The 57,671-nt window shown below is 36.2% G+C and carries 52 protein-coding genes and 3 riboswitches (1 of these 55 running past the window's edge); of the genes, 21 read left to right on the top strand and 31 right to left on the bottom strand.

What is annotated here, in order from left to right; all coding sequences use genetic code 11:
- On the bottom strand, positions 1–1,575 hold the 5' portion of the coding sequence (locus SH601_RS00260) for an SgrR family transcriptional regulator (RefSeq protein WP_319956207.1). 192 nt of this gene lie to the left of the window's left edge; the window shows 1,575 of its 1,767 coding nt (coding positions 1–1,575); it begins with the start codon at positions 1,573–1,575; its stop codon lies off the left edge, out of view.
- Between the two features lie 124 nt (positions 1,576–1,699).
- Here SH601_RS00260 and SH601_RS00255 point away from each other — a divergent pair, with 124 nt between their 5' ends.
- From SH601_RS00255 to SH601_RS00245, 3 genes are all read left to right on the top strand, one after another.
- Positions 1,700–2,287: a non-canonical purine NTP pyrophosphatase gene (locus tag SH601_RS00255; protein ID WP_319956206.1), complete on the top strand. Its 588-nt coding sequence runs from the start codon at positions 1,700–1,702 to the stop codon at positions 2,285–2,287.
- Complete coding sequence (locus SH601_RS00250; protein ID WP_319956205.1) at positions 2,284–3,483, top strand: MFS transporter; 1,200 nt, start codon at positions 2,284–2,286, stop codon at positions 3,481–3,483. The genes SH601_RS00255 and SH601_RS00250 overlap by 4 nt, the downstream gene beginning before the upstream one ends.
- Positions 3,484–3,645: 162 nt before the next feature.
- Positions 3,646–4,011 carry a cation:proton antiporter domain-containing protein gene (locus tag SH601_RS00245; RefSeq protein WP_319956827.1) on the top strand — a complete coding sequence of 122 codons (366 nt, stop codon included), beginning with the start codon at positions 3,646–3,648 and terminating at the stop codon, positions 4,009–4,011.
- An 18-nt stretch (positions 4,012–4,029) separates the two neighbouring features.
- Here the strand turns inward: SH601_RS00245 and SH601_RS00240 are convergent, their stop codons facing one another.
- Positions 4,030–4,794: a TSUP family transporter gene (locus SH601_RS00240; protein ID WP_319956204.1), complete on the bottom strand. Its 765-nt coding sequence runs from the start codon at positions 4,792–4,794 to the stop codon at positions 4,030–4,032.
- A gap of 263 nt (positions 4,795–5,057) precedes the next feature.
- Here SH601_RS00240 and SH601_RS00235 point away from each other — a divergent pair, with 263 nt between their 5' ends.
- Positions 5,058–6,032 (top strand): tetratricopeptide repeat protein, encoded by a 975-nt coding sequence (locus SH601_RS00235; protein WP_319956203.1) that lies wholly within the window; start codon positions 5,058–5,060, stop codon positions 6,030–6,032.
- Positions 6,033–6,093: 61 nt separating this feature from the next.
- Here the strand turns inward: SH601_RS00235 and tenA are convergent, their stop codons facing one another.
- The 3 genes from tenA to SH601_RS00220 all read right to left on the bottom strand — a co-directional run bounded on the left by tenA (position 6,094) and on the right by SH601_RS00220 (position 9,316).
- Positions 6,094–6,765, bottom strand: a complete 672-nt coding sequence (gene tenA, locus SH601_RS00230) for a thiaminase II (protein ID WP_319956202.1) — start codon at positions 6,763–6,765, stop codon at positions 6,094–6,096.
- A gap of 110 nt (positions 6,766–6,875) precedes the next feature.
- Positions 6,876–6,973: riboswitch (TPP riboswitch) on the bottom strand.
- Positions 6,974–7,027: 54 nt separating this feature from the next.
- Entirely contained in the window at positions 7,028–7,519 is a 492-nt protein-coding gene (locus SH601_RS00225) for a DinB family protein (protein WP_319956201.1), read from the bottom strand.
- A gap of 78 nt (positions 7,520–7,597) precedes the next feature.
- Positions 7,598–9,316 carry a methyl-accepting chemotaxis protein gene (locus SH601_RS00220; RefSeq protein ID WP_319956200.1) on the bottom strand — a complete coding sequence of 573 codons (1,719 nt, stop codon included), beginning with the start codon at positions 9,314–9,316 and terminating at the stop codon, positions 7,598–7,600.
- A gap of 202 nt (positions 9,317–9,518) precedes the next feature.
- Here SH601_RS00220 and SH601_RS00215 point away from each other — a divergent pair, with 202 nt between their 5' ends.
- Both SH601_RS00215 and brnQ read left to right on the top strand, forming a co-directional pair.
- Positions 9,519–10,775 carry an FAD-binding protein gene (locus tag SH601_RS00215; RefSeq protein WP_319956199.1) on the top strand — a complete coding sequence of 419 codons (1,257 nt, stop codon included), beginning with the start codon at positions 9,519–9,521 and terminating at the stop codon, positions 10,773–10,775.
- A 603-nt stretch (positions 10,776–11,378) separates the two neighbouring features.
- Entirely contained in the window at positions 11,379–12,695 is a 1,317-nt protein-coding gene (gene brnQ / locus SH601_RS00210) for a branched-chain amino acid transport system II carrier protein (RefSeq protein WP_319956198.1), read from the top strand.
- Between the two features lie 193 nt (positions 12,696–12,888).
- Here the strand turns inward: brnQ and SH601_RS00205 are convergent, their stop codons facing one another.
- Both SH601_RS00205 and sppA read right to left on the bottom strand, forming a co-directional pair.
- Complete coding sequence (locus SH601_RS00205; RefSeq protein ID WP_319956197.1) at positions 12,889–13,338, bottom strand: RDD family protein; 450 nt, start codon at positions 13,336–13,338, stop codon at positions 12,889–12,891.
- 15 nt (positions 13,339–13,353) lie between these two features.
- Entirely contained in the window at positions 13,354–14,355 is a 1,002-nt protein-coding gene (gene sppA, locus SH601_RS00200; RefSeq protein WP_319956196.1) for a signal peptide peptidase SppA, read from the bottom strand.
- Between the two features lie 172 nt (positions 14,356–14,527).
- On the opposite strand from sppA, the gene SH601_RS00195 reads away from it, so the two are divergent.
- On the top strand, positions 14,528–15,055 hold the full coding sequence (locus SH601_RS00195; protein WP_319956195.1) for a sigma-70 family RNA polymerase sigma factor: 528 nt from the start codon (positions 14,528–14,530) through the stop codon (positions 15,053–15,055).
- Positions 15,048–16,418, top strand: coding sequence for a DUF4179 domain-containing protein (locus SH601_RS00190; RefSeq protein WP_319956194.1), 1,371 nt, complete (start codon positions 15,048–15,050; stop codon positions 16,416–16,418). Before SH601_RS00195 ends, SH601_RS00190 begins: the two co-directional genes overlap by 8 nt.
- A gap of 148 nt (positions 16,419–16,566) precedes the next feature.
- On the opposite strand, the gene hxlB is transcribed toward SH601_RS00190, so the two are convergent.
- Positions 16,567–17,124, bottom strand: a complete 558-nt coding sequence (gene hxlB / locus SH601_RS00185) for a 6-phospho-3-hexuloisomerase (protein WP_319956193.1) — start codon at positions 17,122–17,124, stop codon at positions 16,567–16,569.
- A 13-nt stretch (positions 17,125–17,137) separates the two neighbouring features.
- A complete protein-coding gene (gene hxlA, locus SH601_RS00180; RefSeq protein WP_319956192.1) occupies positions 17,138–17,770 on the bottom strand; it encodes a 3-hexulose-6-phosphate synthase in 633 nt (210 codons plus the stop codon).
- A gap of 402 nt (positions 17,771–18,172) precedes the next feature.
- On the opposite strand from hxlA, the gene SH601_RS00175 reads away from it, so the two are divergent.
- Positions 18,173–19,486 (top strand): CitMHS family transporter, encoded by a 1,314-nt coding sequence (locus SH601_RS00175; protein ID WP_319956191.1) that lies wholly within the window; start codon positions 18,173–18,175, stop codon positions 19,484–19,486.
- A gap of 124 nt (positions 19,487–19,610) precedes the next feature.
- On the opposite strand, the gene SH601_RS00170 is transcribed toward SH601_RS00175, so the two are convergent.
- The 6 genes from SH601_RS00170 to SH601_RS00145 form a co-directional block, all read right to left on the bottom strand.
- Positions 19,611–20,306, bottom strand: a complete 696-nt coding sequence (locus tag SH601_RS00170) for a response regulator (RefSeq protein ID WP_319956190.1) — start codon at positions 20,304–20,306, stop codon at positions 19,611–19,613.
- A gap of 16 nt (positions 20,307–20,322) precedes the next feature.
- On the bottom strand, positions 20,323–21,921 hold the full coding sequence (locus SH601_RS00165; protein ID WP_319956189.1) for a sensor histidine kinase: 1,599 nt from the start codon (positions 21,919–21,921) through the stop codon (positions 20,323–20,325).
- 324 nt (positions 21,922–22,245) lie between these two features.
- A complete protein-coding gene (gene hxlR / locus SH601_RS00160) occupies positions 22,246–22,617 on the bottom strand; it encodes a transcriptional activator HxlR (RefSeq protein WP_319956188.1) in 372 nt (123 codons plus the stop codon).
- Between the two features lie 151 nt (positions 22,618–22,768).
- A complete protein-coding gene (locus SH601_RS00155) occupies positions 22,769–23,953 on the bottom strand; it encodes an MFS transporter (RefSeq protein WP_319956187.1) in 1,185 nt (394 codons plus the stop codon).
- 189 nt (positions 23,954–24,142) lie between these two features.
- On the bottom strand, positions 24,143–24,835 hold the full coding sequence (locus SH601_RS00150) for an N-acetylmuramoyl-L-alanine amidase family protein (RefSeq protein ID WP_319956186.1): 693 nt from the start codon (positions 24,833–24,835) through the stop codon (positions 24,143–24,145).
- A gap of 205 nt (positions 24,836–25,040) precedes the next feature.
- Positions 25,041–29,819, bottom strand: coding sequence for a 5'-nucleotidase C-terminal domain-containing protein (locus SH601_RS00145; RefSeq protein ID WP_319956185.1), 4,779 nt, complete (start codon positions 29,817–29,819; stop codon positions 25,041–25,043).
- A 142-nt stretch (positions 29,820–29,961) separates the two neighbouring features.
- Here SH601_RS00145 and SH601_RS00140 point away from each other — a divergent pair, with 142 nt between their 5' ends.
- Positions 29,962–30,165: a hypothetical protein gene (locus SH601_RS00140; protein ID WP_319956184.1), complete on the top strand. Its 204-nt coding sequence runs from the start codon at positions 29,962–29,964 to the stop codon at positions 30,163–30,165.
- Between the two features lie 15 nt (positions 30,166–30,180).
- Here SH601_RS00140 and SH601_RS00135 read toward each other — a convergent pair whose 3' ends face one another.
- A complete protein-coding gene (locus SH601_RS00135; RefSeq protein WP_319956183.1) occupies positions 30,181–30,936 on the bottom strand; it encodes a hypothetical protein in 756 nt (251 codons plus the stop codon).
- Between the two features lie 282 nt (positions 30,937–31,218).
- Between SH601_RS00135 and SH601_RS00130 the strand changes: the two genes are divergently transcribed.
- Positions 31,219–31,809 carry a TetR/AcrR family transcriptional regulator gene (locus SH601_RS00130; RefSeq protein WP_319956182.1) on the top strand — a complete coding sequence of 197 codons (591 nt, stop codon included), beginning with the start codon at positions 31,219–31,221 and terminating at the stop codon, positions 31,807–31,809.
- 64 nt (positions 31,810–31,873) lie between these two features.
- Positions 31,874–33,235 (top strand): MATE family efflux transporter, encoded by a 1,362-nt coding sequence (locus SH601_RS00125; protein WP_319956181.1) that lies wholly within the window; start codon positions 31,874–31,876, stop codon positions 33,233–33,235.
- A gap of 119 nt (positions 33,236–33,354) precedes the next feature.
- Here the strand turns inward: SH601_RS00125 and SH601_RS00120 are convergent, their stop codons facing one another.
- From SH601_RS00120 to SH601_RS00105, 4 genes are all read right to left on the bottom strand, one after another.
- Positions 33,355–34,788, bottom strand: coding sequence for a carbon starvation CstA family protein (locus SH601_RS00120; protein ID WP_319956180.1), 1,434 nt, complete (start codon positions 34,786–34,788; stop codon positions 33,355–33,357).
- A gap of 130 nt (positions 34,789–34,918) precedes the next feature.
- Positions 34,919–35,365 (bottom strand): PH domain-containing protein, encoded by a 447-nt coding sequence (locus SH601_RS00115; RefSeq protein ID WP_319956179.1) that lies wholly within the window; start codon positions 35,363–35,365, stop codon positions 34,919–34,921.
- Between the two features lie 17 nt (positions 35,366–35,382).
- Entirely contained in the window at positions 35,383–35,712 is a 330-nt protein-coding gene (locus SH601_RS00110) for a nucleoside triphosphate pyrophosphohydrolase (protein WP_319956178.1), read from the bottom strand.
- 41 nt (positions 35,713–35,753) lie between these two features.
- Entirely contained in the window at positions 35,754–36,371 is a 618-nt protein-coding gene (locus SH601_RS00105; RefSeq protein ID WP_319956177.1) for a helix-turn-helix domain-containing protein, read from the bottom strand.
- Positions 36,372–36,657: 286 nt separating this feature from the next.
- Here SH601_RS00105 and SH601_RS00100 point away from each other — a divergent pair, with 286 nt between their 5' ends.
- Positions 36,658–37,020 (top strand): hypothetical protein, encoded by a 363-nt coding sequence (locus SH601_RS00100; protein ID WP_319956176.1) that lies wholly within the window; start codon positions 36,658–36,660, stop codon positions 37,018–37,020.
- A 7-nt stretch (positions 37,021–37,027) separates the two neighbouring features.
- On the opposite strand, the gene SH601_RS00095 is transcribed toward SH601_RS00100, so the two are convergent.
- From SH601_RS00095 to map, 4 genes are all read right to left on the bottom strand, one after another.
- On the bottom strand, positions 37,028–37,582 hold the full coding sequence (locus SH601_RS00095; protein ID WP_319956175.1) for a DUF5412 family protein: 555 nt from the start codon (positions 37,580–37,582) through the stop codon (positions 37,028–37,030).
- Positions 37,583–37,722: 140 nt separating this feature from the next.
- On the bottom strand, positions 37,723–38,217 hold the full coding sequence (locus tag SH601_RS00090; protein ID WP_319956174.1) for a DUF4825 domain-containing protein: 495 nt from the start codon (positions 38,215–38,217) through the stop codon (positions 37,723–37,725).
- Positions 38,218–38,280: 63 nt separating this feature from the next.
- Positions 38,281–38,877: a class I SAM-dependent methyltransferase gene (locus tag SH601_RS00085; RefSeq protein WP_319956173.1), complete on the bottom strand. Its 597-nt coding sequence runs from the start codon at positions 38,875–38,877 to the stop codon at positions 38,281–38,283.
- Positions 38,878–39,013: 136 nt separating this feature from the next.
- Positions 39,014–39,757: a type I methionyl aminopeptidase gene (map, locus tag SH601_RS00080; protein ID WP_319956172.1), complete on the bottom strand. Its 744-nt coding sequence runs from the start codon at positions 39,755–39,757 to the stop codon at positions 39,014–39,016.
- Positions 39,758–40,211: 454 nt separating this feature from the next.
- Between map and SH601_RS00075 the strand changes: the two genes are divergently transcribed.
- Positions 40,212–40,736 carry a hypothetical protein gene (locus tag SH601_RS00075; protein ID WP_319956171.1) on the top strand — a complete coding sequence of 175 codons (525 nt, stop codon included), beginning with the start codon at positions 40,212–40,214 and terminating at the stop codon, positions 40,734–40,736.
- A gap of 54 nt (positions 40,737–40,790) precedes the next feature.
- On the opposite strand, the gene SH601_RS00070 is transcribed toward SH601_RS00075, so the two are convergent.
- From SH601_RS00070 to SH601_RS00040, 7 genes are all read right to left on the bottom strand, one after another.
- Entirely contained in the window at positions 40,791–41,786 is a 996-nt protein-coding gene (locus tag SH601_RS00070; protein ID WP_319956170.1) for an NADPH:quinone oxidoreductase family protein, read from the bottom strand.
- A gap of 764 nt (positions 41,787–42,550) precedes the next feature.
- Complete coding sequence (locus tag SH601_RS00065; protein WP_319956169.1) at positions 42,551–44,485, bottom strand: BglG family transcription antiterminator; 1,935 nt, start codon at positions 44,483–44,485, stop codon at positions 42,551–42,553.
- A gap of 52 nt (positions 44,486–44,537) precedes the next feature.
- Complete coding sequence (gene mngB, locus SH601_RS00060; RefSeq protein WP_319956168.1) at positions 44,538–47,171, bottom strand: mannosylglycerate hydrolase; 2,634 nt, start codon at positions 47,169–47,171, stop codon at positions 44,538–44,540.
- 12 nt (positions 47,172–47,183) lie between these two features.
- Positions 47,184–48,302 carry a PTS fructose transporter subunit IIC gene (locus SH601_RS00055; RefSeq protein ID WP_319956167.1) on the bottom strand — a complete coding sequence of 373 codons (1,119 nt, stop codon included), beginning with the start codon at positions 48,300–48,302 and terminating at the stop codon, positions 47,184–47,186.
- A gap of 24 nt (positions 48,303–48,326) precedes the next feature.
- Positions 48,327–48,647: a PTS fructose transporter subunit IIB gene (locus tag SH601_RS00050; RefSeq protein WP_319956166.1), complete on the bottom strand. Its 321-nt coding sequence runs from the start codon at positions 48,645–48,647 to the stop codon at positions 48,327–48,329.
- Entirely contained in the window at positions 48,648–49,103 is a 456-nt protein-coding gene (locus tag SH601_RS00045; protein ID WP_319956165.1) for a PTS sugar transporter subunit IIA, read from the bottom strand. It lies immediately after the preceding gene.
- A 239-nt stretch (positions 49,104–49,342) separates the two neighbouring features.
- Entirely contained in the window at positions 49,343–50,392 is a 1,050-nt protein-coding gene (locus SH601_RS00040) for a 2,3-butanediol dehydrogenase (RefSeq protein WP_319956164.1), read from the bottom strand.
- Between the two features lie 463 nt (positions 50,393–50,855).
- Positions 50,856–50,954: riboswitch (glycine riboswitch) on the top strand.
- 3 nt (positions 50,955–50,957) lie between these two features.
- Positions 50,958–51,037, top strand: a riboswitch (glycine riboswitch).
- 60 nt (positions 51,038–51,097) lie between these two features.
- Here SH601_RS00040 and SH601_RS00035 point away from each other — a divergent pair.
- The 7 genes from SH601_RS00035 (at position 51,098) to SH601_RS00005 (ending at position 57,227) form a co-directional block, all read left to right on the top strand.
- Positions 51,098–51,580: a serine dehydratase beta chain gene (locus tag SH601_RS00035; RefSeq protein ID WP_319956163.1), complete on the top strand. Its 483-nt coding sequence runs from the start codon at positions 51,098–51,100 to the stop codon at positions 51,578–51,580.
- The gene (gene sdaAA / locus SH601_RS00030) at positions 51,573–52,463 is read left to right on the top strand and encodes an L-serine ammonia-lyase, iron-sulfur-dependent, subunit alpha (RefSeq protein ID WP_319956162.1); all 891 of its coding nucleotides are present in this window, start codon (positions 51,573–51,575) and stop codon (positions 52,461–52,463) included. The genes SH601_RS00035 and sdaAA overlap by 8 nt, the downstream gene beginning before the upstream one ends.
- Entirely contained in the window at positions 52,460–53,566 is a 1,107-nt protein-coding gene (gene gcvT / locus SH601_RS00025) for a glycine cleavage system aminomethyltransferase GcvT (RefSeq protein WP_319956161.1), read from the top strand. Before sdaAA ends, gcvT begins: the two co-directional genes overlap by 4 nt.
- Before the next feature lie 143 nt (positions 53,567–53,709).
- Complete coding sequence (gene gcvH, locus SH601_RS00020; RefSeq protein ID WP_319956160.1) at positions 53,710–54,096, top strand: glycine cleavage system protein GcvH; 387 nt, start codon at positions 53,710–53,712, stop codon at positions 54,094–54,096.
- Between the two features lies 1 nt (position 54,097).
- Positions 54,098–55,459 carry an aminomethyl-transferring glycine dehydrogenase subunit GcvPA gene (gene gcvPA, locus SH601_RS00015; protein WP_319956159.1) on the top strand — a complete coding sequence of 454 codons (1,362 nt, stop codon included), beginning with the start codon at positions 54,098–54,100 and terminating at the stop codon, positions 55,457–55,459.
- A complete protein-coding gene (gene gcvPB, locus SH601_RS00010; protein ID WP_319956158.1) occupies positions 55,443–56,912 on the top strand; it encodes an aminomethyl-transferring glycine dehydrogenase subunit GcvPB in 1,470 nt (489 codons plus the stop codon). Before gcvPA ends, gcvPB begins: the two co-directional genes overlap by 17 nt.
- A gap of 24 nt (positions 56,913–56,936) precedes the next feature.
- Positions 56,937–57,227, top strand: coding sequence for an iron-sulfur cluster biosynthesis family protein (locus SH601_RS00005; protein WP_319956157.1), 291 nt, complete (start codon positions 56,937–56,939; stop codon positions 57,225–57,227).
- The last annotated feature ends 444 nt before the right edge of the window (positions 57,228–57,671 follow it).

Raw genomic sequence — 57,671 nt, 5'->3', positions numbered from 1 at the left:
TGATAAACGTTTTTTCATAGTTGTTGAAATATGTTGTGTTAAAAAACTATGATTTCCCCTAAGAGCCGATAAGTATGTATATAGATCACTTTCATAGCTTAATTGTTCACCCAAAAGAAGATCCGCTTGTTCATCAAGAGCTAGCGTATATAATTGCTCATAGATATAAAATTTTATCTGAACGGTAATCCCTTCTTTTAACAACTCTTGCTGTATCCATCTAGCATCTATTTCGTTCCCTGCGCCGTTATAACTTATTAATGTTAATGTTTCTCCATTGTAACCACTTTCTGAAAGAGCCTTTCTTCCAACTGTCTTAGACCGAGCAAGCGGGCCTTCTTCAAACTTCTCCAATAGATGTGATGCCTGTTTTTCACGGGTACCACCTAAATCCTGTATCATTTTTTCCGGTGATAATAAATGATAAATTGCCTTTCTTAATAAGCGGTTATTAGCGATAATACCTTGTTTCATATTGAGAGAAAGTAATTTACTACCACGATCTAAAACCGTATACTTCTCAAAATTATGCATCTCTCTTCCCTGATATGGATAATGATAAAAATTCATTTCTTCTGGACCTGAAAAATTATTCAACACTGCAGCATTATCATACAACTGTGGAAAAAAATAAATAATAATTTCATCAAGATAAGGACGCCTTAAAAAATAATCATTAAATACATTTATCATTAATTTATCTTCCGTATTTTCACTTACTTTATATGGTCCTGTACCGATAGGCATGTTTTTTGTACCAGCATTATCTTTTGGTACAATGCTTCCTCCTAAGGAAGATGCTACATGTAAAAAGAAAGGTGACGGCTTACTGAATAAAAATTCAACCATATATTCATGTTTCACCGTGATTCTTTTTATATCTTGAACGATCCATCTGTATGGTGATCGATTTGTTAGATGCCGATTAAAGCTATATCGGACATCTTCTGCCGTCATTTCCTTTCCATGATGAAATCGGACTCCTTTTTGTAAATAAAATATCCAATTCGTACAATCGTCATTATGTTCCCAATAGTGAGCTAGGTGTGGAAGAAATTCATTAGTTTCCTGATTAAATGTAATAAGAGTACTAAACAAATGACGCATCAGATGATTTTCAGAGCGTCGACATACAAATGCGGGATCAAGGATAGGTAGTGAGCGATAAGATGGAAAGTGTAGCCTTGAAATCCTATTCTCTTTTATATCTGCCTGTTCGCTAAGATATGTGTGAAAGATCCAATCAATAAATTCTCGCTGTATGGAATCATTTATCTGATACTTCTTTAACAATTGGATAGATTCATCAATGGAAGTAGGAGTGATCATTCGCTTCGCCTCATTGACAACAAGAGCTTCCACATTTTTTAACAGTTTAATAGTGGAATAGTTCCCTCTGCCCTTTCCAGACTTCCAAATAATCCAATTCTCTTCTTCTAGCTTACGGATAATTATTTTAGCATTTCGATATGAACATGATAATAAATCAGCTATACAATGGACCGTTATCGGGAGCTCTACGTCGGTTTCGTTTAGCTGTTGAAAGAGTATTTGATAGTGTTCCAATAATCTCAAGTTAACACACCTCCATTTAATAACTGTTCCTGTAAAGTATTAAAAAGGGGAAATTTAATTAATGTCATTATACACTTTTTTTCCTCTTTTAAGTAGCTACAATGAAAAGAGGAGGTTGATAACAATGAAATTAATTATTGCATCATGGAATAAAACAAAAATAAAGGAAATCCAAGAGTTCTTCAAACAAATACCTATAGAAATTGCTTCTCTATCAGCTGATATGGACGATATCAATGAAACAGCTGCTTCTTTTGAAGGAAATGCCCAACTAAAAATAGAAGCGGTGAAAAAATATTATCCCAATGATATTTTGCTAGGAGAAGATTCCGGTTTAACGATTGATGCCTTAGGAGGATTTCCCGGAGTAAAAACTGCCCGTTTTTTCCCTGGAAGTGATACCGACCGTGCCCGACAGCTTATTGAAAGACTAGCAGGGGTCCCATTAAGTAACAGAACAGCTCATTTTAATAGTGCTATTGCGCTCCGTTTTCCGAATGGAGAAGTCATCAATTGCCAAGGCTTTATGCATGGTTGGATCACCGATATGATACATTCAAATATACAAGGATACGGAGATATCTTTTTATTAAGCAATCAGATTACACTGTCAAAACAGGAGCAAAGCATTTTACCCTTTGACCATCGAAGACAAGCTTTATTTCAAGCGAAACAACATATTCTTGAGTGGATAGGTGGGAATCAATCATGAATGCTGCTAAAAAGAAAGTAGTAGGAATTGCATTAATTACGGCGGTAGCTCTCTTAGGTGATTCAATGTTAATTATTGTTCTGCCTATATACTGGCAGGAGTTTGGTTTAACGGCAATATGGCAAATTGGTCTATTACTTTCTATTAATCGATTTGTTCGTCTTCCAATTAATCCGCTAGTAGGCATGTTTTATCAACACTTCCAACTACGAACAGGTGTATTCATTGCATTAGCTATTGCAATCTTTACAACTGCTTGCTATGGCTTCTTAAAGGAATTTTGGTTGCTCTTACTAGTACGTGTCCTATGGGGAATTGCTTGGTCACTACTTCGACTAGGTGGGTTTCTAACAGTGATTGATGTATCAATAGATAGCAATCGAGGGAATTATGTTGGGCTTTATAATGGACTGTGGGGACTAGGTGGCTTAGTTGGAATGCTTGCAGGCGGGATATTAGTTGATCAAACTTCTCTTTCATTTGTAACAACATCATTTGCTATTTTAGGTCTGCTATCCCTTCCCGCAATTATTTACTTTGTACCTGTCTCCAAAAGTGAACAGCAGGAAAGAAAACGTAAAGAGGGGAAAAAGAAAAATTGGCTTAACTCCTACATAGTATTGATTCTCTTGACAGGGGCACTAATGGGCTTTATCGTCTTTGGTCTATTTGCCACTACATTAAGTTCATTGATAGAAGAAATGTATCACAATGAATGGAAATTGGCACATTTTACTATTGGAGCCGCTACTTTGGCAGGTATCATACAAGCTTTCCGTTGGGGTTGGGATCCATTTATTGCTCCGAAAATCGGGAAAATAATCGATAGGGTCAAAACACCTATAACCATTCTATTAATTCCATTATTTGTTGGAGGGATATTGTTCTATACCTTAGTTAATGTGCAGACAATGATTGCTTTAGTTATTGCCCTCTTACTGTTTCAATTTATCTCTACTATTTTTGTAACAACAACGGATACGCTGGCAACAAATGCTGCTGCACAAACAAATAAAGTAAAAGTGATGACCGCCCATACAATTGTAGTTGATATTGGAGCGGCGATGGGACCACTCTTAGCATTTATGATAATAGATATGCATAGTATTACATCTATTTACTATTTATCTGGAGCATTATTAGTATCCTTAGGTTTTATTTGGCTATTGTTTATTGGTAGGAGGATGTATCATTGACAAACTTAGATTAAATGAATTAATCAAAACTAATACTATACCTTTTTCACCAAAAATAAAAATATAGAATAAAATAACACAACTACTAAGCTCTCATTAGATTCCGATTAATTAGTAATGGTATAATTCAACATATAAAGTGAGACTTATCAGGGAGTTAGCATCCGCTTATCCCTGCCCATCTTTTTCGTATATTTTGGAACTACGATCACCTTTGATCAAGGCATACCAATGATCGGATTGTTAATTGTTATTATTTTATGGTCCATTATCGCCAAACTTATTGTTGGAATTTTCGGAGGACAATGGTTCGGACTATCAAAAAGAGTTGCATTACGAGCAGGACTATCTCTTACACAAAGAGGGGAATTTTCCATTATTGTTGCCACACTTGCATCAGGTGCTGTGATGGCATTTAGTAGTATATACATTTTACTATCGGCTACAATTGGCGTTATTCTATTTCAATTTGCACCTAAAATTGCAAAATTTATTTACAATAAGCAAAAGGCACAGCTCGGACCATAGTCCGTTGCTGTGCTTTCTTTACCAAATGAAATCATACATATTTTTCGCTAATAGAACAAACGTGACCGTGATAAAGATAAAGCGAATATAACCAATACCTTTACTTATCGCAAATCTTGCGCCTATCACTGAGCCTAACACACAAGCAATAGCCATTGGAAAACCATACATATAGTTTACTTCGCCCAAATAAATAAACAGGCATAAAGCAGCAATATTACTACCAAAATTCAAAAACTTTGCATTACCAGCCGCTGTAATAAAATCAGAGCCAATCAATAAAAAGGCAAAGATTAAAAAAGAGCCCGTTCCCGGCCCAAGAAAACCATCATAAAAACCTATAATAAAAATTGCGAAAACAAACAGAATAATCTTTTGCATCGTTAATTGCTTTTTGCTCTGCATACTGCCCCAATCTTTTTTGATTAACGTATAAACCGCTACGAGAGCTAGCATTATAAGCATTAATGGCTTCATAATTACTGGATCGATTAAATGAACCGTCCATGCACCGACTATAGAGCCAGTGAAAGCGACTAAAAACAGTTTATAAATAGAGGACAAATCTAGTTTTCCTGATCGAAAGAATACATAAGAACTAGTAAACGATCCCATTGTGCCTACTAGTTTATTCGTTGCCACTGCAGCTGCAGGATTCATCCCTGTTGATAATAGAACCGGCAATGTAATAAGTCCTCCACCGCCAGCAACTGAATCGATAAATCCAGATAAAAAACCAAACAAAACTAATATAAGAATTAACGTCAAATCAAGTTCAGCCAAATCCACTCTTCCCTTCGCTCGACATACTTTTCTATTATAGCGATTGAACGATAATTAATAAAGGGGTATTTCTATCAGTAGGAACTAATAGCCTTTTGTATAACTGTTATCATATTCAGTACTATTGCCTCAGTTACATCTTCCAATATTTCCATTACAATGGATAATGTGTTTTTTTAGAATAGATAAAGTGAGACATCAATCAGTGGGGGTTTTACGGACTCATGCACCGTGATAAAAAGAAGAAGTGAGGAAGTGAGGAAGTGAAAAAAGGAATAATAAGTATATTTTTTCTATTATTATTAGCTTTATTTTCAGGATGCTCTCTATTTAGCTCAACTGATCCTGATTTTTCACGTGAGCAATATGATAAATGGTATGAACAAGGAAAATTTGACGAAGCTGCAAATTACATTGAGGAACGTTTAGAAAAATATCCTGAAGATCCTTATCTATACAATGAAAAAGGATACATGCTTAATATGCAGGAACAATATGAGGAAGCATTAAAGGCTCTTGATGAAGCTATCGAATTAGATGATAAATTAGACAATGCCTATACAAACCAAGCATTATCATACAATGAGCTTGGAGAATATGAAAAAGCAATTATTGCTGCACAAAAAGCAATTGATATTAGTGACCAAGAACCAGAACAATTTATTAATATGGGAAATGCTCACTTCGGATTAGAAAGAGATGAAAACGCAATTGAATATTACGATAAAGCGTTAGAAATCGAGCCTGATACTCCATATGCGTTATATGGTAAAGGGGTTGCTTTATATTTTCTAGAAGAATTTGAAAAATCTATTGAAAACTTAAATAAATACATAGAAGCGGATCCGACAGATAAAGACGCATTGTGGTATCTTGTCTATGCAGCTGATTCTCTCGGTGAATACCACGCAACCATTCCATATTTAGATCAACTTATTGAACTGAATACAGATCAACAATTAGATGCTATCGATTATAAAGGATTAATGTTAGCATACAATGGTGATTTTGAAGAGTCAGAAGATGTATATGATACCATTATCGATCAATTTAACACAGAGGCAATTGGTTATTATGGCAAAGGGGTTGCTCTCGTACTTCAAGGTGATACAGATGAAGGGCTTAAACAGTTATCATCTGCCATCCAAATCAATCCAGAATTAAAAGATACAGCGTACAGCGATCCATTGTTTGCAAGTGTATATGACGATGAAACCTTTATTGAACTAACAGAATAAACTGCTTTTTAAGGGTGTACAGATGTACTGTACACCCTTTTCACATCTTTAATTGATTAACTTAACCTTTCACCAGCCATTCTTCTTTCTTCTCAACCATGTCCCAAAACATATATTCAAATTGACTAGTTTTGACCACAATCTCCTCTAATCGAGCTAGTTCCTTTTCTGGCTTATCTTCTGCTATTCGATTCATAAGCTGTTTCGTTTCTTCTGCTAATGCTGTAAACTCAGCTGAGCTATACATCTCTATCCAGCTTTTATAGAAGTTATCTGTTAATGATCCTGGACGTTTAGCCAGTTCTTTGCCAATGAAATTATAGCTCCATTCACATGCAAGCACGGATGCTACAACATTCTCTACACCGCCTCGTTGCGACAAATTCAACATATAACTGGTATATGCTGTCGTAATAGCAGATGCTTCTGTCTTCTCTAATTCTTCTTTGGTAATACCAAAATCAGCTGCATATTTTCGATGCAAATCCATTTCTACATCTAACACACCGTGTAACAATTTAGCAAATGTTGTCATCTCTTCTAAATCATCCGCTTTTGCACTGCCAATTGCAAAAAGTCTAGCGTAATCAATTAAGTAAACATAATCTTGCTTCAACCAATGTCTGAACTTATCCTGTTCTAACGTACCATCACCTAATCCTCTTACGAAAGGATGGTCCAAATAAGCAGTCCAAATAGGTTCTACTCTTTTCCATAGACGATCTGTAAACATGTCATTCTCTCCTTTTTTGTGAAACCATAAGTAGAGTATCAAAACAGCAAAAAGCCCATCTTCTATGTAAGAAAATGGGCTGGTTAAAAGCAAATAGAAAAATATCTAATGCACTAACCATTCCACTTCCCTACGCTAGTCTTAACTAGATCAGGTTCAAAGGGTCGATTTACTCTCTCAGCATCTACATGCTCCCCTAGTCGAATAGGTTTCTATTATTTCGTTCCAGTTTTAGTATACTATGATAGTCTTTCATTAACAATCAAGATAATGAGGTTAAAAACTCTTTTATTTGTTGCTTATGATGGTTATCATGCCAAACAAATACGTTTATATAGTTAAACATGGAATGTGGATATCCTGAAAAAGCATCAAGCTCCTCACCATCTAACGTAAAAGTAGCATAAAACTGTTTCTCTGTTTTTTCCTTTAACCCTTGAATGAGTTGGGTTCTCGCTTCTTTTTGCTCTTTTAGCAATTGTTCTTTGCTGATTCCAGATAAAGCATATTCCGCTGCGGGTTGATTGATTACTTCAAATTCAACACTTTCTATATCGGCATTTTCCTTCATTTTCGGCATTAACTCTTTTAATATGTAACGGTCCCAAGAAGTAATATGACTTATAATCTCTGCTGGAGTCCATTTTCCTTTTTTAATTGGTGTGAAAAAATATTTATCTTCTACCTCTTGTAAAGATTGACTCCATTCATTGAACTTAGCTAATTCCTGAATAGTTTCATTGATTTTTTCCATATTACCGCTCCTCTCCATTTACTTCAATTATAACACGATTCCCGTTCACATACACATATTGGAAAAGGAGTTAATTGGTTATATCTTAAATTTACGGACTAGATTGTTCAAATTATCAGCTAATGTTTCTAATTCATTGGAATTGGATGACACTTCTTCCATAGAACTACTTGCTTGTTGTGCAGAAGCTGAGGTTTGTTCGACACCTGCTGCAGATTCTTCGGATATAGAAGCAATCTCTTCTATAGAACTATTTATTTCTTTACTAGAAGTAGAAATATCAGACAAATTAGTTGTTACGTTCTTAATACTTGATACCATCTCATTCACCGCTGTATTAATTTGCTCAAATGTCTGACCAGTTTTTTCGATTTGGCTCGCTCCTGCTTCTACTTCTCCATATCCTTGCTCTAATGATTGCGAAACATTTGCTGATTCATTTTGAATGTTAGCGACAATTCCTGTAATATCAGAAACAGACTCACCAACTTGTTCAGCGAGCTTTCTTACCTCATCTGCAACAACTGCAAATCCTTGGCCATGCTCACCTGCTCGAGCTGCTTCAATCGCTGCGTTTAATGCTAACAAGTTTGTTTGTTCTGCAATATCTTTGATTACAGCAACAAGTTGAGATATTTGTTTCGATTGATCATCTAATCCGCGCACTTTCGTTACAGCATCCTGCACAATATCATGAATACGTTCCATTTGTTTAACAGATGACTCCATCATTTCACTACCATTCGTTGTCATCTGTAATACATCTGTTGACGCTTCCCTAATTTGTTCACCATTAAGATTAGCTTCAGCCACTTTTTGTGCAAATTCACTCATATTACTAGATACATCACTTGCATGATCTGCCTGTGCTTCCGTTCCTGATGCTAATTCCTGCATTGTGACGGCAATTTGTTCTGTTCCTGCCTTCACCTCATTAGCAGACTGATTTAATTCTTTACTTTGTGAACCTACTGTCGTTGACACTTCAGATACTCGGCCTATCATATTTTTCAAAGAGTAACTCATTTGATTAATGGAGGTTGCTAATTGACCAATCTCATCATTAGAATCATCGTCCAACTGCTCTACTTGCAAGTTACCTTGTGCAATTTCATTACTAACATTTACAACTTTCGATAAATTACGTGTGATAGAACGGTTTACTATCGTAATTAAAACAATACTAGTAATCACTGAAATGACAATGGCAATAATGAGAGCTAAAAATGCTGCTTGTTGACTGTCTTCTGCTCTATCAGCCGTTTTTTGCATTTCCTTATGCAATAAATCTTTCAATGCATCAATATTTTCAACAGCTTCTACCCGTATTTCTTTAGCCTGTTCTGCTCGACTAGCCGCTAAATGTTCATTGCCAGCATCCATATAGCTAACCACTTCTTCAAAAGCATAGTTATAAGATTCATCTAATACGATTGCTTCTTCATACATTTTCATTTGTTCATCTGTATCCATATTGGCTTCTATTGCCTCACGTAAATGATACACTTCTTCTCTCTGTTCATTGAATTCATCTGTAATTTCTGTTGATGGATTTTCCATATATCGATATAAACTTACTGCTTTCGCTCTAATTAAAGAAGCCATATCAGCTGCATTTACCGATGTTTCTTCACTAGTTTCCATTGAATGAATCGCTGACTTTATATTATTCAATAAAGCACCAGTTACGACTGTCGAAATCACAAATAATGTTAAAACAAGGCCTAGAATAATGGTATACTTTCTACCTATATTAATATCCTTAAACCTTAACTTTCTCAAATTAAGCTTTCTCATTTTTATCCCCCTAGATTTATATCACTATATATATATGACTATATTACCATTACTTAAGCTATATTTCTATCCGTTGTGTCAGATTATTTCGACAAAAATAATCATTATATATAAAGTTGCCATCTCGCTCTCCACTCTTCTTTGCGAAATATGATAGAATTAAAATGAAAACGTTCTTATATTAAAGGGGGATAACAGAATAATGAAAAAGACAAATTGGGCAGGAAATTATACATATAGTACAACCAATTGGCATGAACCTGGTAGCGTGGAAGAAGTCCAACATTTGGTCAAAGACTGCCCGAAACTAAGAGTAATCGGATCGCGCCATTCCTTCAATGGGATAGCAGATTCTAACCAACATATCATTTCAATAAAAAAATTAAACAAGATTATTGAGTTAGATAAGGAAAATCAAACTGTCACTGTAGAAGGCGGTGTCATTTATAGCAATCTTAGTCGTTACTTAGAGGAGCATGGCTTTGCATTGGCAAATCTAGCCTCCTTACCACATATTTCTGTAGCTGGCGCTTGTGCAACCGCAACACATGGATCAGGTGATAACAATAGATGTTTATCTGATTCTATCATTTCAATGGATATCGTAACCGCTAATGGAGAAATCGTTCATTTTTCTCATGAAAAGAATCTAGAAGAATTACGTGGAGCTGCCGTTAGCCTTGGTGGTCTTGGGATTATAACAAAATTAACATTAGAAATCATTCCATCTTACCAAGTTAGCCAATTTGTTTTTAACGATTTACCTTTTGCCCAGCTGGAAAATCACTTAGATGATATCCTTTCTAGTGCCTATAGTGTAAGCCTATTCACTAATTGGGCAGGCGATTATATTCATCAAGCATGGTTGAAAAAACAGCATGTCGATAAGGAAGAAATCGTTGAATTAGCGGATTTATTTGGTGCATTACCTGCAACTGCTAATAGTCACCCTATCCCTGGTGTCGAGGCAATTAACTGTACAGAACAAATGGGAATACCAGGTCCTTGGTTTGATCGTCTCCCACATTTTCGTATTGATTTCACACCAAGTAATGGCGATGAGCTACAGTCGGAATATCTAGTTCCCCGCGAATATGCAGTGAAAGCAATTGCTGCCATGCGGGAAATTGGTGAAGAACTAGCACCACTTCTTCACGCATCTGAAATTAGGAGCATCGCAGCAGATGAGTTATGGATGAGTCCGTTCTATCAACAAGATGCGATTGGGATTCACCTGACTTGGAAAGATAATTGGAAAGCAGTGCAACAAGTTCTACCAAAAATAGAAAAACAACTAAAACCATTCAATGCTCGACCACATTGGGGCAAATTGTTTACCATGCCAAAAGAAGAAGTTCAATCACTGTTTGAGAATTTACCAAAATTCCGCCAGTTATTAGAACAATATGATCCAGACGGGAAGTTTCGTAATGACTTTTTAGAAACGTATATTTTTTAACTCTGTTTGAGCTTTGTGATTGACTCTCAAAGGGGGTGGCTCCGTTGTGTCCATGAGACGTTTTCTCATGGACATAACTTTTTCTTTTCTCTGAGTTTTGTCCGCGAGGCGCTTTCTCATAGACATAACTTTCTCTTTTCATCAAGTTATGTCCGCGAGACACTTTCTCATGGACTTAACTTTTCCCTTTTACCGAGTTTTGTCCGTGAGACGCTTTCTCATGGACATAATTTTTCCTTTTCAGCGAGCGAAGCTTATCAGGAATTTTGTATCCATTTCTCCCTTACTTAGAGCTCGAACCGTGGAGCGATCTTGATAAAGTGGGACTTCAATCAGTGGGCGTTAGCGTCCGTTTATCCCCCACTTAGCTTCCTCGTTTTCACTCGAACCTTGAAATGGGGGTTTTACGGACGTTTGCACCGTGATAAATGAAATGATGATCACTATCCTCTAAAATTTTCTATTGCTTTTCTAATTAATACATGCTAATCTATAACTATTTTGATGAAGAATGTCGAAAAAGTCAGATATTTATAAAGTGGACAATTATCTTGTTTTTTGCACACACTATACTATCTGCTTAGATAATTATGGAGGTTTACTATGTCATCACGTAATTCATTAAATACTATAACAGTAGGGTTTATGTTATTCGCCCTATTTTTTGGTGCAGGTAATTTAATTTTCCCTGCTCAATTAGGCCTAGCAGCTGGCGACCACTTACTTTCCGCCAACCTTGGTTTCATCTTAACAGGGGTAGGTTTACCAGTTCTTGCCGTTTTAACATTAGCTATTTCTGGAAAAACGGATTTACAAGATTTAGCTAGTTTAGTTCATCCTTTATATGGACTTATTTTTTCAATCGCATTATATTTATCGATTGGACCATTGTTTGCCTTGCCGAGAACGAATACGGTAGCATTTGAAATTGGTATAATGCCATTCTTAGGAAACCAATCAGCAGGTTGGGAATTGCCATTGTTCACCGTTATTTTCTTTGGGATTTCTTTATATTTCTCCCTGCAATCGCAAAAACTAGCAGATATTATCGGCAAAATTCTTACACCAGTATTATTGATTGTTATTTCAATTCTGATTATTGCTGGCTTTGTTTACCCGATTGGAGAGATTCAAGCACCAACAGGTGACTATGTTTCAAATAGCTTTTTCAAAGGATTCCAAGAAGGTTATTTAACAATGGATATGTTGGCTGCTTTTGTATTTGGGATTATTGTTATTCATGCTATACAAGCTAACCAGTCTCTATCAAAAAGAGGATTACTTTTCTCTACAATGAAAGCTGCACTAATCGCGGCATTGTTACTTGGTCTTGTCTATTCTTCCCTTGCCTATCTAGGTGCCATTAGTGCAACAGAAATTGGCTATACGGATAATGGTGGAGAAATATTAGCGGGAGCTTCGGCTATTTATTTTGGTTCTTATGGAAAAATTATTTTAGGTGTCATTGTTGTAGCTGCTTGTTTAACAACTAGTATTGGTCTTATTACTGCCTGTTCTTCTTATTTTCATAAAATTGTTCCACGTATTTCTTATACACTTTGGGCAATTATTTTCACATTATTCAGTGCAGTAATTTCCAACTTTGGATTAACTACGATAATTGCATTTTCAAAACCGGTACTTTCTATGCTTTATCCACTTGCAATGTGTTTATTAGTACTAGCACTACTTACACCTTTCATCAAAGGGAAAACAGCTATTTATCAAGTAAGTATCTTATTTACGTTTATCATCGCATTGTTTGATGGATTACAAGCAGCTGGATTAGAGTTTGCACCAATTCAAAATCTCTTTACAGCAATTCTTCCATTGTATAAGGAAGGATTAGGCTGGATTGTCCCTGCAATTGTCGGTGGGCTAATCGGTTGGATTATTAGTTTTTCGAGAAAAAAAGGATAACATAAAGTGAGACTTCAATCAGTGGGAGTGTTTGACTCCCACTGATTGCTAGCGAAACTTATCAGAGCGTTAGCGTCCGTTTATCCCCCAGCTTCACTTCTTTGTTTTCACTCGAACCTTGAAGTGGGGGTTTTACGGACGTTTGCTCCGTGACAAAAGCCTGTCAACAGTCGTTTGACAGGCTTTTATTACGTTATTCTGCAATAACTCTTGTATTGCCGACCATATCATGTATCCCCTCTTTTTGCGGGGTAAAGGCAACAAAAAGGTATAAAAGAATCGTAATCGGAAAGACACGGTGAATAAATCGACCAACTACTTCTCGAAAGATTAAATCACTCCATCGTAATGCTTCTCTGTCTTCTCTTATTACACGCAAACCAAAAATCATTTTACCTAGTGTTTGTTGAAAAAACTTCGTCATCAATAAGAAATAGAGATAAAACACAATCGAGCTTATAATCAAATTCAACGTCCAAAAGCCTATTTCAATCGGTGAACCTTCATTCATAAATTTTAATGGGATAAGCAAAACGCCATTTATACTAAACACCATTAACAAATCCACTAAATATGCCCAAAATCGCATCCAAAAACCTGCATAACGTGGTGCTGACTTATATACTATTTTTTCTTCTATCAATTTTGTTTACCTCCTTTACTGTGTATATAAATACATGGCACGTGGTCCGTTGTTTTCACGCAATACATTTTTAATGCCTAATATATCTGATTCAGGTTGGAACATATTTTGCATCGACATGCCTAACCATTGCGACCAATTCGGTCCATATTCATATTCAATGACTTTAGCACTAGCCAAATCATGCTCCTCTTTCATTAATTCGATTGTGTCATCTAAGTTACCTAAATCATCAACTAGGCCTACGTCATGAGCTTGTGAACCTGTATATATTCGCCCATCTCCTAGTTCACGAACTCTATCCTCTGACATCTCACGACCATCAGCAATAACTTGAACAAATTCAGCGTACATTTCATCTACCATCGATTGTAAAATATCACGTTCATCATCTGTCATTTTACGAGTAGTCGACAAAATATCTTTGTATTCCCCACTTGTAATCGTATTAACATCCACTCCGAGGTCATCTGCTAAATCAGCGAAATTAATACTTTCCATAATGACACCAATTGAACCTGTTAATGTTGCTTGATGAGCTACAATTTTATCCGCCGGAGCTGAAATATAATAACCACCAGATGCCGCAGTGTTCCCCATCGATACATAAACTGGTTTCTCATATTGCTCCTGAATCTCCACAATTTTATCATGAATATCCGCACTCTCTACTACGCCACCACCTGGTGTATTAACACGTAAAACAATACCACCTATCCGATTATCTTCTCCTGCTTTATCTAACATTTCTAAAAAGCGCTTATGATGGTAAGATGGTGTATTTAAGAATGAACTAGGTGTTGTATCTTGAATGACGCCATCTAACGACAACACCGCAATTTTATTGATCCCCGAACCATTGTCGATTACTTTTTCCTTCCAATTGTCACCTGCACTTTGCAAATCAAGTGCGTTTTCAAGATTAGCCGTTCTCATACTAGAGAAAAACTGCATTCCAATCGATACCAAAAGCAATCCTAATGCAATCACTAGCGCTAGCCAACGTTTTTTACTCATAAATGTATGTCCTCCTTGTTTTTATTTACCCTTACTAAACCATACGTTTGATTCATTATTACGTTTCACTTTATTCTTTAAATAATAGACATTATATCTATTTCGTATACTTAAAGAAAAAAATGGAACGATTTCAAACGCTGATCCGTCAATTTTATGAAAGGAGGTTCACATGTATACAAAAAAAGATGTACAGAAAGCAACAAAAGGAAATAAAAAAGCAATCGAAACAATCTTACAAGCTGAGCGAGCTAACATGTACAAAATCGCGTATTTGTATGTAAAAAATCAAGCAGATGCATTAGAAATCATTCAAGAAGCCGTTTATAAAGCATTTGTGTCCATTCATACCATTCGTGATCATTCCCATGTTTCTGCTTGGTTAAAGCAAATTGTCATACATGCTGCAATTGATTATATTCGAAAATATCGTAAAGTTATTCCTCTCATAGACGGACAACTCGAGAATATAGCGGATAGCTCCATTGATATTGACCAACAGCTAGATTTATATCGTCTGTTAGATGAGCTAGACGAGAAACAAAAATCAATCATCATTTTAAAATACTATGAAGGATATCGTGATCGCGAAATTGCAGAAATCATCGGTTGTGCAGAAGGAACAGTGAAATCGACACTACATAGGACATTACTTCGCCTGCGAAAAAAAATAAAAAAGGAGGATTGTGCCAATGAATAAAGAAATCAAACATTTTCAACAAAAAGTGGAACAAATCACCATTCCTGAACAAGTGCTAGAAGAAACGATCACGAATGCTATGAAGCACACACCAAAAAAAGCTCATTTCCCTTTTAAAAAATCGATTGCTAGCATTATGAGTGCTGCTATATTGCTTGCTTCTCTTATTGGTTCTGCACATTTTTCGCCTGTTATGGCAAGTATGTTACATCAAATACCTATCGTTGGATCAGTATTAAGTTATTATGATATCGGTTTAAACCATATCCAGCCAACTAGTGTTGGAGATACCGTTACAGACAATGATATATCGATTACAGTAACGGATACGTATGCTGATTATAACCGTTTTGTGATCGGTTATACGATTGATCTATCGGACAAAACAGAACAAGAGAAAGCAGCATTACAAAACGATTTTTGCTCTACCTTTAAACTAACCATTAATAACCAGGTGATTTCTAATGCCCAAGAAGACTGGCATCTAGAAGGTGATCAGTTATTAGGGTTAATCACCATAAACGAAGGATTACCTGAATCATTTACTGCCGAATTAGTTTTTTCAGAAGTATTATGGACTTCTGGTCAATGGAAATTTCATTTACCAGTAGAGCAAAACAATACAATAGCAGTTTATCAACCAGATCAAACCAGTGAGAACGATGATTATCAATTCACTATTAACGAAATCCGTGTTACACCTAGTACAATTGTTGTGGAAACAGCATTAACAACACCTTTATACAATGAAACTCTATATGATCTGGCTATCAATCATAACGACACACAACTCGAATTGCTTGAGCATACAGAAACAAAGCGACTGCATCTTGCACCTTTTGATAAAGATAGGATCGAAGCTACTACCTCATTTGCTGCCTTAGAAGGCTTGGATGAGCTTTCTATTGTTCCTATCATCGATCAAGAACAACAGTCCGACTTATCACTAACAATTGATTTAGCACCAGACAATATTATAGCTCTGGAAAAGGAAAGAAAAGCTGCATATACAGAAGAACGAATCGACTTTGACACATATGTATGGAAGGAACTCAAAGCGGAATGGTCTAACTACCTAGAAATCGATCCTGCTCGATATCAACATGCTTCCTTAACTGTATTTGATCATGATTTTTATAGTAGTTTTTATCAATCCTTATCAAAAAAAGAGACGGAATATATTGATCCAACCGCTTTTATTAATAAAGCAAATGAAAAAGAAGCTTATATAATATACAAAGAATCCGATGGCACCAATCACCTTTACCACATCGAGGAAAATAAAAAGTGGGAAATCGTTGACCATACAACATTTAACGGGAAGACAATAGAAGAATTAAGAAGGTCATATCAGCACAGATAAAGCGAAACTTATCAGGGCGTTAGCGTCCGTTTATCCCCCATCTTCGCTTCTTTGTTTTAACTCGAATCTTGAAGTGGAGGTATTACGGACTCATGCACAGTGATAAAAAAAGATTCTGATCACCATGATGGCGATCAGAATCTTTTTTCTATTCTAAATTCGCATGTTGCCCAAACATCCTACTTCCTTGTAATGTTTTTTTCTCCATTAAACTCAATACAAGGGAGTCGTAAAACAATAGTAATGCTTGTTCAAACAATGATCCCATCGGCTGAATCGTAATATCTTGGTTATCACCTTCAGCCTTTGCTTTCGCCGGAATCGTTACAGTCATATCTGCCACTTTACCAATACTGGATTCTGCTGATGTTGTAACGAGAAGCACTGTCGCTCCGACACTTCGCGCTTTTTCTACCATTGTAAGCAAACTGCCTGTTTCACCTGATCCAGAACCAACGATGAGTAGATCATTTTTTTCAATTGCAGGTGTAATGGTCTCTCCAACTACATAAACATTGTAGTTCATATGCATTAAGCGCATTGCAAATGATTTTCCCATAAATCCGGATCTACCAGTACCTGCAACAAATATTTTATTAGCTTCTATAATTGTCTCTACTATTTTTTCTGTATCTTGCTCTTTCATTTGATCAGCTGTACGCTGCAATTCTTCTACTACTTTGAGCATAAATGAAGTAGTTGCCATAATCAATCAACCCTTATGCCTTATTAATTACTTCTCTAATCTGACTAGCTGCAGACTTTTTATCATCCTGGCCAGCAATACCGCCACCAACAATTACAAGGTCTGGTTGTGATGCTACAACTTCTGGAATCGTCGCTAATTTAATTCCACCAGCAACAGCTGTCTTCGCATTATTTACAATACCTTTAATTGTTTCTAATTGCGCAAATGGATTCTCACCTTCCGCTTGCAGGTCATATCCTGTATGGACACAAATATAATCTACACCTAAGTTATCTACTTGTTTCGCTCTCTCTTCTAAATCTTTTACATTAATCATATCAACAAGAATTTTCGTACCATGTTTTTGTGCTTCTTCTACTGCACCTTTGATTGTAGAATCGTCCGTAGCTCCAAGTACTGTAACGATATCTGCACCAGCTTCTGAAGCTTTCATTACTTCATATCCACCAGCATCCATGATTTTCAAATCTGCCAATACTTTCAGATCAGGAAATGCTTCTTTCATTTCTTTTACAGCTCGAAGCCCTTCGTTAATGACAACAGGTGTACCAATTTCTACAATATCGATATGCTCTTCTACTTCACCTACTATTTCTTTCCCTTCAGGAATATTAACTAAATCTAATGCTAATTGAAGTTCCATTTCCTTCACTCCTCATTTCAAATTAATTACTTGTATTCATTGTAAAACGTTTTTAGCTGAAGTGTAAGTACGCACTTTTATTTCATATAGTTACAATAAAGTTACTTAGTATCTATCTTATTACATTTGTTTGATTTTACTCATTTTACTTACATCAATAGCTTTTGCTACCCTGTTTAAGATAGAAATAACATCGTCGGATACTACTATTTCATGAACAAAATAAACAAAACGAACAAATTAAATAATATACATTTTATTGTCATAACCTGTCACCTATTCTATCTCGCATGCTAGAATGTTAGATATCTTTACACTTCAAAGGTTTCTTTATTATCAAGGTGAAACTGAAAACGTTTCACTTTTTTGTTTCGGCGTTTGGACAGCAAAGGGGAGAAGTATATGTTGGGTATTATTGGATTTGCCACGATTATAACGATTGTTGTTTTACTTTTGAAAGGGAAAGTTTCACCAATTATTGCATTAGTACTCGTACCAATTCTAGGAGCACTTATTGCTGGTTTTAACTTTTCAGAGATAGGTATTTTCTTCAATGAAGGAATTGATAGAGTTATAAATGTAGTTATTATGTTCATTTTCGCCATACTTTATTTTGGAATCATGCAAGATGCAGGACTCTTTGATCCGTTAATAAACAAGATGATCACTCTTTCGAAAGGGAATGTTGTAGCAATAACAGTAGGAACTGTTACTATTGCTGCTATCGCTCACCTTGATGGTTCTGGTGCGTCCACTTTTTTGATTACGATTCCTGCATTATTACCATTATATAAGCGACTACAGATGAGTCCATACCTATTACTTTTGCTAGTGGGAACAAGTGCCAGTATTTTAAATATGCTACCATGGGCTGGCCCTTTAGGACGAACTGCTGCAACATTGGAAATAGCTCCAACAGATTTATGGAGACCATTAATTCCACTGCAAATCATTGCCTTTATATTATTAGTTGGAATGGCGGTTATTTTAGGTTTACGAGAGAAAAAACGCATCATGAAACGTTCAAGTGTAGAGAATACAGAATGTACAACAGAAGATATAGCAGAAACACCTAGCGATATCCATCAACCAGTAGCACGTAAAAATACTTTTTGGCTCAATATTTTATTAACATTAGGGATGATTGGGATGTTAGTTTGGGGAATCATTCCGGCTGGTTTTATCTTTATGATAGCCTTGAGTATTGCACTACTACTAAATTATCCTAAAGTAAATGATCAGATTAACCGGATAAAAGCACATGCTCCAAACGCCATGCTCATGGCAAGTATTATACTAGCAGCAGGATCCTTTCTTGGTATTTTGTCTGGAACTGGTATGTTAGATTCTATAGCTACTAATATGGTAACTATATTGCCAACTGGCATTATTCCCTATCTACATTTAATCATTGGGATATTTGGGGTTCCCTTTGAATTAATCCTTAACACGGATGCCTATTATTTTGCATTATTACCAGTAGCAGAACAAATCGTTACGAGTTATGGGGTAGACTCCTATTCTGCGGCGTATGCAATGATTATCGGAAATATTATTGGTACATTTGTAAGTCCATTCGCACCAGCCTTATGGTTAGCTCTTGGCTTAGCTGGTTGTGAAATGGGGAAACATATACGATATTCACTTGTCTGGGTCTGGGGATTTAGCTTAATGTTGTTAGCATCAGCTATTCTAATTGGTGTTATTTCCATTTAACAATAATTTTCTTAATATTTGCAATTATGCGCAAATATTAAGAAAATATCTATCCCTTTATATGTGAGCATGAGAGTATCGTTCTCTCTGCTCAGGCAACTAACTTATTCCGTTAAAAATCTGCTTAATTCGCCACATAACGGCGCTCAGGTCTTCCCACTTCACCGTAATGGAGCTCTGCTTTTACCCTTTTTAAGGAAACTAAATATTCTAGATAACGTCTTGCTGTAGATCGGCTAGCGCCAATTTGTCTACCTACTTCCACAGCTGTATAGCCCTCTTCATTACTTTCTTGTATAACCTCCATTACTTTCCTCATTGTTAACTTATCAATCCCCTTAGGTAACTTTTCATTTTTCTTTGTAGAAACGGGAGTGATCTTACGTAAATCATCCAATTCTTCTTGTGTCAATTCTTTTTTAGTTCCAAATAGTTTCTGTTTTTCTAGATAGCGTTCTAATGCCTGTTTAAGCCGTTCAAAATTAACAGGCTTAATTATATAATCGAAGATCCCAACACGGAAGATCTGTTCAATTGTCTCTGCTTCTTGTGCCGCTGTCACCATCATAATATCAACAGTCGGATACCTTTTACGGATTTCCCACATCAATGTCAATCCCTCTACATCAGGAATATACACATCTAATAATATCAAGTCAGGTAATGCTTGGTCATTTTCAAGCAAGGCAAGTGCTTCAGCTCCAGTATAAGCAACCCCGACAACTTCAAAACCTTTTACTTTTTCTACAAACTGCTTATTGATGTCTGCAACGCGGAAATCATCTTCCACAATCATCACTCTATATCTGTTTTTGCTCATGGTGATCCCCTTTCCACTATTTTTTTGGAAATGATACAATAAAGCAAGCACCACCCAATTCACTTGTTTCCAATGACAAACTTCCATCAAGTTGTTCAATTGTTTGTCGTACCAATACAAGCCCAATTCCTTGATGTGTTCCTGCTTTTGTTGTATAGCCTTTCGTGAAAATTTGTTGTTCATCTACTTTTGCAATACCAGGGCCACTATCATCAATTTCAAAAAGAATTTCCTCACCTATATCAGTAAAGAAAATGGAAACTTGCTTGTTATTATCCGAGTCTTGTAAGGCATCAAATGCATTCTCCAACATATTACCGACAATTGTGATGAATCCTTCTCTTTGCTCTTCTGTCAATTGCAATCGTAGTTCACTATTTTCCTGTATAGTCATCTGAATACCGAGTTCATGTGCACGATTCATTTTCCCTAATAAAACAGCACTCACATAGGAATCGCTAATTCGATGAATAAAAAAGTGGATCGATTCCTGTTGCTTTTTGCTTTCTTTATTTATGTAATCAATCGCTTCGTTTGTTTGATCTAATTGTAATAAACCTGATATAGTATTTAGTTTATTGGAAAATTCATGGGTTTGCACACGGAGTGCCTCCGCATATTGTTGTACCTTTGACAACTCTTCTGCAAGCTGTTCGATTTCTGTACGACTTCTAAAGGTTGATACTGCTCCTATTAATCTATTTTTATGATAAACTGGCACACTGTTTACAATAAAACTATCCTGTCCTATACGAAATTCTTCATTAAATTGGCTTTTTCCTGTTTTCAACACTTCAATAAGTGGGATATGTAGACTAAAGTCATCGATATGATAGCCAATATCAAGACCATTAAGCTTAACTACCTTTTTCGCTTCTTGATTGATCATGGTTACATAACCATCACAATTAACAGCAATGATAGCTTCATGGATAGATTGCAAAATAGCCTCTCTTTCTTGATATAGTTGACCAATTTCGTCAGGCTCCAAACCAAATATAGATTTTTTAACATGTAGTGAGATAAGCGTTGCACCAATAACACCTATTACTATACAAAGCAGTATGAAATACCATATTTCATTGACATAGCTGCCAATGGTCATATCAACATCATCAAGCAAAAATCCTACAGAAACAACGCCGATGATAGTACCATTAGTAGAAAAGACAGGCGTTTTTCCTCTAATAGAAGGCCCCAGAGTACCTGTTGCTTCGGAATAGTAAGACTCTCCTTGCTGTAAAGCACGTTCATTATCATCCCCCACCATTATTTCTCCAACTCGTTCTTCATGTGGATGGGAAAAACGTATCCCTTCCTTATTTCCGATTACGATAAATTCTGCTCCCGTTTCCTTTCGGATGGCTTCTGCAATGGGCTGGATTATTTTAGAGGGACTCTCCGTATGAAATGCTTCCTTTATTTCAGGCATTTGTGACACTGATTGCGCAACATTAAGTGCGCGTTGTCCTGTTTGTTCTGTAATGGTTGTTGAATACTTGGTATTCGTGTACATTCCGAGAAAAACTAACATAATCACCATTAATAAGCAAATGAAGATAATCATTTTACTTAATAATGTAAATCGATAAGATCCACCCATTTTTTTATGCATTAGTGTCATAGTTTCTCCATTTCTGTCACATTCTGATAGTACGACTATACAATTTCTTATTCCATTTAGGCAAACAAGGACTTGTCATTATTATGATACTAACAGCCTTATCTAGGCTATCCTGTATAGAAAGTAAGACTTCAATTAGTGGGAGTTTTTGACTCCCACTGATTGTTAGCGAAACTTATCAGGGAATTACCGTCCGTTTATCCCCCATCTTCGCTTCCTCGTTTTCACTCAAACCTTGAAGTGGGGGTTTTACGGACTCATGCACCTTATAAAAAAACCATATGCCATTAATCATGACACATGGTTTTATTGTTATTATGGTGAATCGTCTAATATCGTAATATCATCTCGATCTTTTAACGCGACTTCTTTATAACTCTTTCCCCATTCATTTAATAAATCAAGAATAGGCAACAAGGTTTCACCTTGTTCCGTTAAAGAATATTCCACTTTTGGCGGGACAACGGGATATATTTCTCGGTGGACGACTAAATCATCTTCCAATTCACGTAGTTGATTGGCTAGCATCCTTTGTGTAATTCCTGGTATTAATGACTTCAGCTCACTAAATCGCTTTGTGCCTTCTCTACCAAGATGCCATAAAATCAACATTTTCCATTTTCCTCCGATAACTGCAAGCGTCAATTCTTTCTCACAATTATACGTTTTTCCACATACATGTCCCATCGTATATCATCCTTTATTCAAAAATTATGGTAGATGACTGTTATTTTACGAGAGTTCCATCTATTTTCACCTATACTATATATAAAAACATAATTTCAAATCGATGTCACACGATTGGTTTATCAATCTTTCTCTTTACACAAAAAAGTGACTATGAACGCTCACTACTATAATAGAGTGATTTATCTTCCACACGATTGGTGATAACCGCTAGAAGTAGACCAAATAAGATAATTCCTGCCGCGGTGAAAGTAATACCTCGATAACTAATTCCGTTACTAAGGAGTAATGTACCAAGCATTGCTCCTAAACTATTCGCTAGATTGAATACAGCACCAGCGATGGTACCAGATAAAGCAGGTGCTTCTTTTGCTCCAAGTATTATCTTGGCATTTAATAATGGTGTCGTTCCAAATGTACCGATACCAAATAAAAATGCCATCACTAGTGCGAGTGATTTAACTGGAATAAGGAACGTGAATGCTGCTAAAACTACCGCAAGTAAACCTAAAGATTGCATCAGCCTCTTCGTCAACTGTTCAGGCGCGACACTTCCAGAAAGAAAATTCCCAAGTACTGCACCAATCCCAAAACATAACATAGCAACCGTTATTCCCGTTAAACCAAATCCAGTTATATCTCTTAGCATTGGCTCCTGAAAAGTATAAGCAGTAAACACACCTGAAAAACCGAAAACAATAATAGCCATTACCAACATAACACTTTTGTTCTTCACCATCTTCAATTCTTCTTTCAAAACGGGTGGTACGTCTGGTTTAATATTTGGTGTAGTGAAAAACATACCTATAAAAGCAATAATTCCAGAAAGTACAATAAACCAGAACACATAACGCCAGTGGAACATACCGCCTATAAACGAACCAAATGGTACACCTAGCATAACCGCAATCGTTAGACCACCTTGAACTAATGCTATTGCTTTCGTCCCTTTTGACTTTTCCGAAATCGAAATAGCTACTGTCATGGCAATGCCAAAAAACGGTGCATGCATCGCAGCGGAAAACAAACGGGATAGTAGTAACACTTCAAAATTTGGCGCTAATGCTGCCATCATGTTACTAATAATAAACAATGCCATTAAAGCTAATAATAATGGCTTAGGTGCTATTTTAATCGTTATAATTCTAAGTAGTGGCCCAAATACGGCTACACTAATCGCATATACGCTTAGTAATAAGCCTGTAGTGGACACCGCAACATCTAAATCTCTTGCAAATTGAGTTAATAAGCCAGTCACCACATACTCCGTCATTCCAATCGCAAAAGTCGATATCATAAAAAAGGTAATCGCTAATGACCTTTTCGACGTATTCATGTCATCCCCCCCAATTTTTTACCGAAATAATAATCTTAATCAATTATTTCTTTTGTGTCTAGTTCCTTTTAATGTATTGTACAATAAATTTACATAGAGGGAATCTTCTACTAATGATCAGCGAAACTTATCAGGAATTTAGCTTGCTTGAACATGATAAAAAACGCAGAATACTCTGCGCTTCTTTTTTTACTGCTCAATATATTCGTTTATTCCTTCTACAATAGCCTCTGCTACGTTTTGTTGAAAAGCATCCGTAAGCATTTCTTGCTCTTGTTCAGGATTAGTTAAATAACCAACTTCGATCAAAATAGCAGGCATATTTGTATCAGCTAATACGAAATAGTTAGCTTGCTTAACTCCTCTATCATCATATCCTGTTGCCTGTACTACATGGCGATGAATAATAGCTGCTAAGGATTCCGAATAATCGTTATAATAAAAAGTTTCTGTTCCAGTTATAGTTGGGGTATCATACGTATTAGCATGGATAGAAATAAATAAGTCTGCACCCAAATCATTGGCAATCATTGGCCTTTCTCTTGTTTCTGTCGAAAGGAACTGGTCTCCTTCACGAGTCATAAAAACCTCTAGCCTTGGATCCGTTTGCAATAATTCAACTATTTTATTTGACAGTGATAACGTAAAATCCTTCTCATATGATCCACTAGCACCGATTGCACCAGGATCATCCCCACCATGCCCCGGATCAATCACTACTTTCACATGCCCTCCACTGCTTACATCTACTTCACTACTAATAAGTGGTGAGTTCGCTTCACTTTTTTGCATTCCTTCGTCATCTATAAGCAATTCTTTAAAAGAAGCAATAATTACAAATACAACAAAAAACCAGAATAAAATCATTACTATTTTTTTCATCACAGATTCTCCTCTTTATCTTCAGTATCTTTTAGCTAGATTAATAGATTAAATGAAGATGATATAAAGATAAAGTGATGAGCAAATTTATATAAGAAATTTCTTTTTAAACTTACACATTCATTTGAACTTCAAATCTTTACCTCTTTTAACAGATACACTAGAGAAAAACCCCTCCACTTTTACAAGCAAAGGGATTTTCCTATTAATCTACTTTATTTTTACGTCGTACGATTAACATCATTGCTCCAACTAAAAGTACCATTAGACCAACCATTAACCAGTTATACGTTGGTGTAGCTGTATCTGGTAATTCATTACCTTTTTCGGATTGCTCCTTTTGCTTTGTCTCACTTTTCTTTTCTTTTTTGTCTTTCTTATCTTTCTTATCTTTCTTATCTTTCTTGTCTTTCTTGTCTTTCTTGTCTTTCTTATCTTCCTTATCTTTCTTATCTTCCTTATCTTTCTTATCTTCCTTATCTTTCTTGTCTTCCTTATCCTTCTTGTCTTCCTTATCTTTCTTCTCAGGCTTAGTAGGTACTGGTGATACTTTCTCTTCTGTCTCTAATACAGTGAAAATACTAAAGTGATTAGTTGTCGCAGTCACTACACCATCCTCGTATGCTCCACCAATCAGTTCCCATTCCCCTTGTTCATTTAAATAATATATAGCTAGATTATCTACATTATTCACTTCATCATGATTAACAGGAAAACTTAATGTAATCTCACCATCAAAATCTGAGATAATCTCATCACCATCAAAGATAGTTAAATCATATACAGCACTAATGGAATTGTCATGATCCACTTTTTCTAATTCAAGCGAAAATGTATCATTATCTTTGAATAAGTGTACAGGAATTTCTACTGTTAATTCCTCCGCCTTATTAACAGTAATTGTTGCATTCTTTTCTACTAAATTAGCAAACTGATCATTCGTTAGGTCCACTTTCACATTTCCCGCTATAGCTGAAAGATCAATAACAATTTTCCCATTCTCAGCCAATTTAGTGATAGACTCATCAGCAATTGTTACTTTATTATCAGAAACTGTGATAGAAGCTTCTACTTCTTCTAAACCTTCTTCCTCATTTCCTTCTTCTTGACCTGGTTCTTCTACTTCTTCTGCACCTTCTTCTTCCTCATTTCCTTCTTCTTGGCCTGGCTCTTCCACTTCTTCTGTACCTTCTTCTTCCTCATTTCCTTCTTCTTGGCCTGGCTCTTCTGTTTCTTCTGCACCTTCTCCTTCTTCATTTCCTTCTTCTTGGCCTGGCTCTTCTACTTCTTCTGTACCTTCTTCTTCATTTCCTTCTTCTTGGCCTGGCTCTTCTACTTCTTCTGTACCTTCTTCTTCCTCATTTCCTTCTTCTTGGCCTGGTCCTTCTACTTCTTCTGTACCTTCTTCTTCCTCATTTCCTTCTTCTTGGCCTGGCTCTTCTACTTCTTCTGTGCCTTTCCCTTCTTCATTTCCTTCTTCTTGACCTGGCTCTTCTACTTCTTCTGTACCTTCTTCTTCCTCATTTCCTTCTTCTTGGCCTGGCTCTTCTACTTCTTCTGAACCATCTTCTGCTTCATTTCCCTCTTCTGGGTTTGGTTCTTCGGCATCATCAATAAATTCAAATCCACTCGGTGATTTTAATCCAGGCTGACCGAAATATGCTTCTAAATCACCTGTGATTTCAATATATTTCCCTAGATTATCTGGAGTTTGTTCTAAACTTAATTCATTGCGAATTGTACCACTTGGTAGCTGAACAGGTAAAATCTTGTCCATATTACGTTCATCTGGAGAATCTGCTAGCATTAAATTCGTATTCGCAAAATCACCATCAAATTTACCTGTCATCGTGCCTACAATAAAACCTCTTACCGTTTCCGTTCCAGTATTATTAGCAATTGCTTGGGCAACTGTAAGGTATTCTGCATCTTCTTCCGTTTCTTTTTCACCTGGTACTACAATATCTTTTGCACCACGTGGCTTCAATTGAATGGTTCCATTAAACTGACTAGAGATACCTAAAATATTTACTACATCGCCCTCTTCAAACGCAAAATCACTAAATACTAATCCTGTACGATTATCTACACGTACCAAGACTGATTCGTCATCAACCGTTGCGACAAACTCAAATGTTCCATATTCGTTAACTTCATTAAATTCTGAAATAGTTGCTTCTTTAATCTGAACAAGCTCTGCTTCATTATCAGAACCTATTTCATTAGGCGTTACTTGTAACGGCGCAGGAACATCAGCCTCTGTTTGTTTTTCTAAATTGCTAATAGAGGAAATTTGTATTTCTCCATTATATACATCTTTTTCACCAGTTAATTGGACTACGTCACCTTCCTCAAGGTCTACATCATATTGGAATACATAAATTCCTGCTGTATCATCTTGAAGATAGAAACCTTTTCCTCCCCAATTACCAGTGTTTGATGTTACTACACCTTCTACGGTTACTTCTTGACCATTTTCAGCATTTCTAGCTTCACTAATTGACATTGATTCTGTTAAATCAGGCTCTTCTACTTCATCCACAAATTCATATTCACTTGCTGATTTTAAACCTGGCTGACTATAATACGCCTCTAAATCACCTGTAATTTGCACGTACTTACCTAAATGTTCAGGATTGTCTCGCAAATTCAACGCCGTACGAATTGAAGTATTTGGTAATTGAACAGGGATAATATTATCTAAATTTGTTTCTTCTGGTGAGTCTGCTAACATTAAATTTGTATGACTAAATTCTGCATCCTCTCCATCAAAGTTTCCATTTGTGCTACTCGTCATCGTACCTACAATATACCCTCGAACTGCTTTCGTCCCTGAATTATTCGCAATTGCTTCTGCAACGGTTAGAAATTCAGAAGCTTCTGGAATTTCCTCACCTTGAATGGTAATTCTTGAACCTTCTTCATAATCAATCGCTCCGTCATGGTTCTTCACATAGTCAACAACTGCTTCCCATACTGGACCATATTCATCACCACTAACTTCATCTCCAAGAATATAGTAATCACTGCCATGCATATAATCGTTATATGCAACTGTATATTCTTTGGATTCATCTAATGGTGTGCCATCCGGCAGTGTAATAATAACATCTACAAATTCACCATTTTCCCTAATTAGCTCATAATGTAATCCAGAAACTTGTAAATCTACACTTCCATGATAATTTGACTGTGTTAGTAACACTTCTTTTAATCTATCAACTGTTGTCTTCGCAACAACAACTTCATTTTCATATCCATCTAAATACTCGATTAGTCCATCAATAATATCACCAGATGGAATAGTTCCCTCAACAGATGAACCGTTTAACATAGCAAAATCTGCATCTGTCAAATCACGAACAGCATCCGTATATAAATTCCCTAATCCTGCGTCACCATATGCTTTGTTGTCGGCTGATAAGCCGTTTTCTGTATGACCAATGACTTCACCAACAAATGATGCATCTTGGTCTACTTCCATATCAATACGTTCATTATTAGAATAATTGAGTTTCTCACCGTTTTCTGTCAGATATTCAGCATAATGAATCATCGCATCTGTCATTGTTCCTGATAAAGCAGATAATACTTCACCATTGAACTGATAACCACTTCCACCAGTTCCGATATAATCCCCTACTGCAACGGTATATTCCTTATCATCTTCAACTGATTCACCGTCTACTACTAGTTCTATATCAACTAGCTGACCAATGTTATTTGTAACAATCGTGTAATGAAGTCCAGATGTTTGTAAATCAATACTGCTACGGCGATCATACGAATATTGAATGACCTCTTTCAATGCAGCGCCTGTCATTTTATATTCCATAATTTCATTCGCAAAAGGCTCAATCGTATAAATATCATTAACGGTTACTGGTCCGGCAGGAATATTCGCACGGATACCGCCATTATTAGTCAGTGCAACATCTGCATCAGTATGATGGCGCATCGCATCTGTCCAGAAATTACCTAATGACGTATCACGGTTACCGCTTCGATTTAATCCTGTATCGGTGGTACCTATTTCTCTAGACAGTAATTCATCCATTTCCTCTTTATATTCATCAACTTTAGCTTGGATAGCCGGATCAGTGTCCGTTAATCCACCAACTGATTGTAAAGAATAGTCTGAAAATTTAACTTCTTTTGTGGCAGGATCAAGTGTCAATGTAAAGTTACCTACATTTGCGGCATTTCCACCAGTTTGTACAATTGGTGTACCGTCAACTACTTTTTCACTTGATAACGTTGTATGTGAGTGTCCACCAATAATCACATCAAAAAAATCTACTTCTGATGCTAATTTTTGGTCCACATCATAACCCATATGTGTTAAGGCAATGAGAAAATCAACATCTAAACTTTCTAATTCCTCCTGATAATCTTTTGCCGTTTGAATCGGATCTTTGAAATCAATGCCTACTGTATTCGAAGGTGCAGTGGATGGCGGTGTTTCGATAACAGAAAATATCCCCACCTGAAAACCATTTACATCCAAAATTGTATATGGTTCTGGTTGTGGGAAGTCAACATTTGTCCCCTCACCAACTACTGTATTCGCACTTAACCAAGGAAAATTAGATTCCTCCATTCGTTGTACGGTTTCCTCTTGACCGTAATCAAAATCATGGTTTCCAATTGCCATTGCTTGTACGCCCATATCATTTAATAAATCTACAATCGGTTTACCATACTGTAAGTCTACAACAGGATTTCCACTAAAAATATCTCCCGCATCTATGTATATAGAATTCTCTGCTGCATCTCTTTCCGCTGCGATATATGCAGCTATCTTACCAAAATCATCAATTTTTGCATGTAAATCATTGGTATGTAGTACTTTTAGCTCGATAGTGTCTTGGTCATCTGTAGTTTCCGCAGATACTGGAACAACAAAACCAATCATTACAAACATAACTAGCGCAAATGTTACCATGGCTTTAAGCGCTTTCGGCATACGTTGTGTTTCAAGCATTCCAATTCCTCCCCATCATATTAATAGATTACAACTACATTATACATGAATAAGTCAGAATTTTTGTTAACTCTTTGTAAAGATGTTTTTTGTAGAAATAACACGATATAATAGAAAAAAATGCAAAGATTGGATGATATGGATGGATGTAATGGTCAACAATAAACAGATAACATTATTCAAAGGTGCCACATTAAAACATGCCTTATTAAAAACAGATGAGCAATTATATAAAAAGGTGTTAAATAATCAAGCTGTTATAAAGGATCAAGAAGGCAATCTTACCGATATTAATGGTGCCGTAGCTGAAGGATGGTCTTATTATGTAGAAAAGCAGGAGAAATAATATTCTCCTGCTTTCTTAAACATCTTTAAATCTTTTTTTTAGTCTTCGATAGGCAACTAATTCTATTCTTCTTCTAACAAAAAATGTTTTAAAATAAACCGCGAGTAAAATCGATAAAATCGCTACAGCATTAAAAATGGCGAATAGATTTTCATGCTGTTTAGCCCAATCCGACATGAAAACGATTATCGCATTCTCTCCTAGATTTACATATTTAAAGACAATAACTGTACAGAAGCCAATAAATACGACGTATAAAATAGTATCTAATAACATAAGTGCTAGATAAACTTTTTGCGTATGTAAATCAATATAACCTGATAGTTTTTTTAACGAAGGAAGTGGTTCTTTCCTTATGCGTGTTTGATGCTTTGGAAACAATCTTTTTAACAAGAAGATAAATATACTATTTCCTACATAAAACAGGAAAATCCCTCCTGCAAATAATATGGAATAAACAGCTATTAGTAGAGCAATTCCCCCTATCATGTCATCGGGATAAAGGCTTCCTATCAATGTCGCCACTAAATAAATCAAAGTAGATAATAAAAATCCTAAATATAACTTAGGTAACACTACATCCACCCTGCTCTTTACATATCTATTGATAATAAATATAAGGTTTAAAAGAATAAATAAACCTATGATCACTTGTGTCAGTAATAAATTCGTTTGTAAAAATAGGACAAGTGGTAGTACATACATGAATAAAGATAATACGAGTTCTATATTTGATAACTTGCTAATTTCCATTAAGTCATATTTTTTCATGAACTACCCTCTTTTCGAAAAATAGGTTGTCTTTATATTATACTAGAAAATCTAGTGAAATTCCTTAAGATCATTATAATTATTTTTCATGGTGCATGAGTCCGTAATACCCCCACTTCAAGATTCGAGTTAAAACGAGGAAGCTAAGTGAGGAGTAAACGGACGCTAACGCTCTGATAAGTTTCGCTAACAATCAGTGGAAGTCTCACTTTATCGTTTATTGACATTTGATTGATCGTTTGCTAGGATTTACTGACGACCGTTCGTTAGGAGGTGTTTTTAGTGTCTTACCAAACGATTAAACAAGAAGCACTTCATCTGTTTTCCATTCACGGATTTGAAGGCACATCACTTGCAGATATAGCTAATCGAGTGGGGATAAAAAAACAATCTATTTATACTCACTTTAAAGGAAAAGATGATTTATATATTCAAGTATTAAAAGATGCATTTATCGAAGAAATTAAGTTAGAAAAAATATATGTACAAGAACATTTTGAGCAAACATTAGATACATTTCTTTGGCAGTCATTACAAAACTTTATTAACAGGTTTCACAATGATGATCGGCTAAAGTTTTGGTTACGTAATACGTCTATTCCACCACAGCACTTACATGATGAAGTGATTACGTATTTGTATCAATATATTGACCAAGTGGACGAATTATATTTAGAACGAATTCAACATGCTTATAACACTGGAGAAATAACGCAAGATCCGTTCGTTGTCGGGATGGCTTTTTCTGCCTTGGTTGATTCAATTGGTGTTGAGTTAATCTATGGTGGTGAGACTCGAACGAAGCGGAAATTAAAAGCAGCTTGGCATATTTTTTGGCTCGGTATTAGTCATCTAGATAACGCGAGACTTTAATCAGTGGGAGTTTTACGGACTCATGCACCGAGATAAATCAGAAGCGCAGTAAGGAGGATTTCCATTGTATCATGCAGAAACATTAAGAGATAAAATGAAATTATTTTTAAAAATATTACTACCAATTATGGTAACACAGATCAGTTTATCAGCTATGAACTTTGTTGATACGATGATGTCTGGTCGAGTCGGTACAGACGACCTAGCTGGAGTTGCAATTGGTTCTAGTTTATGGTCTCCTATTTTCACTGGAATGAATGGGATTTTGCTTGCGATAACCCCTATTATTGCACAATTTATGGGGGCAAATGAACGTCATAAAATTCATCATGTCGTTACACAAGCAATTTTTCTAGCGGCTATGCTTGGAATTGGAATTATTGTGATTGGCTCATTTGCTCTGAATCCTATTTTAAACTTTATGAGCTTAGACGACAGTGTTCAATACATCGCATTTCATTATTTAGGTGGCTTAGCGATCGGTATTGTACCACTGTTCCTTTCCAACGTTATACGTAACTTCTTTGACGGCCAAGGATTTACTCGTATTACGATGATCATTACCGTTTTAGCTGTGCCTTTTAACGTATTATTGAATTATAGTTTAATTTTCGGACATTTTGGTTTACCTAGACTAGGTGGGATTGGTGCAGGTTATGCAACCGGAATTACGTTCTGGATTATTTTGATCGTTAGTATTATTATGACCTTCAAAGTAAAAGATGTGAAGGAATACTTCCTATTTGTAAAATGGGTAAAGCCTTCATTAAAAGCGTGGAAAGAACAGCTTGCTATCGGTATTCCAATTGGACTATCGATTTTCTTTGAAGCAAGTATCTTCTCTGTCGTAACATTGTTAATCGGAAATATGTTCTCGACCATTGTTATTGCTGCAAACCAGGTAGTTATCAGTTTTACTACCTTACTGTTTATGGTACCACTAAGTATCTCAATGGCTATTACAATCGTAGTCGGGTATTCAGTTGGTGGCAAGCGATTAGATGCAGCGAAACAATATTCTATTATCGGTGTATTAGGAGCGATTGGCTTCCTTGCATTAGGTTCTGTATTTATGTTCTTCTTCAGAGAACCTATTGCTTATCTATATACAACAGATCCAGCTGTAGTGCAAATGGCCGGACAGCTATTTATTATTGCGATCATGTATCAACTCTCTGATGCTGCACAAGCGAGTTTACAAGGGGTACTACGTGGTTACAAAGATGTAACGTTACCATTTTACATCGCTTTTGTTTCGTATTGGATAATTGGGATTCCATCAGGGTATCTACTCGCTGCCTATACAGACATTGGTCCTGCAGGCTTTTGGATCGGGATTTCACTTGGGCTAACAGGAGCTGCAGTTGGATTCTTTATTCGATTACGATTTGTTAATAGGAAAATGAAAGCTGCTGTAGCTCAATGAATGTAACAGAAGCCACAAATAAATTGTGGCTTCTGTTTTTTTGAAAATCCATTTATACGATACTCGCTTAGTAACACATGTTTTCCAATATATCTTTTGAGTCGCACTTTCCTTTTTTACTATGCTACACTCTTTTCATCAACCTCTATTTTCTGTTGTTTATTTTTTTGGGCTTTATGAAAGAAAAGGACCACTGTACCTATCGTTAAAAATATTCCTAGAATGAATGAAAGATTTAACTCTACGTTAAAACCAATCTTTGCATTAAGAATATAGACAAACACCATATACGTCATGAAGATTGCTGGCACTAACGATACGATATAGTTTTTTCTTTTTATAATTAAATACATAGTAGCAATCCATAGTGCAATAGCTGCGGTTGCTTGGTTAGCCCAAGAAAAATAGCGCCATAAAATATTGAAGTCAATTTTCGTTAATATATAACCAACAACAAATAATGGTATGGCAATGATTAAACGGTTGAATACTTTTCTTTGTCCTAAGCTAATATAATCAGCTATGATTGATCGTGCTGCACGAAAAGCTGTATCCCCAGATGTAATGGGTAAAACAATAACTCCTATCACTGCTACTGTTCCTGCAATTGCCCCTAATAATGTAACAGAAATATCACTAACTGCTGCAGATGCTGTACCTTCTGCAATAATTTGATTCAATGTTTGCCCATCAAACACACTCATGGCAGCCGCTGCCCAAATCATCGCAATGATACCTTCTGCAATCATCATACCGTAAAAAATATAACGACCTTGTGATTCTTTTTGTGTTGTTCTTGAAATAATTGGTGACTGTGTTGCATGAAAACCAGACAATGCACCACAAGTAATCGTAAAGAACAATAATGGGAAAATTGGTAAATTATCAGGATGTACATTTTGTACATTCATTTCAGGGATGCTATACCCTGAGAACATTAAAGCAATTCCTATAGATACCGTCCCAATTAATAAAATTGCTCCTAATACTGGATAAATCTTTCCAATAATTTGATTGACCGGAAGAATGGTAGATAGAAAGTAATATAGAAAAATAACTCCTACAATAATCCATAATGCCACTTTTCCGTCTAATAAAATCTCAATTAATGATGCAGGTGTCGTAACAAATACTGTACCAACTAGGACTAACAATAATAAAGAAAAGATATTAACCATATGTCGAGAGATATTCCCTAAAAACTTTCCAGCTAATGCAGGAATATGTGCCCCCTTATTTCGAATCGATATCATTCCAGTTAAATAATCATGTACAGCTCCAGCAAATATGGAACCGATTACAATCCAAAGAAATGCAACTGGTCCATATAACGCCCCCATGATCGGACCGAAGATTGGGCCAGTACCAGCAATGTTCAATAATTGAATCATTGCATTTCTTTGCTTGTGCATCGGTACATAGTCTACTCCGTCATTGATCGACTTTGCTGGTGTGTCCCTATTATCTTTAGGACCAAATAATCTTTCAATAAATTTCCCATACGTGAAGTAACCAATAATTAATAGAAGTATAGATAGTAAAAAAGTAACCATAGTCAAGTACCCCTTCCCTAAATAAAGAAAACGCTTTCTAATTCTATTTTACATGTTTTGTAAATGAATTCAAGTAGTGTCGTAGGAAAAATTCCACTTGTATGAAGACGGGTAGCCCTATTTTCTGACTTCATTTTTCTAATCGAATAGTAGCCCGTGGACAACGTTTTTTTAACTCTGTAATAAATAGCTGCTTATCTGCAGGGGATATTTTCACACTACCAAATACGCCAGATTGATAGAAAATTTCTATCGCATCTTTTGAAGTTAGAATCCTATAGCCGGTAAAAATATCCGTTGTCTGGTTCACTCTCGTTATTTCTTCATAAGGAATGCGACTTCTGAAAAATCCGCCTTTTACGACTAAATGTTGTTGCTTGAAGACGTATTTAGTCGTAAAAATTGGCCACAGAATAAAAGCTATCACGACAATAAGTATAGATAGTAGTGCACTTATCTCGACAAAGCTGAGCTTATCGTCCACAAACAACGGAAACAAAACAGCGATACCGAGAATCACTAAAATGATAGAAATAAATTTAACAAAATAAGCATCAATCTTGGAACGAAAGACCACTTATATCACCTCACAGATTATTTATCTTCTACATCCACTAAAATATATTTCTGTTCAAATCCGCCTCTGTCGTTATACTTCTGTTTTCGTATATCGTCTAATTCTTCATTCGTACTATTATGTAAGGCAGATAACGCATAGATTACTTCTAATAAGTCAGCTAATTCTGCTAATGCTTCCTTATCATTATTGGCATTTACGTACTCATCCCACTCCTCTTGAAACTTTTCTTTTAGCGCAAAAGCATATTGTTTATCCTCATTTAATCGCTTCAAGTTATACGCTAACCCCTTATTGTTCAAGATGTCAGGGATTTTATCTCTTACTAATTTATTATATGTTGGCATAAAGGTACCTCGCTTTTTTAAACTTATTGGTGGAAGACAAATTATTGTTCTAATGATACTGATTTCCTCCACGTAGGTATGAAAAATTTAATGTTTATGATACTCAAAATTGCAATACTGAAAAGTAATGTAATGAGGGTATTGAGATTTTTTTCAAAAGGCAATATTTCAGAGAAAAAATAAGAGAAAACAAATAACAAATCAAACCATATAATTTTTTTGGAACCAGCTTTTCGATTAAAATAATCACTTGATGCCATGAATGTTAGGACTACACCAATTAAAAATAGGCCTCCCCACCAAACATGTAAATACCAACTAGGGAGTTGATAGGAAGCTGGATCAGAATAGGCACCGATGTAACCTAAAAAACCGACCAGCATAAGGATTCGACCAAAGGCAGCTGCCATTTGCATTTTTATATCTTTTTTATTTTGTTCCGTTCGAGTTTCTATGCCTTTTTGTTCAGGAGAAACTAATTCTTTAATATCACAATCAAATAATTCAGCCAATTTTATTAGATTACTCGTTGATGGTTCAGATTGATTTGTTTCCCATTTCGATACTGCCTGCCGACTAATGCCTAACTGTTCAGCTACATATTCTTGCGATAACTTTAAAGATTTTCTTTTATTGCTAATATTAGCACCTAATGACATAATACAACGCTCCTTTTTCGATATGGTTACTGTCATCCTATCGTTTTTGCTGGTTGCGCACCACCAACCTTTCGGCAACTATTGGTTGCAACTACTTAATTGAAGACATCTATCGCTCACTTAGCTTATTTCTATTCAAACGGTTCATTCTATGAATCTCCTATCGGCTGTATCTATTTATTTCCAACACTACAATTTTTCTTTACACATTATCACCTAATATGGTTTAATACCATTATAGATAGTAATCATTTCGTTTTATGGACGAACAATGGAGGATTGTGCTATGAACGAGTTGCTATATCAATATGCACGCAATAAATCACTAAAAGAATTGTCAATAGCTGATCAACGGCTATATACATATGTAGAAGCAAAAGAAGTAATATTAACGAAAAAAGCAGTAACAGAACAGCAGTTATATGATCTTTTCTTTGAAAAATCACCTATTTTGGAAGCAGCTAAAGCATTTGATTTAGCTCCAAAAAAAGTGTATGACACGGTACAACGAATCGAACTATACTTAGAAAATCGAATGCAGTATTATGCAAATACACTTCAATTTGTCGATGTGACTGATTTATTCGAATTAAATGGGCTAGTTGTAGACAATCAGCAAGTGAGACATTATTTGTTGCCTAATAGCTAAATACGTATTAATTTTGGTAGCAAGTCTCATATTCATCTTTCATTAACAAACTTTTACAAGCCAAACCATTGTCGTGATAAATTTCTTTATCTACTTCTAAATCGATACTTCGGTTGGAATCTGGATATGCAGGTTCGACATTTTGAATGGAAAGTGTATCTTCATCCTTCCATTCCATCGAAAACTCACTTTTGGCATCACTATAATAAACAATTTGCACGTGATCTTTCTCATGATTGTTTGTAATTTCAACCCATACATTCACACCGCCTGCTGCACCACCATATAGTTCATAATGAGCATTGGCTGTATAGTCTCCAGTCGGGGATTCTATAGGTCCAGGTCCCTCTTGGGTAGACTGTCTATCAATTTCATTAAATGTAAAAAAGTACGATTCATACACATAGATCGAAGATACGAAAACAACTCCAAACAAGGTGACAATCAGTAATTTTTTCGGAAAGCGTTTCTTATTTATGAAAAATATGATTACTCTGACACTTAAAACGAGCAATAATATAACGGTGATAAAAAATAGTAAGAGACCTAATATGTTTACCATCCCAATCCCCTCTGCCCTATATTTTGTTCTCGCCACAAAGGCATTTCCATTTCTCTTTCTATTATATCAATAGTCATTATAATTGCTACAATCTACAGCCTTCTATTAAAAGGATGGTTCCCTTCGATAAAGCAGGGAACCTATTCGTTTAAAAGTCTATCTATTTTTGTATCATCCTCTAAAGCTTCTTCTATTAACTGTTCTAACTTATCTTCGTTGTCTATTTCACTCAGTTCTACGCCATACCATTCTTGTAAATCTGCTCTCATTATTTTATACGATTCCATACCATCTATCGTTTCAAAATGAAAGGTTACCCAGTCTACATTTTGGATCAATGTGAAAAGGTATGAGGCATTATAAATAACGGTTTCTTTATCATTTAATTCTGCTTCTTCCCAATCATAGTTTACCATTATCCCATATGGCTCTTCTTTCGTTTCGAGTTCGATTCCCTTAAAATAATCGGCCCCCTGTAACTGAACAACCGTATTAACTACTGCACTGTTATCCCCTACATATGAATCCTTATATTGAAATAAATCAACATTAGCATTATTTGCATCTGCATTACAACCGCTTAGCAAGACCATCATCAATAGGGAAAATAACATGAATGTAAGTATTTGTCGCAATTTTATTGCCTCCTGTTTTAGTATTAACTATGTGTTCTCATCTTCCACTCTTGCATCCATCAATTACTTTACGCTACTAGATATAAACATGGAAGCATCTTGGTTCATAAAGATACGATGCCCATGATAAAATGTCTTTATTTCATTTGACTTAAATCCAGCTTCGTACAACCTTTTTTTCAACTCTTCATGTGAGAAACCGTTATGAACTTTTGGATGGTTTATCTCATCATTTTTGTCAAAGTCAATAATAATTAACTTACCACCATTATTTAAAACGTTAAACAACTCTTGTAAAATCTTTTTTGTATCTGGAATATGAAGAAGAACTAATGACATTACAATGATGTCTGCCTTACATTCAGGAGATTCTTGAGTAAAATCTGAACAAAATACTTTTGTGTTGGTAATTCGCCTTTGATCAATCTTGGTTTTCGCAACCTCCAACATTTCATTCGAGGAATCTACCAGCAAAATAGAATCAACTAAATCTGTTAACTCTAAACTAATTAAACCCGTACCGCTCCCATAATCTAACAACGATTTTTCCTGACTATTTTGTAATTCAGATCGTACTTCCCTAACAATAATCTTGGCTAGCTCGATTCTTTCCTCTGTATCATATCTTTTTGCCAGTTTTTCAAAAACATTTTCCTCCATGGATTACTCTCCTATCTAATAAAAATTAAAATTGCTTCATAATACTCACTAAAAAAGATACAAATCGCACAAGTACCATTTGTATCTTTTTTCATTGGCTAGCCCTATTATCACCTAATTTTAGAATAATACCATTTTATAGCGTCGTGATAATCGGGCCTTCTTTAGTTAAAATAACAGTATGTTCATATTGAGCGACAAAACTTTCATCTGCTAGTAACGTCCAGTCATCATCGGCAGATTGAGAAACTTCCTCTTCGTATGTTGAAATAAATGGTTCGAAGGCAATAACCATACCATCTTTTAAGATTTCATCATCCCAAGGAGTATCATAACTAAACACATGGTCTGGTGCTTCGTGAATAGAACGGCCAATACCGTGTCCAGTTAAATTTTTTATAACGGTTAATCCATTCTTTTTCGCCACATTATGTGCAGCTTTTCCAAGTTCGCTTTTTTTCGCACCTGGCATTGCTTTTTCCATCCCTGCATCAAAGGCTGCTTTCGCGACATCACAGATTTTCTGTAATATTTCATCCGCTTCACCGACTACAAAGGAAACCCCTGTATCAGCAAAATAACCATTTTTCGAACCGGAAACATCTATATTCACAATATCTCCTTCTTGAATCATTCGGTCTCCAGGAATCCCATGTGCCACTTCTTCATTTACACTAATACATGTATATCCAGGAAAATCGTATTCGCCTTTTGGTGCTGACTCTGCACCAGCTTTGGCGAACAGCTCTCCACCAATTTCATCAAGTTCTTTCGTCGTAATTCCTGGTTTCGTATTTTTGACCAGTTCGTCTCGAATTGATCCACAAATCTTCCCTATTTCTTTCAATCCATTAAAATCTTCAGCAGTTTTTGCAATCATCGTATATCCTCACTTTTTTAGATAATTTATCACGGTGCAAACGTCCGTAATCCCCCCTCTTCAAGGTTCGAGTTTAAACAAAGAAGTTGAGTGGGGATAAACGGACGCTAACGCCCTGATAAGTTTTGCTAACAATCAGTGGTAGAAAAAACTCCCACTGATTGAAGTCTCACTTTATCATTATTATTCTCTTTAAAGATTATTTTCAGCCATCCTTTAGTATAGCATATTAAAGAAAAATCCCGATAGTTCTCACTACCAGGATTTTTTGTTTGTTTATATTTAGATTCGCCTACTGTTTTGTGTTATTGCGCTTTTTCTTTATCCAACTCACCTATAAATTTAGTTATTTTTCTAAAAGGTAACCCCACCATAGATTTACTCTCAATCCGCTCGTACCAACCTATTAAAACATGTTATAATGAAATCACATGATATAAGGAGATGCTTCCAAATGTCAGAACAATTATTAACGCAAATTCTAAGCGAAATGCAAAATATGAATCGAGATGTTACTAGTATTAAAGAGGAACAATTTAAAACAAATGAACGGCTTGAGCAAATGGAAGACCGTTTCAATCTCATTGACACTCGCCTAGACAAAATGGATGAGAAGTTCGTTAAAATCGATGAGCGTTTCTACCTTATTGATCAGAAATTCGACAAAATCGACGAGCGCTTCGATCTTATTGATCAGAAATTCGTTAAAATCGATGAGCGCTTCTACCTTATTGAGAATCAACTTGTTCAAATAAATGATCGCTTAACTCAACTAGAATACAAAACAGATACTATCCAAGAACAAACAGCTCATTTAAGTGAATATCATGTAGAGACTACTTCACGATTAAATAGTATCGCATCTAATGATAATGTTGGTTATCTAAAAGAAATGGTTTTTAAGCATGATCAAGAAATATATAGGTTAAAAACATATCTCTTTCAAACAGATTCTGACTTCGATAATCACGATAGATAAAGGGAGACTTCAATAATAGGCTACCGCTCAAAATCGGTAGCCTTTCTCTTCCACTTATATTAATTTTACTAACGTTCGTCCAGTTACTTGTCCTTGTAATAAGGTTGGAAGAACAGATGGTAACTGTTCCAAAGTGATTTCTTGTGAAACAAATGCTTCAAAATCAGCTAGTTTGAAATCTGTTGCTAGACGCTGCCAAGTTTTTAAACGTGTTTCCATCGGACAATACACAGAATCGATTCCTAGTAAATTAACTCCCCGTATAATAAATGGATAAACAGTAGTAGGTACTTCATTCCCTCCTGTTAATCCACTTACTGCAACCGATCCACCGTATCCAATTTGGCTCATCAGACTTGCTAATGGTGCCCCACCAACTGGGTCAACCGCTGCTGCCCATTTTTGTTTGCCAAGCGCATGTACTTTCCCGTCATATACTTCATCACGTGAAACGATCGAATCTGCTCCAAGTTGGCGCAAATATTCATGAGAAGATTCTTTCCCTGTGCTGGCTTCAACTTGATATCCTAAAGCAGAAAGAATTGCTACAGCAAAGCTTCCAACACCACCTGTTGCTCCAGTAACTAATACTTTTCCATTGTTAGGAGTAAGGTTATTTTCCTCTAGACGTTGAACAGATAAGGCTGCAGTAAAACCAGCTGTTCCGATAATCATCGCTTCTCTTAATGTAAGTCCCTCAGGAAGTGGCACTACCCATTTTGATGGTATACGGGCATATTCACTATATCCTCCAAAGTGGGAAACACCAATTTCATAACTTGTCGCAATAACCTGATCCCCTTCTTGAAAGTTCGGATCATCAGATGATACAACAACACCTGCTAAATCGATCCCTGGTACCATTGGATAATTTCTCACTATATTACCATTCGGAATCGTTGCAAGACTGTCTTTATAATTAATCCCAGAATAGTGAACTTGAATAAGCACTTCACCTTCTGGCAACTGGTTAACGTTCAATTCTTTTGTTTCAACAGAAAAGGTATCTTCTTGTTTATTAACTACTAATGCTTGGAATGTCTCTGACATTTTTAGTCCTCCTTCGATATATCCACAGTTATTGTTCTTCTAGTTTAACAAATGATACAAATATTCTCTCTTGAACTGCTCAACTGTCATTTAATATTGTTTGCTATATGTATAATAGGATTTATCTTCGTTACGTCCAATAAATGCCAACACCCTGCTTCTGTCATTGTATAGATTCTATCCATTTGATGAGATATGATTTCTGTTAGGAGTTTAAGACATATGAAGAATGTAGAAGCATTTACGAGAAATTTAAAATTTATCTCTCATCAAATCATTACGCTGAGGTGGATTCAACACTTTTGATTCATTTAGAAGTATAGATATCAAATAGTTGTTTAACTCAACCTTTACAGTACAATAAGCACTTTGTCAATTGGTGAAAACAAGCCATAATTTAAGTATAGATAAGAAATAATAAAAAGAGTCAAAGTGCTAACAACACATTCACAGTAATTTTGGCTTCATTGGAAATCGAATGAAATAAAGCTACCCGATCACTTCTCACAGATTAGCGGGTGGGGTTATTTTTTGATATTTTATAGAAGCGATTTTTCTCATTTTTGCTAAAACAGCTCTTTCATTACCTCCACCGTTCACTAGTAAATCTTCACCTTATTCATAAAACGCTCCCAATGCACCTTCTGTCTCCCTTTCTACTTATTCTTTTACGCATTTTAAATTACTTTAATTACCATTATACCAAGTAAACAGATTAAATTGTGATTTTTTACAAAAATAAAACAGGATGTAGACATCCTGTTTTATTGAAGATATTCTATATTTTTTAATAAATGACGTCCTTTAAGAACAAATTCGTTAAAATTATTAGCAGATACAAACGAAGCAAATTCATTTTCCCTAATAACTTCGACAAGAAAATCATAAATACCTAGTGCATCCTCATAATTTTGCTTACTAATAGCTAGAAGAAAGATTAACTGGACTTGTTGATTCTTCGCCCATGTAACTGGTTTTTCTAATAGCACTACTCCTACTTTCGTTCGTTTTGCTATTATTCCCATTGGGTGAGGTACAGCAATTCCTTCCCCCAATACAGTGGAACCTAATTGCTCTCTTTCATGAATCGAATCCACAAATTCTTTTCGTTTATCCAATACTCCTTCTGCCTCTAATAAATTACTCATCCGCTCAATTACATCATTCTTGTTTTCACAGTTAGCTTTTATAAATAATTCAGGTGAGAAAAAACGACTAAAAATATCGATTGATTGATTCACCTCTGCTGATATCTTTCGATCTAATTGAAGTAACTGTTTTCTTGATGGTAATGTATCTACTTGATAAACTGGTCTATTCCTTTCTTCTATCTGAATCGTCGTGATGACAACATCTTCTTCTATATATTCTAATCGGTTATAATCTTGTGCACTCATCACCCTTGTAACAAAAATATCAGGCATTGTTTTCTTCATATTAACCTCGATCATTCTTGCTGTTCCATAGCCTGATCCACAGACAATTAAGCAAGAATGATGTCTTTCATATTTAACTTGATAATTACGCTCTAATGATGCACCGATGTGTAATGCCAAATATGCAATTTCCCCTTGATTGATCGTATAATCATATTCCTCTTTAAGTGCTTCTACCCCAAAGAGAGTCACTTCAAATGCTAATGGATAATGCCTTTTAATATGTTGCTCCATTGGATTTCGCACTCTAATTTTGTGCTCCACTCGAAAGAGCATGGAATAAATATGTGTTTGAAGGTCTTTTTTTAATTGCGAGTCATGTGACAAATCATAATAATAGTTCTCGTTAATTTCCTTCAATAGAGAATCAATATAAACTTTTGCTTGTTTGTGGGAGGTAATATCTTCTTCTGTTACTGTTAATTTACTCCTTATTTGGACATATAAATAATCTAATTCGCCTGCTGATAACTCTACTTCGAATAGTCTCTCTAATCGTTTTCTTACATCTTGGACAAACTTTCCGCAATTATTGTTCTCATCATATACATTACTCTGCTCCATAACGAATCCTTGTTTAATACGATCCACCATAATTAGTATATGGAAAATTAAATTTTCTATATTATCATCTGCCATACTTAAATTGTACTTAGCTAACTGCCCAGGCAATTGTAATTGTAATTCTTCCAGGTAAAAATCTTGTTCTTTCCATTCAAAATATTGCAACATGTTTTTAGTGTCCAAAGACTCATCTATTAAGGACAATTGTGTATAACGTTTATCATCCTCCTTACCAATTAGTTTAATGCCTTTGCCTACTTTTGATTCCAGTTTCAGGTCATATTTATTTAATATGAGTTTCGCTTTATCCAAATCGTTCGTCAAAGTAGAGCGGCTCACATACATTTTTTCCGCTAATTCCTCTATCGTTTGAAAATCAGCGTGATTTAGTAATAAAAAAATAAATAGTTTTATTCTTTCATCCTTTTGATTTACATCGAAATACGAATAGGTATTATCATGAATCGTTTGGAAGGATAAATAAACGTCTTTATCCATAACGTTCAAATAATACCCTTTCGATGTTTTATTTAAAATAGTAAAACCGCTGATTGTTTTCTGTTCATTAATTTCTTTAATCTCTTTCCTAATTGTCCGTGCAGATACTGATAGTTTCTCCCCTAACTTCTCACTAGAAAAATGATAAGGATTCTGTTGAATTAATTCAGTAATTTTGTTCTTTCTAGCATCAGTAAACATAGTATCCTCTCCATAAATACTATATAAAAAGAGGGGAATGATCCCCTTCCTTTTACAACAAGTTAATTGATATTGTTTTAAATTGATTATGTGCTAGTGTTTCAGTTGCTTGATCTTCTGTGACTTCATCTAACAGTACAAAAGAACCATTATTCACTATCTTCTCATCGATAGTTGCCTGCCTATTAAGATATGGATTAAACAGACGAAGAATATACTGATTTGTGTCTTCCGCTTTTTTAATAGCACTAAAAACAGCATCCATATTTTCAAAAGTTGCTAAACTATAAGATAATGAATTAGTTTTCCCTTCATCACGGTAAGCATAAATAAGTCGGCCATTCAAAAAGTCCGAGAACTGATAACATTGAATAGGTGAAAGATATTCTTTCGCAAGTTTTGCGATATTAGCTTGATCAAACGATGCTTGCTTATACAACATCGCAAAAGTTGCTGATATTTCTCCGATTAACTGAGCATCCGGTGTTTCTACGATAGATTCGCCAGATGCTCTGCCTGGTCGATATAATAAATTCTCTTTCCCCATATGACTAAAAGTTCTAAATATCGTTAGTTGAATTGTATCGTATTGTTCTCCAACGATTTCATATTCTCTTACACCTTCTGTTAATAGACCAACCGTACTCTTATCATCATGTAACGTAACAAAACTTTGCATTGCTTCAATAGAAATAGGAGCTTCATGCCATTTTTCCTCTTCCCATACTTCCATTTCTGGTAAATAAACTGGTCGGGTAACATTACCGAATAATTGGTCAGCAGTAGAGAATTTACTAACAATCCCAGAGTCAAACTGTACACACAAACGATGACTATGTACTTGATTATCTATTTTCACTTCGAAGTGAATAATTTCCTCTTCATTTAGTAAGACAACAGTTGCCTTCACAACAAACTCTCGATCAGCAATACCTTCTGCTCGTTGCTCCAAATCATATGGTACGAGCATTTTTAACGTCATATCCAATTGTTGATTAAGTTCTGATTTACTTGCTTGTATATCTATTAATTCACTAGTAGTTGAATCAATAATCATGTCTTTTCTTGGTGGAGAGTAATTATATGAATCACCATCGTCACCATTCTCAACAAAGATCATTTGATTTTCATATGTTTTACCGGTTTGTTTTTCCGTAATAGTTAGCGTATTATTGTGAGCCATTGTAATTTGATAATACTCATTTTCAATCATATGTTGCTCTATGTGTGTTGGTATATCTATTTCACCATCATCAAACTCTAGATAGAAACTATTATACCCTAAACCATTTGTATTAGTAACTTGAATCAGGACTTCTGCATAATAGACTTTCTCTGGAATATAGATTTCCTTACTAGGATCCAATTGAATCGTTTGATTAAGCACATACTCTGTTAGATCTTTTTTATTTAGGATAGTAAATGGTACTTCTCCTCCATGCTCATCTTTCATTTTAAATGTTCCGTCTGGAAGATATATATTCGCTTTCACAACTCCACTACGCTTATATGGCAATGGGTTAAACAACGTAAAATTCAAATCATGTTTGTATGGTATTCTTTCTGCAATTAATCTCATGTGTAAATCAAGTAGATTAGTCGCTTTGTCTTTTGCTAGTTTATAACGAAAGGCTACATCCCGGTTCGTTGTATCACTATTACATCCACCAATACTATCATGTGCCGCATTTTCAAACATCAACTTCCATATTTCCTCAAGTTGATTATGTGGGTAGTCATTACCTAGGGAATGGCTTATTGTTAAAATAGGCTCTAGTACGTTAGCTAAGTAATTTTCGATTTCGTTATTTTGTTGCTTCAAGTCTGCTCTTGTTGAAAAAATAGACTTGTGTAAGCGACTATGCTTACCTTCTGTTAATTCCCCTTTAATAACGGGTAGATCTTTCGCTTCTTCTTCCACCGCATCAAAAAATGTCTCTGGTGAGGCAATTTGATACTTTCGATCACTATCTACTTTATTAAACAATTCTACTAATTCAGGTAGATTCTTTCTAATTGGTGCTTGGTCAAAGCCATTCGGAAAGTAAATGTTCTCGGTAGAGGCTTTCTTCTCCAATGCCCCTATAGACTCATCTAAATAGGGCTTTACTTCCTCTTCTTTTTCAGGAATATTACCACCATAATAATAACCAAATGGCATTTGTTCTGCTACCATCTGTGTCCCATCATCGCCTTCCCAAATAAATTCTGTTTGTTTTAATCGATTATCAGCTACACCACGCCAAAATAGGAAACGAGAGATACCAAAGTTTTTATAAATTTGTGGCATATTCCCTCCTTGGCCAAATGCATCAGGTACATAGCCAATTTCCATTGAATGCCCCAATTCCTTCGCATATCTAGTACCATATAGTAGATTTCGTGTCACAGACTCTTGAGAAATAACTAATTGATCTGTTTGGGTATACCAAGGACCTGTCATTAATCGTTTTGCTTGCACTAATGCTTGCAATCTTTCCTTATATTCAGGGCAATACTTCAAGAAGTCTTCTATTAATGATGTTTGTGCATCCATTAAATAAAAGGTAAATTCAGGTTTGTTTTCAAGTGTTTCAATCACTTCTTTAAAATGTTTTATTAAATAAATCGTTGATCTTGATGACGTAAAATACCATTCTCGATCCCAGTGTGTATGGGGAATAATGTGTACTGTTTTTTTCTTCATAATATTACTCCTTTACAATGTGTCAAAATTAATTTCTACACTTTCTTCGTCCAACTTCTCTTCTTTTTCTTTAGCTTTACTCGTTTCCTCATCTGTAAAATCAACTAAAGCGTTCGCACCAATAGCAACAATGAACGCGCCTACCAAAATACCGATCACATATGCCCAACCATTACCTACGGAGAAGAAACCATACACCCCTCCAACCGGAGGCATAATATCTCGAGCTCCTAGAAAGATAGCAGTTGCAGCTCCAACAGAACCAGCTACGACATTTAACGGGATTAACTTCAATGGACTTTTTAACGTAAAAGGAATGGCCCCTTCTGTTATTCCGATAATTCCCATAATCAATGATCCTCGTCCAGACTCTTTTAGTTCATTACTAAAGTTTTTCTTCTTAAGCAATGTAGCAATACCATATCCTAATGGAGGAATACAGATTGCTGCGTTAACCATAATTGCTGGTAAATAAATTCCACTCATTAAAAGCGCATTACCTGCCATCCATGCCGCTTTATTAACAGGACCTCCCATATCAAAGGCAATCATTCCTCCAAGAATTGCTGCAAGTAGTACAATATTGGTATCACTCTGTGTCATATCAGTAATCCAATCTAATAATGCTGTATTTAACCATCCTAGTGGTCCAGCTAAGATTAATGACATTAATACACCTGTCGCACCAACTGTAATTAACGGCAAAATAATTAGTGGAACAGCACTGGCAAAAGATCCAGAAATGTTTATCCGTTTCTTTACCCAATTAGTAATCCAACCTGCAAAGAAACCTGCTAATACAGCACCTAGGAAACCTGCGTTAGTACTTGTGGCTAATGCCCCGCCGACTAGGCCAGCAGCTAAACCAGGTTTACCTGCAATGGAATGAGCAATATAAGCACCTAAAACTAAATTCAACAACCCTATTGCGGTCCAACCTACTTGTTCAAATAGATAAGCATAATGTAAGAAACCATCTGTTTCTGCAAATGCATTTAGATCTGGTTCACCAAAAAGAAAACCGATTATTTTCGCTACAGCTACAACTAATGAACCAGCAATAATGATGGGCAATACATAAGAAATTCCAGACATCAAATGATTTTTAAATTCACTAAGCTTTCCACTCATATGAAGCTCCCCTTTCTACTGTAACTAGCTTTTTTTCGCCTCTATAGCCTTTACTATTTTATTTAAAACGATCTCACCATCTGATACTACTTGACCTAACTTCACTCTGATGATTGTTTTTCCTTTAAATCGTTCTTCTCCTTCAATTGATTGATCTGCTGCAATAATAATTGCATCTGCTCCATTCACATCATCTTCTTCTAATTTATTAACAACTCCCATTGCACCTTGTTGTTCAATCTTTACATCATGACCTAATTTAACTCCTGCTTTTTCTAATGATTTTGCTGCCATTGGCGTATGTGCTAATCCAGCAATACATGAAGTAACTCCTACAAACTTCATTTAACCCACCCTTTCTTCAATATTGTTTAATAAATTTAGTACAGATAATTTATCTGTTGCACCATAAATTTCTTCTTGAAAATCATCATCCATTAATCTCGTGGCTAATGCGGATAATATTTGAACATGTCTTGTACCTTCTTCATGCTTAGGTACTAAAATGGCAAAGACTAGATCCACCTTATAATCATTTGGTGATTCCCATTCCACTTTATTTTTCAATTTAGCAAAAAATAAGGTTGGTTTTATAACCGCATTACTTTTAGCATGTGGTATCGCTATGCCTTCTTGAAATGCTGTTGAATATTCATCTTCTCTCGCAATAAAATCTTGAAACAGTTCATGTTCATTAGTAGCTACCTTTTGATTGGTAGCTTCCGTTGAAATAAATCTTAATAGCTGATCCCTATCTGTTATGATGAGATCTAAATAAATTTGCTCCCTACTAACTAACATTTCCATCCCCCTTTTGTTAACGCTTTCCTTAAATCAACTATACACCTTCAAATTTATTTCTTTAATTTATTCTTCTGCCAACTAGTTTGGCAATTTTTATATTAAATAGATACCGCTTACACAACCTGAATAACCTAACTCTGACACTCGATAACAAATGAAAAAACGCTGGAATCACCAATCAGATGATATCCAACGTTTTTGTGTTCTTTATCGTTCTATTCAAACCGAAATGACGATTATTTCTCTCCGCTCAATTCTACTAGTATCTTCACTTCAGATTTATCTTTCGTCAAAGCTTCAAACCCTTCTGTTACAATATTTTCTAATGAGATATGCTTCGTAACAGCTTGTTTCACATCCATCTTACCTGTTGCAATTAAATCAATCGTTTTTTTATAAACATCTGGTTCATAGGCAGCACTTGATGTAATGACAACTCCTGATCCAATAAGATCCATTGGTGTAATCTTAATTGGATTTGAAATTAACGATACAATCACTACTATGCCACGTTTTTTTGTCGTATGAATAGCTTGGTTAACGGTAGCTTCCACACCGGCTGCTTCAATGGTTACATCAAACCCTTCTGCTACGAGCTCCTTCGTTACTTCAACTGGATCTTGGTCAGCAGAATTGACAACATATGTTGCCCCTAACTCCTTCGCTTTTTCTAATCTTGCTTCAGATATATCATATACTACAATAGTGCTTGCACCCTGTGCTTTTGCTGCTAATACGGTCAAAAGCCCGATAGGTCCTGCACCATAGACACCAACAGTTTGTCCGGCTTGGAAATTGCCTTCTTTCAATGCCTGTACAGATACCGCAGATGGCTCTACTAATGCACCTTCTTCTAAAGTTAAACCTTCAGGAAGCATATACAAATGTTTTTCATCTAGCACTACATAATCTGCAAAACCACCATCTCGGCCTAACCCAATGAAATTGAATCCATCATAAATATCCAAATGCGGATCTTTATTTCCGTATGTAATCAACGGGTTAATCACCACTCGATCACCTTTTTTCACTCTAGACACATTTACACCAGTTTCTTCTACTACGGCAGAGAATTCATGACCTAAAGTCAGTGGTGCAGTCTGCTTTGTTAAAGGATCTGGTTCATCTACAGGTACTGTAAGCGGGCCGTGCAAATATTCGTGCAAATCACTACCACAAATACCTGTCCATGCTACACGAACTTTTACTTCATTTGTTTGTAATTCCGGGACTTCCCTTTCTTCTACTCGTACATCTTTCGCTTTATACCAAACAGCTGCTCTCATGAAAAAACCTCCCAAATAATTATCATAAATCTAGATTACACCATTTCATGGTAACCTTTCTATTTTTAGAATACAATAGACTCATAGATATCACTTATGTATTTGAATCAATAAGAAAGAAGTGATGGATATGTATCTATTAATTGAACCACACCTATAAAACGTGTGACTCACCCTTTTAAAAGAAATGCCATCTTCCCCCACCTCGTACACATTTCTACAAATTAAAAAAGATAAAAAACATTACACAAACCAACCAAAATATGTTTTAATAAAAGTGTAACCGTTTTAACATAAGTACTAACAACATCAAATCGTAAAAAACTCGCATACGCATATAAATGAAGTAAACCTTCCATTTCCTTTTCTACACAAAGTATGTTCTTTGTCACATCATTTTACACTTATATAGATTAATCAAACATTGAAGTCTAATATAATAAACAACTCATATATCGATCGGATGAATATTATGGGAGAGCGTATTTATTACCACCGAAGGAGCAAGTTCATAAAAAACCTTATGGACCAATCTCTCAGGTAACAGAACCATAATAGGACGAAGCTCTGGAGAGTGTGTATCAACTATACACCACCAAAGGGGAAGCTTATGCGTAAGCGAAACTCTCAGGTACAAGGACAGAGAAGGGTAAGAACGATTACCCTTTTTCTGTCCTTTTTTGCGTTTAAAAAAGGAGGTTGATGATGGATTTCAACAGTTGTTTCGATATTATTGGTCCCGTTATGGTCGGTCCCTCCAGTTCGCATACTGCTGGGGTTGTATCGATTGGAAATTTTGTCCATAACTTATTAGGACACTATCCAGAAGAAGCTTCCATCACTTTTTTTGACTCATTCGCCGCTACCTATCACGGTCATGGTACAGATAAAGCTATTATTGGCGGACTTATCGGAATGAAAACAGATAATCTCCAAATTAAAAATGCGCTATTAATCGCTAAACAAGCTGGCTTAAACTATCAGCTATATTTAGAGAACCATTGTGAAGTATACAACCATCCAAACACAACTATTATCACTGCTACTTATCAAGGCGAAACGATAAAAGTTGGTGGTGTATCGTTAGGTGGCGGCGTATCGAAAATATTTATGATTAATGAGGAAAAAGTGAATGTCCCGTTATCCATTTCCATGATTAACAGAAAGGAGGAACCGATTGATGATTGAAATCAGCTCTATGGATGAACTACTGGCAATTTGTCAGGAACAACAGAAGTCGATTAGCGAAATCATGCTAAGTATCGAAGCAGAAAACACTGGTCAAGATATGGCAGCTATTATCGAGGAAATGAAGAAACGACTGCTAACGATGAAGCAAGCTGTCGATAATGGCTTAGCAAATGATGTGATCGCACCTAGTGGCATATCTGGGGATGATACAGGAAAAATAGCTCAGTATATGGCACAAGGTGAGGCACTCTCTGGCAATATCATCGGGGATGCGATGACTTTTTCTGCTGCCGTTTCGGAAAGTAATGCCCGAATGGATGTAATTGTCGCAACACCTACTGCTGGTGCAGCTGGCATTTTACCTGGTGTGTTATGTTCCCTCCATAAAAATAAACAACTATCATTAGACGAATTAACGATGGGATTATTCACTGCTAGTATGCTTGGACTTATCATTGCTAATCGCTCCTTTATCTCTGGTTCTGCGGGTGGGTGTCAAGCGGAAGTTGGTTCTGCCACGGCAATGGCTGCTGGGACAATTGTTGAATTAAATCGTGGTACGCCAGAACAGGCAATTAATGCTACAGCACTAGCTTTAAAATCACTGCTAGGCTTAGTCTGTGATCCTGTTGCAGGGCTTGTGGAAGTACCTTGCATCAAACGTAATGTAATCGGAACATCGATTGCCTTTTCTGCAGCTGACCTATCACTTGCAGGTGTTAAAAGTCGTATTCCTTGTGATGAAGTGATTGAAGCAATGTACAACATTGGTAAAGAAATGCCACGAACATTAAAAGAAACATCGCTCGGCGGTCTTGCAGCAACCGCAACGGCACAGAAAGTGGAAGATACATTATTTAAAAGGTGGTGTAATACATGAGTCAAGCAAAAGGATTAAAAAAGACGCCTCTTTATGATCTCTATCAAGACAATGGTGCCAAAGTGATTGACTTTGGTGGTTGGGCACTGCCTGTACAATTCTCCAGTATTATCGAAGAACATCATGCTGTTCGAACAAAAGCAGGACTTTTTGATGTGTCCCATATGGGGGAGATTGTCATTGAAGGTGACGATGCTGAAAGCTTTGTTAACTATTTAATCACGAATGATGTCACCAAAATCGATGTGAATCAAGCACAATATACCGCAATGTGTTATGAAAATGGTGGAACCGTTGATGATCTGCTCGTTTATAAGTTAGCCGCGCAAACATATCTATTCGTCGTCAACGCAGCCAATATCGAGAAAGACGTTGAGTGGATAAAACTACATGCAACAGACAATGTAACGGTAAAGAACATTTCTGATCAACTAGCACAGCTTGCCATTCAAGGGCCGCAAGCAGCACAAATTTTACAAAATTTCACTAGTGTAGATGTGCATCAGATAAAGCCATTTCGTTTTGAACAACATGTAGAAATAGCTGGAATAAACGATGTACTTATCTCTCGAACAGGCTACACAGGAGAAGATGGCTTTGAATTATATCTAGCCAACGAGGATGCACCTAAACTCTGGAAGGAACTGTTAGAGGCAGATGGAGAGCTTGTACCTTGTGGTCTTGGTGCTCGTGACACACTCCGCTTTGAAGCAACATTGGCGTTATATGGTCAAGAATTAACCTCAACCATCACACCTATCGAAGCTGGTATTCGTTTTACAGTGAAACCAGATAAACCAGATGATTTTATTGGAAAAGCGGTTTTAACGAAAGAAAAAGAGGCTGGACCAAAACGACAACTAGTTGGTCTTGCAATGACGGACCGAGGCATTCCACGACATGGATATGAAGTATATTCAACAGATGGTGAGTTAATTGGCTGTATTACATCTGGAACGCATTCACCATCATGCCAAAAACAGCTAGGCCTTGCGATTGTGGAAAAACAATATGCCGAGATAGACACGCCATTACAAGTAAAAATCCGTAATAAATTAATAGATGCAGTAATAGTTCCTACCCCTTTTTACCACGGTGCATGAGTCCGTAAAACCCCCACTTCAAGGTTCGAGGTAAAACAAAGAAGCTAAGTGGGGGATAAACGGACGCTAACTCCCTGATAAGTTTCGCTAACAATCAGCGGGAGTCTCACTTTACCGAAAATAATTGGAAAGGAAGCGATCATATGACAAGTTCATTACGATATAGTAAAGAACACGAGTGGGTATTACCGTTAGAAGGAAATAAAGCACACGTTGGGATTACGAACCATGCCCAACAAGAATTAGGAGATATTGTGTTTGTAGAACATACAGAGGTTGGTACGAAAGTAAATGCTAATGATTCTTTAGGTGTGAGTGAATCGGTCAAGGCTGCTTCTGAAGTTTATTCTCCCTTATCTGGAACCATTATCACTATTAATGAAACATTAGAGGAGCAACCAGAATTAATTAATGAAGATCCTTACGTAACTGGCTGGATAGCTGAAATAGAATTCTCCAATATCGAAGCATTAGAAAATCTATTAGACGAAACTGCTTACCTAGATTTTATTAGTAAAGGAGAGGAATAATATGCGTTCCACTTACCGTTACCTTCCTGATACGAAACAAGATCAACAGCAAATGCTCGACTATATAAAGTTGGCATCAATCGACGATTTATTTGCTGATATTCCTGAAAACATCCGTTTAACAGAAGAATTAGACATTCCGAAAGCATTACCTGAATCACTACTAATGAAAAAAATGCAAAAGCTTGCAGGGAAAAATACCAATGCTAATCAAGCTTCCTTTTTCCTTGGTGCTGGGACATATGACCACTATATTCCAAGCGTCGTCCATCATATCATTTCTCGTGCAGAATTTTATACCGCTTATACGCCATACCAACCAGAAATTAGTCAAGGTGAACTACAGGCTATTTTTGAATTTCAAACAATGGTATGTGAATTAACAGGAATGGATGTTGCCAACTCGTCTATGTATGATGGATTTACTTCTGTCTCAGAAGCAGCTGCACTTGCGGTTGCCACCACAAAACGTTCCCAAGTAATCGTCTCTCAAGCCGTTCATCCAGAGGCTCGTGACATCTTAAAAACAGCAGCAAATGGGCCTGCCTATCAAGTCGAGGAAATGGAATTATCTGCTGAACGGACAGATCTTCAAGCTCTTGAAGCAAAAGCAAACAAAGAGACAGCAGCTATTATTGTACAATATCCTAACTTCTTTGGAACGATTGAAGATTTACAAGCAATCAAAGCGATCGCACAAGCAAATGGCGCACTATTGATCGTTAGTGCTAATCCTTTAGCCCTTGCACTACTGCAAGCTCCTGGAAAACTTGGTGCTGATATCGTAGTTGGTGATATGCAACCATTAGGGATTCCGATGTCTTACGGCGGACCACACTGTGGCTATTTCGCTGTGACGAAAAAATTAATGCGAAAAATCCCCGGCAGAATCGTTGGCCAAACAACAGATACAGCAGGAAAACGTGCTTTCACCTTAACACTGCAAGCACGCGAACAACATATTCGTCGCGAAAAAGCGACATCCAATATTTGTTCTAATCAAGCATTAAATGCACTTGCTTCCGCTGTCTTTATGGCAGCAGTTGGTAAGCATGGGATTCGCAAAATGGCCCAATTAAATATCGAAAAAGCGGATTACATGGCAAGAAAACTTTCTGAAAAAGGATTTATCATCCGAAACCAAGGTCCATTTTTTAACGAATTTATCGTAGAACTACCTGTATCTGTCGAAGCAACCAATCACAAATTGCTACAAGCAGATATTATCGGTGGATATGACTTAAGCAAAGATTATCATGTAGAGAATCAAATGTTAATCGCTGTGACAGAACAACGAACGAAAGAAGAAATCGATCAATTTGTTCAAGAATTGGAGGCATTATCATATGACCACATATCATGAATTGATTTTTGACATTAGTCAGCCTGGGCGTACCGGTGTCGACCTTCCTGAAAGTGATGTAGAGGCAATCAATTTAACAGAAAAATTCCCTGCACATTTGTTAAGAGAAACAGAAGCAGACCTTCCCGAAGTATCAGAACTACAGCTTGTTCGTCACTATACCGCACTTTCTAATAAAAATTACGGTGTCGATAATGGTTTTTATCCGCTAGGTTCTTGTACGATGAAATATAATCCTAAAATTAATGAAGATGTTGCTCGCCTCGATGGATTCAGTCAGATTCACCCCTATCAAGCAGAAGAAACCGCACAAGGTGCATTACAATTATTATATGAATTACAAGAAGATTTAGCAGTGATTGCTGGTATGGATGCGGTCACATTGCAACCATCTGCTGGAGCTCAAGGAGAATGGACCGGTTTAATGATTGCAAAACACTATCATCAACATAACGGTGAAAACAGAACAAAAGTACTTGTACCAGACTCTGCTCACGGTACAAATCCTGCAAGTGCAACGGTTGCAGGATTTGAAACAGTAACCATTCCATCCAATCAAGATGGATTAGTCGATGTCGAAGAATTAAAGAAACATGTCGACACAGATACAGCTGCACTTATGTTAACGAATCCTAATACACTAGGACTCTTCGAAAAAGAAATCAGCGAGATTGCTGAAGTGGTTCATAACGCAGGCGGCCTTCTCTATTATGACGGAGCAAACGCGAATGCTATTTTAGATAAAACAACACCAGGCAAAATGGGATTTGATATTGTTCACTTGAATTTACACAAAACATTCACCACTCCACACGGTGGCGGTGGTCCTGGAGCTGGCCCTGTTGGCGTCACGAAGGAACTTATCCCCTTTTTACCAGTTCCACGTATTGAGCAAACAGAAGGAAAATATGTATTAACTAGTGATGAAGATTTATCGATTGGTAGAGTAAAAGGATTTTACGGCAACTTCGGTATTCTTGTCCGAGCATACACCTATATTCGTACAATGGGTGCAGAAGGATTAAGAAACGTATCAGAATCAGCCGTCCTTCATGCTAATTATCTAAAGAAACGATTAGAAGCATGTTATGTATCACCCTATCCGCAAATATGTAAGCATGAATTTGTTTTATCTGGAGCAACTCAGAAAAAACTCGGCGTGAGAACGTTAGATATTGCCAAACGCCTGCTTGATTTCGGCTATCATCCACCGACTATCTACTTCCCATTAAATGTAGAAGAAGGATTGATGATTGAACCAACCGAAACAGAAACAAAAGAAACACTAGATGCCTTTGCAGATACAATGATTCAGATTGCAAAAGAAGTAGAAGAAAATCCAGAAATCGTAATCGAGGCACCACATACGACTGTAATTGGTAGAGTAGATGAAACAAAAGCCGCTCGCAAACCTGTCGTTCGTTATAGTAAAGAAGAGCCTGTTAACGTGTGATTGCTTTTGAGGAGGTTACCTAACATGAAGATTGAACTGACAGAATCTGCTGTGCATCAATTACAGTCACTTAAGTTAACAGATGGCCAGCTACCGCGAATTGATGCCAACATGAAAGGTGGTTGTGGCTTAGCCATTGACTATTTATTTCTCGTTGATGAACGAAGAAAAAATGATTACATCTATCAAACAAACGGTATTTCGATTCAAATGGATCACTTTACAAGACGCTATTTAGCTGAAGATACCGTCACAATAGATTATACTACGGAATTTCTTGTACTAAGTGAGGTTGATTTTGACAGTAGTTGTTAATATTCCTATTAATCTCAAGGACAAATCTTTCCTCTTATTGTGATATTTGTCCTTGAGGTACTCTATCAACTACTTTCCTTCAAACTTTTTCTTTGTTTGGGCGTCGAGACGCTCTATCAACTACTTATCTTCACCTTTTTTCTTTGTTTGGTCGTTGAGACGCTCTGTCAACTACTTTCATCCTTACTTTTTTCTTGTTTGGGCGTTGAGACGCTCTGTCAACTACTTTCATCCTTCCTTTTTTCTTGTTTGGGCGTTGAGACGCTCTGTCAACTACTTTCATCCTTACTTTTTTAGTCAAGTCCATTTTATTGTGTAAATTCATGATACAAGTTCCCAACCTATGAGTGAGCTTTAGATATCTTTTGATAATGATAAGTCTAATGGTCCTTCTATGTGTAGGTGTTCACATGTTATATAAAACCTCTATTGCCAACGGGGCAT

Origin of the sequence: Gracilibacillus pellucidus (genome assembly GCF_033949965.1) — a bacterium.
Taxonomy (GTDB): Bacteria; Bacillota; Bacilli; order Bacillales; family Amphibacillaceae; genus Gracilibacillus; species Gracilibacillus pellucidus.
The sequence above is the reverse complement of the archived record's forward strand: the minus strand, read 5'-3'. Positions and strand labels throughout refer to the sequence as shown.

What these genes read in the sequence shown, in the direction of transcription:
- SH601_RS00255 (WP_319956206.1), top strand. Translation starts at nt 1,700, where the DNA reads ATGAAATTAATTATTGCATCATGGAATAAAACAAAAATAAAGGAAATC.
- SH601_RS00250 (WP_319956205.1), top strand. Translation starts at nt 2,284, where the DNA reads ATGAATGCTGCTAAAAAGAAAGTAGTAGGAATTGCATTAATTACGGCG.
- tenA (WP_319956202.1), bottom strand. Translation starts at nt 6,765, where the DNA reads ATGTTTACAGATCGTCTATGGAAAAGAGTAGAACCTATTTGGACTGCT.
- SH601_RS00225 (WP_319956201.1), bottom strand. Translation starts at nt 7,519, where the DNA reads ATGGAAAAAATCAATGAAACTATTCAGGAATTAGCTAAGTTCAATGAA.
- SH601_RS00220 (WP_319956200.1), bottom strand. Translation starts at nt 9,316, where the DNA reads ATGAGAAAGCTTAATTTGAGAAAGTTAAGGTTTAAGGATATTAATATA.
- SH601_RS00215 (WP_319956199.1), top strand. Translation starts at nt 9,519, where the DNA reads ATGAAAAAGACAAATTGGGCAGGAAATTATACATATAGTACAACCAAT.
- brnQ (WP_319956198.1), top strand. Translation starts at nt 11,379, where the DNA reads ATGTCATCACGTAATTCATTAAATACTATAACAGTAGGGTTTATGTTA.
- sppA (WP_319956196.1), bottom strand. Translation starts at nt 14,355, where the DNA reads ATGAGTAAAAAACGTTGGCTAGCGCTAGTGATTGCATTAGGATTGCTT.
- SH601_RS00195 (WP_319956195.1), top strand. Translation starts at nt 14,528, where the DNA reads ATGTATACAAAAAAAGATGTACAGAAAGCAACAAAAGGAAATAAAAAA.
- SH601_RS00190 (WP_319956194.1), top strand. Translation starts at nt 15,048, where the DNA reads ATGAATAAAGAAATCAAACATTTTCAACAAAAAGTGGAACAAATCACC.
- hxlB (WP_319956193.1), bottom strand. Translation starts at nt 17,124, where the DNA reads ATGGCAACTACTTCATTTATGCTCAAAGTAGTAGAAGAATTGCAGCGT.
- hxlA (WP_319956192.1), bottom strand. Translation starts at nt 17,770, where the DNA reads ATGGAACTTCAATTAGCATTAGATTTAGTTAATATTCCTGAAGGGAAA.
- SH601_RS00175 (WP_319956191.1), top strand. Translation starts at nt 18,173, where the DNA reads ATGTTGGGTATTATTGGATTTGCCACGATTATAACGATTGTTGTTTTA.
- SH601_RS00170 (WP_319956190.1), bottom strand. Translation starts at nt 20,306, where the DNA reads ATGAGCAAAAACAGATATAGAGTGATGATTGTGGAAGATGATTTCCGC.
- SH601_RS00165 (WP_319956189.1), bottom strand. Translation starts at nt 21,921, where the DNA reads ATGCATAAAAAAATGGGTGGATCTTATCGATTTACATTATTAAGTAAA.
- hxlR (WP_319956188.1), bottom strand. Translation starts at nt 22,617, where the DNA reads ATGGGACATGTATGTGGAAAAACGTATAATTGTGAGAAAGAATTGACG.
- SH601_RS00155 (WP_319956187.1), bottom strand. Translation starts at nt 23,953, where the DNA reads ATGAATACGTCGAAAAGGTCATTAGCGATTACCTTTTTTATGATATCG.
- SH601_RS00150 (WP_319956186.1), bottom strand. Translation starts at nt 24,835, where the DNA reads ATGAAAAAAATAGTAATGATTTTATTCTGGTTTTTTGTTGTATTTGTA.
- SH601_RS00145 (WP_319956185.1), bottom strand. Translation starts at nt 29,819, where the DNA reads ATGCTTGAAACACAACGTATGCCGAAAGCGCTTAAAGCCATGGTAACA.
- SH601_RS00140 (WP_319956184.1), top strand. Translation starts at nt 29,962, where the DNA reads ATGGATGTAATGGTCAACAATAAACAGATAACATTATTCAAAGGTGCC.
- SH601_RS00135 (WP_319956183.1), bottom strand. Translation starts at nt 30,936, where the DNA reads ATGAAAAAATATGACTTAATGGAAATTAGCAAGTTATCAAATATAGAA.
- SH601_RS00120 (WP_319956180.1), bottom strand. Translation starts at nt 34,788, where the DNA reads ATGGTTACTTTTTTACTATCTATACTTCTATTAATTATTGGTTACTTC.
- SH601_RS00110 (WP_319956178.1), bottom strand. Translation starts at nt 35,712, where the DNA reads ATGCCAACATATAATAAATTAGTAAGAGATAAAATCCCTGACATCTTG.
- SH601_RS00105 (WP_319956177.1), bottom strand. Translation starts at nt 36,371, where the DNA reads ATGTCATTAGGTGCTAATATTAGCAATAAAAGAAAATCTTTAAAGTTA.
- SH601_RS00100 (WP_319956176.1), top strand. Translation starts at nt 36,658, where the DNA reads ATGAACGAGTTGCTATATCAATATGCACGCAATAAATCACTAAAAGAA.
- SH601_RS00095 (WP_319956175.1), bottom strand. Translation starts at nt 37,582, where the DNA reads ATGGTAAACATATTAGGTCTCTTACTATTTTTTATCACCGTTATATTA.
- SH601_RS00085 (WP_319956173.1), bottom strand. Translation starts at nt 38,877, where the DNA reads ATGGAGGAAAATGTTTTTGAAAAACTGGCAAAAAGATATGATACAGAG.
- map (WP_319956172.1), bottom strand. Translation starts at nt 39,757, where the DNA reads ATGATTGCAAAAACTGCTGAAGATTTTAATGGATTGAAAGAAATAGGG.
- SH601_RS00075 (WP_319956171.1), top strand. Translation starts at nt 40,212, where the DNA reads ATGTCAGAACAATTATTAACGCAAATTCTAAGCGAAATGCAAAATATG.
- SH601_RS00070 (WP_319956170.1), bottom strand. Translation starts at nt 41,786, where the DNA reads ATGTCAGAGACATTCCAAGCATTAGTAGTTAATAAACAAGAAGATACC.
- SH601_RS00065 (WP_319956169.1), bottom strand. Translation starts at nt 44,485, where the DNA reads ATGTTTACTGATGCTAGAAAGAACAAAATTACTGAATTAATTCAACAG.
- mngB (WP_319956168.1), bottom strand. Translation starts at nt 47,171, where the DNA reads ATGAAGAAAAAAACAGTACACATTATTCCCCATACACACTGGGATCGA.
- SH601_RS00055 (WP_319956167.1), bottom strand. Translation starts at nt 48,302, where the DNA reads ATGAGTGGAAAGCTTAGTGAATTTAAAAATCATTTGATGTCTGGAATT.
- SH601_RS00050 (WP_319956166.1), bottom strand. Translation starts at nt 48,647, where the DNA reads ATGAAGTTTGTAGGAGTTACTTCATGTATTGCTGGATTAGCACATACG.
- SH601_RS00045 (WP_319956165.1), bottom strand. Translation starts at nt 49,103, where the DNA reads ATGTTAGTTAGTAGGGAGCAAATTTATTTAGATCTCATCATAACAGAT.
- SH601_RS00040 (WP_319956164.1), bottom strand. Translation starts at nt 50,392, where the DNA reads ATGAGAGCAGCTGTTTGGTATAAAGCGAAAGATGTACGAGTAGAAGAA.
- SH601_RS00035 (WP_319956163.1), top strand. Translation starts at nt 51,098, where the DNA reads ATGGATTTCAACAGTTGTTTCGATATTATTGGTCCCGTTATGGTCGGT.
- sdaAA (WP_319956162.1), top strand. Translation starts at nt 51,573, where the DNA reads ATGATTGAAATCAGCTCTATGGATGAACTACTGGCAATTTGTCAGGAA.
- gcvT (WP_319956161.1), top strand. Translation starts at nt 52,460, where the DNA reads ATGAGTCAAGCAAAAGGATTAAAAAAGACGCCTCTTTATGATCTCTAT.
- gcvH (WP_319956160.1), top strand. Translation starts at nt 53,710, where the DNA reads ATGACAAGTTCATTACGATATAGTAAAGAACACGAGTGGGTATTACCG.
- gcvPA (WP_319956159.1), top strand. Translation starts at nt 54,098, where the DNA reads ATGCGTTCCACTTACCGTTACCTTCCTGATACGAAACAAGATCAACAG.
- gcvPB (WP_319956158.1), top strand. Translation starts at nt 55,443, where the DNA reads ATGACCACATATCATGAATTGATTTTTGACATTAGTCAGCCTGGGCGT.
- SH601_RS00005 (WP_319956157.1), top strand. Translation starts at nt 56,937, where the DNA reads ATGAAGATTGAACTGACAGAATCTGCTGTGCATCAATTACAGTCACTT.